This is a genomic window from Pullulanibacillus pueri (assembly GCF_014639255.1).
GTDB lineage: Bacteria > Bacillota > Bacilli > Bacillales > Sporolactobacillaceae > Pullulanibacillus > Pullulanibacillus pueri.
This window is the reverse complement of the sequence record NZ_BMFV01000028.1, coordinates 1-57,671: the sequence shown is the minus strand read 5'-3', so window position 1 is coordinate 57,671 and position 57,671 is coordinate 1. Positions and strand designations below refer to the sequence as shown.

53 protein-coding genes, 1 other RNA gene, 3 pseudogenes and 2 other annotated features (1 of these 59 running past the window's edge) are annotated in these 57,671 nt (G+C 40.9%); of the genes and pseudogenes, 51 read left to right on the top strand and 6 right to left on the bottom strand.

The genetic code is table 11. The annotated features are described in order from the left end of the window. The 13 genes from IEV91_RS15885 to thrR all read left to right on the top strand — a co-directional run. Window positions 1–206: the end of a rod shape-determining protein gene (locus IEV91_RS15885; protein ID WP_188498408.1), read on the top strand. 820 nt of this gene lie to the left of the window's left edge; 206 of the gene's 1,026 nt are visible here — the last part of the coding sequence; its start codon lies beyond the left edge, outside the window; the stop codon is at window positions 204–206. An 18-nt stretch (window positions 207–224) separates the two neighbouring features. Next, window positions 225–1,103: a rod shape-determining protein MreC gene (mreC, locus tag IEV91_RS15880; RefSeq protein WP_188498407.1), complete on the top strand. Its 879-nt coding sequence runs from the start codon at window positions 225–227 to the stop codon at window positions 1,101–1,103. Beyond that, window positions 1,100–1,606, top strand: a complete 507-nt coding sequence (gene mreD / locus IEV91_RS15875) for a rod shape-determining protein MreD (RefSeq protein ID WP_188498406.1) — start codon at window positions 1,100–1,102, stop codon at window positions 1,604–1,606. The genes mreC and mreD overlap by 4 nt, the downstream gene beginning before the upstream one ends. A gap of 182 nt (window positions 1,607–1,788) precedes the next feature. After that, the gene (gene minC / locus IEV91_RS15870; RefSeq protein WP_188498405.1) at window positions 1,789–2,463 is read left to right on the top strand and encodes a septum site-determining protein MinC; all 675 of its coding nucleotides are present in this window, start codon (window positions 1,789–1,791) and stop codon (window positions 2,461–2,463) included. A gap of 15 nt (window positions 2,464–2,478) precedes the next feature. Next, on the top strand, window positions 2,479–3,276 hold the full coding sequence (gene minD / locus IEV91_RS15865) for a septum site-determining protein MinD (RefSeq protein WP_188498404.1): 798 nt from the start codon (window positions 2,479–2,481) through the stop codon (window positions 3,274–3,276). Between the two features lie 213 nt (window positions 3,277–3,489). Further along, window positions 3,490–4,248 (top strand): M23 family metallopeptidase, encoded by a 759-nt coding sequence (locus tag IEV91_RS15860; RefSeq protein WP_188498403.1) that lies wholly within the window; start codon window positions 3,490–3,492, stop codon window positions 4,246–4,248. Next, on the top strand, window positions 4,248–5,096 hold the full coding sequence (locus IEV91_RS15855; RefSeq protein WP_188498402.1) for a M50 family metallopeptidase: 849 nt from the start codon (window positions 4,248–4,250) through the stop codon (window positions 5,094–5,096). The genes IEV91_RS15860 and IEV91_RS15855 overlap by 1 nt, the downstream gene beginning before the upstream one ends. Before the next feature lie 85 nt (window positions 5,097–5,181). Then, window positions 5,182–5,256: a sequence feature (ribosomal protein L21 leader region), on the top strand. Between the two features lie 13 nt (window positions 5,257–5,269). After that, window positions 5,270–5,578, top strand: a complete 309-nt coding sequence (rplU, locus tag IEV91_RS15850) for a 50S ribosomal protein L21 (protein WP_188498401.1) — start codon at window positions 5,270–5,272, stop codon at window positions 5,576–5,578. A gap of 14 nt (window positions 5,579–5,592) precedes the next feature. After that, window positions 5,593–5,946 carry a ribosomal-processing cysteine protease Prp gene (locus IEV91_RS15845; protein ID WP_188498400.1) on the top strand — a complete coding sequence of 118 codons (354 nt, stop codon included), beginning with the start codon at window positions 5,593–5,595 and terminating at the stop codon, window positions 5,944–5,946. Continuing rightward, the gene (rpmA, locus tag IEV91_RS15840) at window positions 5,939–6,229 is read left to right on the top strand and encodes a 50S ribosomal protein L27 (RefSeq protein WP_188498399.1); all 291 of its coding nucleotides are present in this window, start codon (window positions 5,939–5,941) and stop codon (window positions 6,227–6,229) included. Before IEV91_RS15845 ends, rpmA begins: the two co-directional genes overlap by 8 nt. A gap of 246 nt (window positions 6,230–6,475) precedes the next feature. Beyond that, complete coding sequence (locus IEV91_RS15835) at window positions 6,476–7,015, top strand: Spo0B C-terminal domain-containing protein (RefSeq protein WP_188498398.1); 540 nt, start codon at window positions 6,476–6,478, stop codon at window positions 7,013–7,015. A 13-nt stretch (window positions 7,016–7,028) separates the two neighbouring features. After that, window positions 7,029–8,315, top strand: coding sequence for a GTPase ObgE (gene obgE, locus IEV91_RS15830; RefSeq protein ID WP_188498397.1), 1,287 nt, complete (start codon window positions 7,029–7,031; stop codon window positions 8,313–8,315). A 386-nt stretch (window positions 8,316–8,701) separates the two neighbouring features. Further along, window positions 8,702–9,151, top strand: a complete 450-nt coding sequence (gene thrR, locus IEV91_RS15825; protein ID WP_188498396.1) for a transcriptional regulator ThrR — start codon at window positions 8,702–8,704, stop codon at window positions 9,149–9,151. Here the strand turns inward: thrR and IEV91_RS15820 are convergent. Then, entirely contained in the window at window positions 9,148–9,684 is a 537-nt protein-coding gene (locus IEV91_RS15820; RefSeq protein WP_188498395.1) for a transcription repressor NadR, read from the bottom strand. The genes thrR and IEV91_RS15820 overlap by 4 nt on opposite strands. Before the next feature lie 338 nt (window positions 9,685–10,022). On the opposite strand from IEV91_RS15820, the gene IEV91_RS21985 reads away from it, so the two are divergent. The 8 genes from IEV91_RS21985 to yajC all read left to right on the top strand — a co-directional run bounded on the left by IEV91_RS21985 (window position 10,023) and on the right by yajC (window position 17,471). Next, complete coding sequence (locus IEV91_RS21985) at window positions 10,023–11,507, top strand: LysM peptidoglycan-binding domain-containing protein (protein ID WP_188498394.1); 1,485 nt, start codon at window positions 10,023–10,025, stop codon at window positions 11,505–11,507. A 329-nt stretch (window positions 11,508–11,836) separates the two neighbouring features. Beyond that, window positions 11,837–12,454, top strand: a complete 618-nt coding sequence (locus tag IEV91_RS15810; RefSeq protein ID WP_188498393.1) for a YhcN/YlaJ family sporulation lipoprotein — start codon at window positions 11,837–11,839, stop codon at window positions 12,452–12,454. A gap of 153 nt (window positions 12,455–12,607) precedes the next feature. Then, a complete protein-coding gene (locus IEV91_RS15805) occupies window positions 12,608–13,153 on the top strand; it encodes a BofC C-terminal domain-containing protein (protein WP_188498392.1) in 546 nt (181 codons plus the stop codon). A 129-nt stretch (window positions 13,154–13,282) separates the two neighbouring features. Beyond that, window positions 13,283–13,879 (top strand): Holliday junction branch migration protein RuvA, encoded by a 597-nt coding sequence (gene ruvA / locus IEV91_RS15800; protein ID WP_188498391.1) that lies wholly within the window; start codon window positions 13,283–13,285, stop codon window positions 13,877–13,879. A gap of 28 nt (window positions 13,880–13,907) precedes the next feature. Further along, window positions 13,908–14,891 (top strand): Holliday junction branch migration DNA helicase RuvB, encoded by a 984-nt coding sequence (ruvB, locus tag IEV91_RS15795; protein WP_188498413.1) that lies wholly within the window; start codon window positions 13,908–13,910, stop codon window positions 14,889–14,891. A 41-nt stretch (window positions 14,892–14,932) separates the two neighbouring features. Continuing rightward, window positions 14,933–15,976 (top strand): tRNA preQ1(34) S-adenosylmethionine ribosyltransferase-isomerase QueA, encoded by a 1,044-nt coding sequence (gene queA / locus IEV91_RS15790; RefSeq protein ID WP_188498390.1) that lies wholly within the window; start codon window positions 14,933–14,935, stop codon window positions 15,974–15,976. Beyond that, window positions 15,977–17,119, top strand: a complete 1,143-nt coding sequence (tgt, locus tag IEV91_RS15785; protein WP_188498389.1) for a tRNA guanosine(34) transglycosylase Tgt — start codon at window positions 15,977–15,979, stop codon at window positions 17,117–17,119. Window positions 17,120–17,144: 25 nt separating this feature from the next. Next, on the top strand, window positions 17,145–17,471 hold the full coding sequence (yajC, locus tag IEV91_RS15780) for a preprotein translocase subunit YajC (protein WP_188498388.1): 327 nt from the start codon (window positions 17,145–17,147) through the stop codon (window positions 17,469–17,471). Window positions 17,472–17,501: 30 nt separating this feature from the next. Here the strand turns inward: yajC and IEV91_RS15775 are convergent, their stop codons facing one another. Beyond that, window positions 17,502–17,879 (bottom strand): TIGR04086 family membrane protein, encoded by a 378-nt coding sequence (locus IEV91_RS15775; RefSeq protein WP_188498387.1) that lies wholly within the window; start codon window positions 17,877–17,879, stop codon window positions 17,502–17,504. Between the two features lie 202 nt (window positions 17,880–18,081). Between IEV91_RS15775 and IEV91_RS15770 the strand changes: the two genes are divergently transcribed. Continuing rightward, window positions 18,082–18,720: a YetF domain-containing protein gene (locus tag IEV91_RS15770; protein WP_188498412.1), complete on the top strand. Its 639-nt coding sequence runs from the start codon at window positions 18,082–18,084 to the stop codon at window positions 18,718–18,720. A 336-nt stretch (window positions 18,721–19,056) separates the two neighbouring features. Here the strand turns inward: IEV91_RS15770 and spoVB are convergent, their stop codons facing one another. Further along, complete coding sequence (spoVB, locus tag IEV91_RS15765) at window positions 19,057–20,610, bottom strand: stage V sporulation protein B (RefSeq protein ID WP_188498386.1); 1,554 nt, start codon at window positions 20,608–20,610, stop codon at window positions 19,057–19,059. A 743-nt stretch (window positions 20,611–21,353) separates the two neighbouring features. Here spoVB and IEV91_RS15760 point away from each other — a divergent pair. The 11 genes and pseudogenes from IEV91_RS15760 to ssrS all read left to right on the top strand — a co-directional run bounded on the left by IEV91_RS15760 (window position 21,354) and on the right by ssrS (window position 34,415). Next, window positions 21,354–21,659 carry a post-transcriptional regulator gene (locus tag IEV91_RS15760; RefSeq protein ID WP_188498385.1) on the top strand — a complete coding sequence of 102 codons (306 nt, stop codon included), beginning with the start codon at window positions 21,354–21,356 and terminating at the stop codon, window positions 21,657–21,659. Between the two features lie 183 nt (window positions 21,660–21,842). After that, window positions 21,843–24,069: pseudogene (gene secD / locus IEV91_RS15755) on the top strand (protein translocase subunit SecD). A gap of 93 nt (window positions 24,070–24,162) precedes the next feature. Further along, on the top strand, window positions 24,163–24,528 hold the full coding sequence (locus IEV91_RS15750) for a LapA family protein (RefSeq protein WP_188498384.1): 366 nt from the start codon (window positions 24,163–24,165) through the stop codon (window positions 24,526–24,528). Window positions 24,529–24,549: 21 nt separating this feature from the next. Continuing rightward, window positions 24,550–26,916, top strand: a complete 2,367-nt coding sequence (gene recJ, locus IEV91_RS15745; protein ID WP_188498383.1) for a single-stranded-DNA-specific exonuclease RecJ — start codon at window positions 24,550–24,552, stop codon at window positions 26,914–26,916. Next, on the top strand, window positions 26,917–27,429 hold the full coding sequence (locus tag IEV91_RS15740; protein WP_188498382.1) for an adenine phosphoribosyltransferase: 513 nt from the start codon (window positions 26,917–26,919) through the stop codon (window positions 27,427–27,429). It begins immediately after the preceding gene. Window positions 27,430–27,736: 307 nt separating this feature from the next. Continuing rightward, complete coding sequence (locus tag IEV91_RS15735; RefSeq protein ID WP_505891285.1) at window positions 27,737–29,917, top strand: RelA/SpoT family protein; 2,181 nt, start codon at window positions 27,737–27,739, stop codon at window positions 29,915–29,917. Between the two features lie 71 nt (window positions 29,918–29,988). Next, the gene (gene dtd, locus IEV91_RS15730; RefSeq protein WP_188498380.1) at window positions 29,989–30,426 is read left to right on the top strand and encodes a D-aminoacyl-tRNA deacylase; all 438 of its coding nucleotides are present in this window, start codon (window positions 29,989–29,991) and stop codon (window positions 30,424–30,426) included. Window positions 30,427–30,487: 61 nt separating this feature from the next. Further along, window positions 30,488–30,652: a hypothetical protein gene (locus tag IEV91_RS15725; protein ID WP_188498379.1), complete on the top strand. Its 165-nt coding sequence runs from the start codon at window positions 30,488–30,490 to the stop codon at window positions 30,650–30,652. 66 nt (window positions 30,653–30,718) lie between these two features. Beyond that, window positions 30,719–30,952: a binding site (T-box leader), on the top strand. A 98-nt stretch (window positions 30,953–31,050) separates the two neighbouring features. Beyond that, complete coding sequence (gene hisS / locus IEV91_RS15720; protein ID WP_188498378.1) at window positions 31,051–32,337, top strand: histidine--tRNA ligase; 1,287 nt, start codon at window positions 31,051–31,053, stop codon at window positions 32,335–32,337. Then, on the top strand, window positions 32,330–34,105 hold the full coding sequence (gene aspS / locus IEV91_RS15715) for an aspartate--tRNA ligase (protein ID WP_188498377.1): 1,776 nt from the start codon (window positions 32,330–32,332) through the stop codon (window positions 34,103–34,105). The genes hisS and aspS overlap by 8 nt, the downstream gene beginning before the upstream one ends. Window positions 34,106–34,229: 124 nt before the next feature. Next, window positions 34,230–34,415: non-coding RNA, 6S RNA (gene ssrS, locus IEV91_RS15710), on the top strand. A 153-nt stretch (window positions 34,416–34,568) separates the two neighbouring features. On the opposite strand, the gene IEV91_RS15705 is transcribed toward ssrS, so the two are convergent. Further along, on the bottom strand, window positions 34,569–35,219 hold the full coding sequence (locus IEV91_RS15705; protein WP_188498376.1) for an RsfA family transcriptional regulator: 651 nt from the start codon (window positions 35,217–35,219) through the stop codon (window positions 34,569–34,571). A 235-nt stretch (window positions 35,220–35,454) separates the two neighbouring features. Here IEV91_RS15705 and IEV91_RS15700 point away from each other — a divergent pair. Continuing rightward, window positions 35,455–35,650 (top strand): annotated as a pseudogene (locus tag IEV91_RS15700) (helix-turn-helix domain-containing protein); the annotation flags it as partial. Window positions 35,651–35,688: 38 nt separating this feature from the next. Here the strand turns inward: IEV91_RS15700 and IEV91_RS22145 are convergent. Together IEV91_RS22145 and IEV91_RS15695 are read right to left on the bottom strand one after the other, a co-directional pair. After that, window positions 35,689–35,835: pseudogene (locus IEV91_RS22145) on the bottom strand (transposase); the annotation flags it as partial. Between the two features lie 517 nt (window positions 35,836–36,352). Then, complete coding sequence (locus IEV91_RS15695) at window positions 36,353–37,684, bottom strand: AAA family ATPase (RefSeq protein WP_188498375.1); 1,332 nt, start codon at window positions 37,682–37,684, stop codon at window positions 36,353–36,355. Window positions 37,685–37,972: 288 nt separating this feature from the next. Between IEV91_RS15695 and IEV91_RS15690 the strand changes: the two genes are divergently transcribed. The 17 genes from IEV91_RS15690 (at window position 37,973) to IEV91_RS15610 (ending at window position 57,468) form a co-directional block, all read left to right on the top strand. Further along, a complete protein-coding gene (locus tag IEV91_RS15690; RefSeq protein WP_229745618.1) occupies window positions 37,973–38,680 on the top strand; it encodes a YczE/YyaS/YitT family protein in 708 nt (235 codons plus the stop codon). Next, window positions 38,613–39,035: a cysteine metabolism transcriptional regulator CymR gene (cymR, locus tag IEV91_RS15685; protein WP_188498374.1), complete on the top strand. Its 423-nt coding sequence runs from the start codon at window positions 38,613–38,615 to the stop codon at window positions 39,033–39,035. The genes IEV91_RS15690 and cymR overlap by 68 nt, the downstream gene beginning before the upstream one ends. Before the next feature lie 33 nt (window positions 39,036–39,068). Next, a complete protein-coding gene (locus tag IEV91_RS15680; protein ID WP_188498373.1) occupies window positions 39,069–40,208 on the top strand; it encodes a cysteine desulfurase family protein in 1,140 nt (379 codons plus the stop codon). A 32-nt stretch (window positions 40,209–40,240) separates the two neighbouring features. Next, window positions 40,241–41,362, top strand: a complete 1,122-nt coding sequence (gene mnmA, locus IEV91_RS15675) for a tRNA 2-thiouridine(34) synthase MnmA (RefSeq protein ID WP_188498372.1) — start codon at window positions 40,241–40,243, stop codon at window positions 41,360–41,362. Window positions 41,363–41,628: 266 nt separating this feature from the next. After that, on the top strand, window positions 41,629–42,849 hold the full coding sequence (hmpA, locus tag IEV91_RS15670) for an NO-inducible flavohemoprotein (protein ID WP_188498371.1): 1,221 nt from the start codon (window positions 41,629–41,631) through the stop codon (window positions 42,847–42,849). Window positions 42,850–43,192: 343 nt separating this feature from the next. Next, window positions 43,193–43,885, top strand: coding sequence for a tetratricopeptide repeat protein (locus tag IEV91_RS15665; RefSeq protein ID WP_188498370.1), 693 nt, complete (start codon window positions 43,193–43,195; stop codon window positions 43,883–43,885). Continuing rightward, entirely contained in the window at window positions 43,882–46,209 is a 2,328-nt protein-coding gene (gene recD2 / locus IEV91_RS15660; RefSeq protein WP_188498369.1) for an SF1B family DNA helicase RecD2, read from the top strand. The genes IEV91_RS15665 and recD2 overlap by 4 nt, the downstream gene beginning before the upstream one ends. Window positions 46,210–46,252: 43 nt before the next feature. Further along, window positions 46,253–46,444: a YrzR-like zinc ribbon domain gene (locus IEV91_RS15655; RefSeq protein WP_188498368.1), complete on the top strand. Its 192-nt coding sequence runs from the start codon at window positions 46,253–46,255 to the stop codon at window positions 46,442–46,444. A 370-nt stretch (window positions 46,445–46,814) separates the two neighbouring features. Beyond that, window positions 46,815–47,897 (top strand): AI-2E family transporter, encoded by a 1,083-nt coding sequence (locus IEV91_RS15650; protein WP_188498367.1) that lies wholly within the window; start codon window positions 46,815–46,817, stop codon window positions 47,895–47,897. 332 nt (window positions 47,898–48,229) lie between these two features. Further along, a complete protein-coding gene (alaS, locus tag IEV91_RS15645; RefSeq protein ID WP_188498366.1) occupies window positions 48,230–50,875 on the top strand; it encodes an alanine--tRNA ligase in 2,646 nt (881 codons plus the stop codon). A 97-nt stretch (window positions 50,876–50,972) separates the two neighbouring features. Continuing rightward, on the top strand, window positions 50,973–51,236 hold the full coding sequence (locus tag IEV91_RS15640; RefSeq protein ID WP_188498365.1) for an IreB family regulatory phosphoprotein: 264 nt from the start codon (window positions 50,973–50,975) through the stop codon (window positions 51,234–51,236). Then, complete coding sequence (ruvX, locus tag IEV91_RS15635) at window positions 51,233–51,667, top strand: Holliday junction resolvase RuvX (RefSeq protein WP_188498364.1); 435 nt, start codon at window positions 51,233–51,235, stop codon at window positions 51,665–51,667. The genes IEV91_RS15640 and ruvX overlap by 4 nt, the downstream gene beginning before the upstream one ends. Next, complete coding sequence (locus tag IEV91_RS15630; protein WP_188498363.1) at window positions 51,664–51,960, top strand: DUF1292 domain-containing protein; 297 nt, start codon at window positions 51,664–51,666, stop codon at window positions 51,958–51,960. The genes ruvX and IEV91_RS15630 overlap by 4 nt, the downstream gene beginning before the upstream one ends. Before the next feature lie 669 nt (window positions 51,961–52,629). Further along, entirely contained in the window at window positions 52,630–53,766 is a 1,137-nt protein-coding gene (gene mltG / locus IEV91_RS15625; protein ID WP_188498362.1) for an endolytic transglycosylase MltG, read from the top strand. Between the two features lie 112 nt (window positions 53,767–53,878). After that, window positions 53,879–54,535 carry a uridine kinase gene (gene udk, locus IEV91_RS15620; RefSeq protein WP_188498361.1) on the top strand — a complete coding sequence of 219 codons (657 nt, stop codon included), beginning with the start codon at window positions 53,879–53,881 and terminating at the stop codon, window positions 54,533–54,535. Between the two features lie 56 nt (window positions 54,536–54,591). Continuing rightward, complete coding sequence (gene greA / locus IEV91_RS15615; RefSeq protein ID WP_188498360.1) at window positions 54,592–55,068, top strand: transcription elongation factor GreA; 477 nt, start codon at window positions 54,592–54,594, stop codon at window positions 55,066–55,068. A 636-nt stretch (window positions 55,069–55,704) separates the two neighbouring features. Further along, on the top strand, window positions 55,705–57,468 hold the full coding sequence (locus tag IEV91_RS15610) for a peptidoglycan D,D-transpeptidase FtsI family protein (RefSeq protein ID WP_188498359.1): 1,764 nt from the start codon (window positions 55,705–55,707) through the stop codon (window positions 57,466–57,468). The last annotated feature ends 203 nt before the right edge of the window (window positions 57,469–57,671 follow it).

Below are 57,671 nucleotides of genomic sequence, written 5' to 3'. Positions count from 1 at the left end.
ATATTATGGATAGAGGCATTGTCTTAACAGGTGGAGGGGCGTTGCTTCGGAATTTGGACCGGATCTTAGGAGAAGAGACTCAGATGCCGGTCATTATTGCTGAAAATCCAATGGATTGTGTTGCTATTGGAACAGGTCGTGCATTAGAAAATCTAACGGTCTTTAAATCAAGAGCAGGTATTACGTCAAGATCAAGATCAAAGTAATGTGAAGTAGGTGTCAACATGCCACCCTTTTTTTCAAACAAAAAATTAATAATATTATTAGCAAGTCTAATTTTCCTTGTGGCTCTCGTTGGTTTTTCTTTAAAAGAGCGTGAGAAGCTGTCCTGGCCAGAGCAATTTGTTCATGATACGGTAGGTTTTTTTCAAGTTGTGTTCAATAGACCCGCTCAATATGTAGCGGGTTTCTTTGAGAACGTTAATGATATTCGTAATGTCTATGAAGAAAACAAGACCTTAAAAAAACATCTACGGGATTATGCCCAATTACATGCGAATTATGATAACCTACAAGAACAGTACACATCGTTAAAAAAACAGCTACATATTGACAGTGTTGCGGATATAGATGCCTATAATCGTCATGTTGCAATGGTTAGCGCTCGCTCCTTTGATGGTTGGAATCAGCAAATTACTGTAAATAAGGGAAAACAACAAGGGATCCAAAATGGCTGGCCTGTTGTGACCGCTGAAGGCTTTATAGGAAAAGTAACAGCAGTGAGTCAGTTCTCGAGCACCGTCACACTAATTACTGATCCGAAGAGCAATAATCAAATTGCTGCTGAAGTTCAAAATAAGGATCAAGTGAATGGCATGATCGAGGGCTATGATGCGGACAAAAATGTCCTTTTATTTAAGAAGATTGATATAAAGGCTAAAATTAAGAAGGGTGATGAAGTCGTTACCTCAGGAATGGGGAATGTCTATCCAAAAGGGTTGCTTATTGGAAAGGTCAAAAGTGTAGGGACCGATAATTATGGCTTAACTAAAGTTGCGGAAATTGAACCTGCGGCAGCTGTAAATAGACTTGACTTTGTCAATATTCTTGAGCGCAAAACAGCTGATTCTGGAACCGATTCGAAAGGGGAAAATGGTCAGTGAATCAGGTGAAACTTTTCATCATCCTATTTATTTGTTTCCTATTACAAGGGACGGTTATGCAAGTTTTCTCGCTCAAGAGTTATGGGTATGACTTAGTGGCAGCCCCTTATTTTATCCTTATCACTGTTCTTATGATCGGTATTTTTTATTCCAAAGCTGTGGCCTTAAGATATGCGGTTATTTTTGGGTTTCTTACCGATGTTATTTATACGAATGTCTGGGGTGTCTATGCGTTTTGTATCACTCTAACCGCTTATCTGATATTGTTATTAGGGATGCATTTTAATCAACATCTGATTATTGTTGTCATTGTTTCCATGTTGGCTACAATCATGCTTGACCTTGAGGTATATGGTGTCTACACTCTTATTGGGATGGCGAACCAAAATTTTATTGCTTATACACAACAGCATTTATCACCAACACTTATTTTAAATACAGTCTTTGCTATTATTGTATTCTATCCATTTAAAAAGATGATGGGTGCATTAAAGGATCGTTAGCTTATTAAACAGGTAGTGGGGTAAGCTTGAGTGAGAGCAATAGTTTGAGTTAGTGATCGCTCAACCTTATTTTGTGATCCTCACAAAATCTACGCAAAAAAATCAATCATTTCCTTTGGAAAAAAGGATAATTCTGATGGAGTGTCGAAACATTTATATAGAGTGCCAGAGGTGATCAACAGATGGCAAATAAACAACCACTTGTAACAATTAAAGGAAAGAAAGACGGGCTGATCCTATCTCTTGATGACCGTTGTTCCTTTGAACAACTTATTGCAGAGTTAAAGACCAAACTGTCAGTTCAAGGGACATATTACCATGATGATCCGCTTATATCGGTTAAGGTCGAGGCGGGCAATCGCTACTTAACAGAGGAAGATCGAAAAGAGATACACAAAATTATTCGTGAAGAAAAGCAGCTTTTCGTCGCTGAAATTTCTTCTAATGTTTTTACAGCAGAACAAGTTGAGGAAAAAGTCAAGCAACAGCAATTAACGACGCTTACCCAGTATATTCGTTCTGGACAAGAAGTAAGGGTAGATGGGGATATATTATTAATTGGTGATGTAAATCCTGGCGGCAAAATAATAGCTACGGGGAATATTTATGTTATGGGCGCTTTGAGAGGTATTGCTCATGCGGGTTATTCTGGACAGGATGATAAGGTGATTACAGCATCTCTTATGAAACCATCACAATTGATGATTGCAGATGTTATCAGTAGAGACCCGGATCCCAATGGTGAAGGGACCCATGTGATGGAATTTGCCTACGTCGATCATAATACGGGAACCATTTCCGTTGATCGTTTGCAATCATTATTTCGGAGATCACTGGAATCCACCAAGAGGTCATAGAGAGGTGAAACTGACATGGGGGAAGCAATTGTTATTACATCAGGAAAAGGTGGAGTTGGTAAAACAACAACCACCGCAAATATTGGTACAGCATTAGCTCTCCAAAATAAAAAGGTCTGTTTGGTTGATACAGATATTGGACTTAGAAATTTAGATGTCATAATGGGACTGGAAAACAGAATCATTTATGATATCGTCGATGTCGCGGAGGGGCGCTGTAAATTAAGTCAAACCTTAATTAAGGATAAGCGGTTTGAGTGCTTAAAATTGGTGCCTGCAGCGCAAGCTAAAGACAAAACATCTATTCAACCTGAACAAATGAAGGCGATCATTGATGAATTGAAAAGAGACTTTGATTATGTCCTCATTGATTGCCCTGCTGGCATTGAACAAGGATTTAAAAACGCTATCGCTGGAGCTGATCACTCTATTGTGGTCACTACCCCAGAAAATTCAGCCGTTCGTGATGCTGATCGGATTATTGGACTCCTAGAGAAAGAACCTAACATTAGTTCTCCAAGATTAATTATTAATAGGATTCGTAATCATATGGTTAAAACAGGCGGAATGTTAGAAATTGATGAAATTTTAGACGTCCTCGCTGTAGACCTTTTGGGTGTTGTCGTTGATGATGAAGAAGTGATTTCGGCATCCAATAAAGGTGAGCCAATTGCTTTGAATCCTTCTTCCCGGGCCTCAATCGCTTATCGGAATATTGCCCGGCGTATACTAGGTGAATCAGTCCCGCTTATGTCTCTTGATGAGAACAAAGGGTTTTTTAAAAAAGTTAAAAAGATGCTAGGGATGCGTTAAAGAACCTTGGCATTTGTATAGAGTTATGAAGCAAAAGAGATCTATTAAAATGGTCTCTTTTTTTATTTTGTGAGGTGGGATAGATGGCAAGCTTCTCGGGGAGGGGCTATCCGATCTCCACTTTTTCTTTCTTCATTTGTCTCCGTTAGTGTCATAACTTGTCCTGCTTGTTCATACATTGTAATAAAAAGTGGACGCGGAGGAGTGGCGCTGATGAATGAAATCAATGAGATTAAAAGACGACATAAATTACGTACTCGGCAAATGAATACGAAACAACGGCAACCCACTGGTAATGCTCCCAGTGGTCGTCATGATCACTCGAACTTACCCCAATCACCTTCCTCAGGTCATCCGTTATTTAATATGAACCTCTTTATTATTAAATGCTTTGTGGCAGCAATTTTAGTCTTAGGTGGCGCCTTAATGTATAAAACGCATGTCTTTGCGGATTATCCAAGTGCAAAGCAGCTCGTTCAAAAGACCCTGACAAAAGAAATGAATTTTACTGTGGTTTCCGGTTGGTATGAAAAAATGTTTGGAGAGCCCTTAGCTTTTCTGCCGATGAATCAAAAAGATGGAAAAACAGAAGTAACTTCTAAACAAAAAGGGAATCAAGATTTTGCAGTCCCTGTAAGTGGGACGGTGACTGAACAATTTTCAACGGCCAAAAAAGGGGTCACCTATCGTACGCAATCGAATGCGGTTGTCGAAGCCGTGAGTAGTGGGATCGTTATTTCAGTAGGTAAAAAAGATGACATTGGAAAAACAGTTGTTGTTCAACATGAAGATGGCAAGGAATCATGGTATGGCAAACTCAAAAGTGTTGATGTAAAGCAATATGATACGGTGAAAAAAGGACAGAAGATTGGGACTGTGACAGCAGATGCTAGTGGAGATAATGGGACCTTTTATTTTGCTCTTAAAAATGGCGACAAATTTGTTGACCCCATCCAGGTGATTGCTCACTGATGAAGGGCTTTAAAGGGAAATTTCATATTCATCCTGTCTTTTGGATCGTGTTCGGTACTGGCATTCTTACAGGACAATTCTGGGATGTTATCACCGTCTTTTTTATTGTTATCGTCCATGAGATGGGCCATGCTTTGGCAGCACTTAAGTTTGGCTGGAGATTAACATCGGTTGAACTTTTACCCTTTGGTGGTGTCGCTAAAGTGGATGAGCATGGTACACGCTCATTTAAGGAAGAACTTATTGTGACTTTAGCGGGACCCTTCCAACATTTGTGGTTACCATTAGTGTCGCATCTATTGCTCATGACCCCTTATTGGAATGAGGCCAATCATGCCATGTTTATAGAACGCAATGAAATGATTCTTATTTTTAATTTGCTTCCAATCTGGCCGCTAGATGGCGGAAAGATCATTATGCTTATTTTTTCGAAGCGCTTCCCTTATCGATTAGCCTATCGTTATTCTTTACTTTGCTCGTTACTCTTTTTAGTCGTACTTTCTGTTTGGATTGTGTTCTTACAGGCCTTTTTATTGAATTTCTTCATTATCGCTGGGTTTTTGACCTTCACAATTATTAATGAATGGAGGCATCAACGCTATGTTTTTATGCGGTTTTTACTTGAACGGTGGCGAGATAGCAAAACGCGTTCATTTAAAGAAAAAACACTTTTGGTCACACCAGAGACAACATTGACAGAAATACTAGAAGGTTTTTATAAGGATAAATTGCACAGAATTGTGGTCAAAGGACCAACAAATCATAAGGAAATTGATGAAAAATTAGTTCTTGAAGCTTACTTTAATAGACACCTTTATCATCATAGCATTGGACATTTATTAGTGTAACTCATCCGTAATGCAAGACGTTTTTTATAGTATATTGACAGTAGGAAAAATAATATGGTATGATTCTAACGTTAGACTTTAGGAGCACCGGCTCCAACCGCGCAAGATGGGTTTTAAAATGCCGATATGGATACCTGTCCTGGCGAGTCTGAGAAAATAGAGGAGGTGCCAGTATGTACGCAATCATTGAAACAGGTGGTAAGCAATTGAAAGTTGAAGAGGGTCAAACACTCTTTATCGAAAAATTGCCAGTAGAACCAGGTGAGACTGTAACTTTTGATCAAGTTCTTTTCGTAGGAGGAGACGAAGTCAAAGTTGGACAGCCTACCGTTGAAGGAGCTACGGTTACTGCTAAAGTAGCTGAGCATGGAAAAGGCGAAAAAATCGTCGTTTTCAAGTTCAAGAAAAGAAAAAATTATCGTCGTAAGCAAGGTCATCGTCAGCCTTACACGAAGGTTACTGTTGAAAAAATCAACGCATAAGTAGGGTAAATGATATGATTCAGGTCCAAGTGAAGCGAACTCATGAACGCGAACTTCAAACAGTGACGATTACGGGCCATGCTGAGGCAGGGCCGTACGGCTATGATCTCATTTGTGCTGGTGTTTCTGCAGTCACTTTTGGTGCTGTTAATGCTGTGGAAGAATTGTGTGGAGTAGCATTAGACATAGAGCAGTCGGAAGATGGTGGTTATCTTTCCTGTTCCATTCCAGAGAGTATTCAAAATAATTCCCGAGAACAAGTGACATTGTTACTTGAAGGGATGCTTTCTTCTTTGAGAACGATTGAGGCTTCATACTCTGAACATATACAAGTAAATGATCGTCAAGGAGGTGGAAAACGTGCTTAAACTTGATATTCAATTTTTCGCTTCGAAAAAAGGGGTAGGTAGTACTAAAAACGGACGTGACTCCATTTCAAAACGTCTTGGTGCCAAGCGTGCTGATGGACAGTTCGTTACAGGTGGTTCCATTCTTTATCGTCAACGTGGGACTAAGATTTACCCTGGGAATAATGTTGGCCGCGGTGGAGATGACACTCTTTACGCAAAAGTAGATGGTGTTGTTAAGTTCGAACGTCTTGGACGTGACCGCAAGCAAGTCAGTGTTTATCCTGTAGCAAAAGAAGCATAATTATAAAGACCAGCCTTGAGGGCTGGTTTTTTGCACTTCTAACGTTAGAAGGCGTATGCCTGAAATTGAGATCAGGCCGTGCTTAGCGAAGCGTTGGCGTCTAAGTGATGAAACCGTTGACTAGAGTTTGTCCAAGGAAGAAATAGGATGGCAATGAAATTAAGGGACTTTCTTTTCTTTTTAATTTTAAAGATTTAAGTTATCATAGAATGAGTCCAGTCCAAATAGGGTATAGGGGTTATTGATATGGGTGATGCTCAACACACAGTCGATTTGTTAAGAGCTATAAGGCATGATTGGTTAAACGATCTGCAGTTAATTAAAGCAAACCTTGATTTAATGAGAGTCGATCGTGCATCAGAAATTATTGCAAGCGTTATTGTAAAGGCCAAGAATGAAGCCTTGCTTTCAAATGTAGCGGGACCTAAGCTAGCTGCTTTTTTATTGACATATAATTTAGACAAGCCAGCTGTCAGTTTAGATGTTGAAGTTACAGGACATCCATTCCATTTAGTTTCATACGATGACAAGCTCTATGCTTTTTTTAAAGAGACTTTGGATTATTTCAATCGTTCGGTCGAGCATCATGTTGAAAATACAATAACTTTAAGAATAGATCAAGAAGAGGATCGGATGAAAATGACACTTGATTTTGTCGGTATGATTAAAGACGTTGAGCAGGCGAAAGCCTTTTTTTTAAGGCAAAGATCGAATCATTCATTGGATTTCGATACAGAATATGTACATAGTGAAGAAGTTGTTTTGACTTTTTCTATTCACCGATGACTGAGGTGGTCAAATGTTTGTAGATCAGGTAAAAGTGTATGTTAAAGGTGGCGATGGTGGTAATGGCATCGTCGCTTTTAGAAGAGAAAAATATGTGCCAAATGGTGGACCAGCAGGTGGCGATGGTGGTCGTGGTGGCGATGTGATTTTTGAGGTTGATGAGGGATTACGCACGTTAATGGATTTTAGATTTCAAAGACATTTTAAAGCCAAGCGTGGCGAAAATGGCGGTCCTAAAAATCAGCATGGAAAAAATGCTGAGGATTTAGTCGTACGTGTCCCCCCGGGCACTATTGTTTATGATGCTGAAACCGATGAAATGATTGCCGATTTAACTGAGAATAAACAGCGCGCTGTTGTTGCTAAAGGAGGAAGAGGAGGGCGTGGAAACACACGATTTTCAACACCTGCCAACCCTGCTCCTTATCACGCTGAAAACGGTGAGCCAGCACAAGAAAGAGATATTAGAATTGAGTTAAAAGTACTGGCCGATGTCGGGCTGGTCGGCTTTCCTAGTGTCGGCAAATCAACATTGTTATCTGTAGTTTCCGCAGCCAAGCCCAAAGTGGCAGAATATCACTTTACGACGATTTCCCCTAATCTGGGTGTTGTATCGGTGGATGAAGCCAATAGTTTTGTCATCGCTGATTTGCCTGGGCTTATTGAAGGGGCTCATCTCGGTGCGGGACTCGGGCATCAATTTTTAAGGCATATTGAAAGAACGAGGGTCATTATCCATGTCGTTGATATGTCTGGTGCTGAGGGAAGGGACCCTTACGATGATTATGTTAAAATCAACGAGGAACTTCGCCAATATGAATTTCGTTTGATGGAACGCCCGCAAGTGGTTGCAGCCAATAAAATGGATATGCCTGGGGCAGAAGAGAATTTGAAGGCATTCAAAGAGCAGTTACAAAACGATGAAATAAAAATATTCCCAATTTCTGCGCTCTCTAAAACCGGCCTTCAGCCGCTTATAAGTTACGTAGGGCAGTTAGTGGATGAAACCCCAATGTTTCCGCTTGGTGAATCAGAAGAAAATGAAGATAAAGTCGTTTATCGAGCTGAAGAAATGGAAACACCATTCTACATTACTCGTGATGATGATGGCTCTTTCGTTGTCTCTGGAAAGCAAATTGAAAAACTTTTTCAAATGACAGATTTTAATCGTGATGAATCTGTTCGTCGATTTGCTAAACGCATGCGAGGCATGGGACTTGATGATGCGCTACGCGAAAGAGGCATTGAAGATGGAGATATTGTTCGAATCCTCGACTTTGAATTTGAATTTGTGAACTAACGAATAGGAGAGCCTTTGCGTTCTCCTCTTTTAAAAGGGTTAAGAAAGATAACGTACATAGGGTGACCAGAGACTTGCCCATCAACACTTTGGTTAAGTGAAAAATGACTTGCTTTCCGCGGGCAATCGGCAAGTCTCTCAAGCCTTTAAATTTAGTGGCTTTGCGGGGGTCTCGCCTGGCTTGCTAATCCCGCAGGCGTCTCGCCATGTTTCACTTTGCATTCTTGAACCTTTTAAAGGTGCAACTTAGGCTTTTGCCATTTAAGCTTGGCGAGACATCTTTAATGTGTGAAGGCGTATGCTTGAACATCAGGCCGTGCTTAGCAAAAACCAAGTTTTCTGATACATAAGACTTGGGGGTTGTCATTAGATACAGGGGGGATTTGATGAGTCAGCGTGAACAATACTACCTCGTGCGTAAAGATGTCTTATCTGAATCCATGCTTAAAGTGTTGGAGGCTAAGGAATTATTGGAGACAGGCAAGGCACGGAGCGTTACCGAGGCAGTGCGAATGGTCGATCTTAGTCGTAGTGCCTATTATAAATATAAAGATGGCATATTACCCTTTCAAAAAATCATTAAGGAAAGAGTCGTGACGCTCTTTTTCCACTTAGAGGATAGAGCAGGGATATTAAAATCACTTTTGAATATCCTTTCAGAAGCGAATTGTAATGTTCTTACTATACACCAGTCTATCCCTTTACAAGGGAGAGCCAATGTTTCATTGTCAATGGATACGACCTCGATCAACCTTTCCCTAAGTGATTTGATTGAGCAGCTTGAAAGGCTCATTGGCGTTGAAAAGGTTGATATTGTGGGCACAGGAGGGATTTAATCATTATCGATGAGAAATCCCTCTTTTTTTAATGCCTCACAAGCATCACTAAGTCTTTTTTGGTCTTCAGATTCAATCGTATGTAAATGAATCCCTTCAGTTAATGCAGATAATAAGGAAGCACCGGTTTCATTGACTTTTTTTATAAAATGTTGAACATCGCGGCGATTATTAAGCATAAGTGAAGTGGTGATTTGGCCATAAATTGGATGTTCGACAATAACATCTCTAACACATACACCATTATCCACTAATAAATTAAGCTCTTGTTCTGTGCCAGATTGATCGTGCTTACATGCAATGACTTGAACGTGTTTTTGTTTTTCGCTTTTTTGAAAGTATACATAACCTCTAGATGTAGCAATAATCGGTTCGTCTTTAGCTTTTAAGAGTGAGATGTCTTGAACAATCACTTGACGACTGACCTTTGTCTTTTTGGCAAGTTCACTTCCAGTTAAAGGTTCTTGAGATTCTTTCAGCCAGGTTAGAATCTTATGTCTTCTCTCATTTCCCATTAATTTTTCTTCCGTCATAGAAAATCCTCCTGTAACAAATAGGTCTGTTTTTATTATACCTAAAAAAGGGATGTTAAGCATGGAGACTATTAAGAAAAACGGGGCTTACATCAACTTCTTATCCATATGAGAGGATGTCTAATCCTGTTTACTCGCTTTTTAGGGGCGGGGCGATGGGTGTCCTTGAGGTTGAAGGTAACACATAAAAACGGACGATCTTCTTCAGTATCTAATGAGATGGTGCTCTCTATCTTTGCCCCGGAAAAAGACTTATACGAGTAAATTTAAAAAAAGAGTGGCAATTCGCCTATTGCAAAAATATACTGTAGTAACTTGTGCAATGGAGGAGGATCTATTTGAAAATTTATATCGTTCAACTCGGAGATACTTTATATAAAATCGCTCAGAAGCATAATGTGACCTTAGAAGAACTCAAAAAAATAAATACCCAACTTTCTGATCCGGATAAAATTAAGCCAGGAATGAAAATAAAAGTTCCATCAGGAGCGAAAGCGATCAAGAAAAAGGTAAAGGCAGATAAAATCATTAAAGAAGTTCCGGTCAAGGAAAAACCTGTTAAAGAAAAGCCCGTTAAAGAAAAGCCAATGGAAAAATCTCCGAATAAAGAAAATCAAGTGAACCCAGTCAATCCGATTAATCCAGTCAAAGAAAATCCTAAAACTGAAAATCCAAAGGTCGAGAATCCACAAACAGAGACGCCTAAAAAACCAAAACTAAAAAAGGAAAAGACTAAAAAGGCAACCCCTAAGTCCAATCCGAATATTAAAAAGGAGCCCATAAATAACGAAAAAAAGGATAACACTAATGAAAAAACCATTAAAGTTAATGAGAACTCAAAAGAACAGATGCCATTAAAGCATTCCAAAGTGATGCCTCCAACCAATCCAGAAGAAATAACAAAGTCAAATGAAGGATCTTATCATTTTCCAATTTTAGATGATCCTTATCCAAACATGATGACACCAAAGAGTAATGAACCACAAATGACGAATCAAGGAATGAATGACAAATGGAAATTCCCAGATCCTAGTACGTATGCAGCACCTTATCAGGAGGCAGAGCATCTAAAGGGGCATTCAGCTTATTTTCATGAACAGCCTGTTGCTGGTTTAGGACAAGGTAAAATGACGTATCCTGAGCAAGGAACTTTGAATAAATATCCTTTTCAAGGTGATCCGTCGACAGGCTTTGGACAGCAAACCATGCCAGAAGCTGGGCCATCACAGCAAACTCAAAAATCAGACTATCTGCAACAAACGCCGATGCCAGGTGGCTATCCATTCCAAGCACAACCGCCAATGGGATATCCAGGACAACCGCCACAATACGTTGCTTCCCCTTACCCAGTTGGTTATCCATACCCCCAACAAGGGATGATGCCACCGATGAGTCATCCTTATCAAGGGTATCAACCGATGGGCTATCAGGCGCAAGGAATGCAAGGAATACAAGGAATGCAAGGAATGCAACCTAGTGCTGCAGATGAACAACAGTCTGATGGAGACCAGGGAATGTCGCCAACGGCTGCAACTGGTGACCCGCAATATGCGCCACAACAGTCGCAACAACAACAGGGGAGTTATCCATCGTATGGTTATCCTACACAGGGCTATAGTCCTCAACCTTCTCAAGGATTTGGAGCCATACCACCGCAGCAAGTAACACCAGGTTACTACCCAAGTTCTGGTCAGTATTCACAAGGCATGCCAGAATTGCCCCATAGAGATCAGAACCCCTATTCGTTATGGGAATCCTACAATCAAGCTTCTATATCTTTACCGGATTTTCCAAGTGAACATGAAGACGATAAGGAGGAGTGACGGTTATTTTCGTCACTTTTCTTTTTTTATAAAGGAAACTAAGATCAATGTAGCAGGATATTTCTCCCGGGAGTTCTTTGATGGAGGTCAAACTTCTAAGCATTAAAATGTTGGCCACCAGGACGGTCTACCTATATCGTGCGGGCATGGGGAAAGTGAGCGTTCTGAAGTGGAAGCCCTGTTTTTTTTACGTCAAAAAAACTTATAAGAGCAACTGAGGCTTTCGCCATTAAGGCTTGACGAAAAGCTAAATTTTCTAAGCTGAAAAATTTGACATGTGACCCTCTAACTGTTAGTTTACTTTAGATCTCTTTCACACATGCTATTGGGTGAAGGGGGCATTTATCATGAAAAAAACACTTTCATTATTATCAACCGGTTTAATGGCTGTAGGTTTGGTAACAGGGTGTGGTGCAGATAACGATCGCAATGGCGCTATGGGCGATAACAACGCCTTGCGAAATGTTGGCTATTATACCGACCGTGCCAATCCAGACGATGTGACACGTAATGATGTTAATGATAATAATGCATCTTTACAAAATAACAGAAACGGTAATGACTATAACAATGTCAATAATAACGGTTCTGTTGCTGGAGACAGTGATCTTTCTCGTCGTATCGCGAGCCAAGTGGCCCGTTTAAACAATGTTAATGATGCCAGTGCTTTTACAAATGGTAATACAGTCGTCATTGGAGCAACCTTAGATAAGGATGTACAAAATCAACAAGAAGTGGAACAAGCCATTCGATCAACGGCTAAAAATATTGCTCGAGATAAGCAGGTTCGTGTCGTAACCGATAAAGATATGGTTGACCGCATCAGTAATATTAACGACCGTTTAGATAATGGCACACCATTAGACGAAGTACGTTCTGACATCACGGGTGTTCTTGATGACCTAGGTGATGCTGTAAAACGCCCTTTCCAAAATAACGCCCATTAATAACTGAACACAAAAAATAAAACAGGCACATTTGGGTGCCTGTTTTATTTTTGCACATCCTTATCCTTGATTTCCACATAACGGATAATCCTCTTTTATTCGGATATACTAAATTTATTGTTAATAAATTCTCCGAATAAGAGGTGAATTTTCATGAGTACTTTTTTTTCAAAAATGATGATCGCTAGTATAGTTCTATTGGGGCTATATGGAGGCCCTTCTCATCAAGGGGCTTATGCCTTAGATGAATCAATAAAAGTCCAAGCGGCTAAACCTACTGAAATTCATTTAATTACACAATATATCGATGGTGTTTCGATTCAGCAAATAGAGAAAAAACATATTATTTCTGTCAATGATTATTTAAATCAACATCCTAAATGGAAGGTGTTAGAAAATAATAACTCGACACTTATCTTAAAAAGAACAGTCAAAGACCTTTCTCCCGTTTCAAAGTCAGTGGGCGTTCTAGGATTAAAAGATGGCAATACTTTAACGCTATTTAAGGGTGATCCCAAAGCCAATCAAATTATTCAAACCTTTTTTCAAATCGATGTGGATGCTTTACAAGTGAATCTCATAAAACAATTAAAAAATGGTATACCTGTTTCTGATAAGCAACACTATACCAAAATGATTCACTCTTTTTCACGGTACGCATTACATTATACCCCCATTAAAAATAGAGGCGATCGTTAGAAGCTCAGTCATAACTGGGCTTTTAATGCTTGAGGCGATATATTTATTCATGTTAAAAGTCGAATTATGTTATGATAGGGTGAGGAGAATCTTTATGGTTTATTGATTGATTTATGGAGGAAGAGAGTTTTGATCGAATTTATTCAAGGCACGATTGCTTACGTTAATGGTGAAGCAGTGACTATAGAAAATCATGGCATTGGCTATTTGATTTATTGTCCTAACCCGTTTTCATTTCAACCAATAGGACAAGAAATGAAAATTTATACATACCAATATGTCCGTGAGGATGCCCTTCATCTATACGGATTTAAGACACGGGAAGAGCGCGCCTTATTTATCCATCTCCTCAGTGTTTCGGGCATTGGTCCTAAAGGGGCTTTAGCCATTTTGGCAACAGGGGAACCCCAGCGTGTGATTCAAGCGATTGAAGCTGAGGATGAAACATTCCTAGTTAAATTTCCTGGAATTGGTAAAAAAACAGCGAGACAAATGATTCTTGATCTTAAAGGCAAAGTCAAAGCGTCAACTGTGATCTCTTCCGACGGGGAGCCCATGGAAAAAGACGTTCAACAAGGTGGCCACCTAGAAGAAGCCATTCAAGCACTGCAAGCGTTAGGTTATTCCGAAAGAGAAATCAAGAAGATTGTTCCAAATCTCAAAGACAAAGCATTATCAGCTGAGCAATATGTAAAAGAGGCACTGAAGCTTATGTTGAACCAATAAGGGGGGAGCTATATTGGGCGAAGAGCGAATGATGTCCCAAGAGGCAGATCCTAATGAAGAACCTATTGAGTCTTCTGTAAGACCGCAATCACTTAAGGATTATATTGGACAGACAAAAGTAAAAGAAAATCTTAGCGTCTTTATTGAGGCCGCTAAACATCGAAATGAAGCCTTAGATCATGTCCTGTTATATGGCCCCCCGGGTCTGGGAAAGACGACCTTATCGATGATTATTGCCCACGAGATGGGTGTGAACATTCGGACGACTTCCGGTCCAGCCATTGAGCGTCCCGGGGATTTGGCCGCTGTCTTAACGGCTTTGGAGCCAGGGGATGTTTTGTTTATAGATGAAATCCATCGCTTACCCCGTCATGTAGAAGAAGTGCTCTACCCGGCAATGGAGGATTTTTGTCTTGATATTGTTGTTGGAAAAGGGGAAACAGCGCACTCGATGCGTCTTGATTTACCGCCGTTTACGTTAGTGGGGGCTACCACACGGGCAGGATATTTATCGCCACCGCTCCGTGATCGTTTTGGTGTCGTTTTACGCTTACAATATTATGAGGTAGATGAGCTCGCATCAATTGTTACACGGACAGCGGATGTTCTCTCAACACCTATTGATCATGAAGCTGCTTATGAAATTGCAGGACGTTCTCGAGGGACGCCAAGAATTGCCAACCGCTTGCTTAGACGAGTGCGTGATTTTGCTCAAGTGGTCGGGACAGGCGATATTGACATACGTTTGACACGCGAAGCGTTAGAGCGGCTACAAGTGGATGAAAAGGGATTAGACCATATCGATCATCAATTGCTCACAAGTATTATCGAGAAGTTTAAAGGTGGTCCTGTTGGACTGGATACCATTGCGGCGACTATTGGTGAAGAAAGACATACCATTGAAGATGTCTATGAGCCCTACTTATTACAAATTGGCTTTTTACAACGGACGCCAAGAGGGAGAATGGTTACACCGTTAGTCTACGAACATTTAAATATAAAAGATGAGTAAGAAATAATCATTATTGTGAAACTTCAAGAGGTGAAAGACGTATGGATGTATCATTATTTGATTTTGATTTACCAGAAGAGCTTATTGCACAAACACCTTTGGAAAATCGGGAGGCCTCTCGCTTGATGGTGCTCCATCCTAATGATGAGAAAATCGAACATCGGCATTTTTCCGATATTATCGATTATCTTGAGCCTGGGGATACTCTTGTTTTAAATGACACAAAGGTATTGCCAGCACGATTATTTGGGACAAAAAAAGAAACAGGGGCAAAAGTTGAAATTCTACTTTTAAAGCAGCTTCAAGGGGATAACTGGGAGTGCTTAGTCAAGCCAGCCAAGCGGATCACTCTTGGAACAGTGATCGATTTTGGTGAAGGAAAGCTGAAAGCTGAATGTATTGAAGTCGCAGATGAAGGGCGCCGTGTTCTTCGCTTTGAATATCAAGGGATTTTTAATGAAATTTTGGACGAGTTAGGAAAGATGCCCCTTCCGCCTTATATTCGTGAACAGCTTGAAGATCAAAACCGTTATCAAACCGTTTTTGCAAAGCATGAAGGGTCAGCGGCAGCGCCAACAGCCGGGTTACATTTCACTGAGCAGCTTCTCAAACGTATTGAAGACAAAGGAGTCAATATCCTCTTTATTACACTTCATGTAGGTTTGGGAACCTTCCGACCTGTTAAAACTGATACTATTGAAGATCACCATATGCATGCTGAATTTTACCGCATGTCAGAACAAGTGGCTGATACTTTAAATCAAACACGTACAGACGGGCACCGTATCATTGCGGTAGGAACGACAGTGATCCGTACACTCGAAACCATTGCGACAAAATGCGCTGGTCACTTTGAGGCCTCCTCGGGCTGGACAGATATTTTTATTTTTCCTGGATATGAATATAAAGGGGTCGATGGTTTTATCACTAATTTCCATCTCCCAAAATCCACGTTGATCATGCTTGTCAGTGCATTTTCGGGAAGAGAGTTTTTATTATCCGCCTACAATGAGGCGGTTAAGGAGCGGTATCGTTTCTTTAGCTTTGGAGATGCGATGCTTGTTTTAGAAAGGAAAAAGAATTAAATGACGACACCTGTAACTTATGAATTGATTAAAGAGTGTGGGCAAACGGGTGCCCGCCTAGGGAAGCTTCACACTCCCCACGGGACGTTTGATACGCCAATGTTTATGCCTGTCGGAACGCTGGCAACAGTTAAAACGATGAGCCCTGAGGAATTAAAGGCAATGGGGGCCGGCGTCATCTTAAGCAATACTTATCATCTCTGGTTACGGCCAGGGGAAGATATTGTAGAAGAAGCAGGTGGTCTTCACCGCTTTATGAACTGGGATCAAGGTATTCTTACCGATTCCGGTGGATTCCAAGTCTTTAGTTTAAGCGACCTCAGAGAAATTACAGAGGAAGGCGTCCATTTTCGTAACCATTTAAACGGAGAAAAACTTTTTCTTACACCGGAAAAGTCTATTCATGTTCAAAATGCCTTAGGCTCTGACATTATGATGGCTTTTGATGAGTGTCCACCGTTCCCCGCTGAACGTGAGTACCTCATAGATTCTTTAGAAAGAACAAGCCGTTGGGCTGAGCGGTGTTTAGCCGCCAATAAACATCCTGATCGTCAAGCGATCTTTGGCATTGTACAAGGTGGAGTCTATGAAGATTTACGTAAACGGAGTGCTGAAGCTCTCACTTCTCTGGACTTTCCAGGCTATGCAGTTGGTGGTTTATCTGTTGGAGAACCGAAACATTTAATGTATGAAGCCCTAGAATATACGACCCCATTATTGCCAACGCATAAACCAAGATATTTGATGGGTGTGGGGTCACCAGACGCTTTGATTGAAGGAGCTATCAGGGGCATTGATATGTTTGATTGCGTTCTGCCTACTCGTATTGCGAGGAATGGAACGTGCATGACAAGTGAAGGCCGCTTAGTGATTCGCAATGCGAAATTTGCTCGAGATTTTAGACCTATTGACGAGGATTGTGATTGTCATGTGTGTCAAACGTATAGTCGGGCTTATATCAGGCATCTAGTAAAATCCAATGAAACATTCGGATTTAGACTTACCACTTATCATAACCTCCATTTTCTGATAAAATTAATGGAGCGTGTCCGCGAAGCCATAAGAGAAGATCGGCTCAATGATTTTAAAGAAGAATTTTTTGAGCGCTATGGTTTTAATCAGCCTAACGCTAAGAATTTTTAAAAATACATAAAAAGGAGTGAAAGCAATGGGTGGAGCAGGTTCCATAATTATGTTGGTCATCTTTTTCGCGATTTTCTATTTCTTGTTAATTCGTCCGCAACAAAAGCGTCAGAAGAAGACACAAGAAATGCAAAGCAGTTTAGAGAAGGGCGACAAGATTACGACGATTGGTGGGTTACACGGGATTGTTGATGTGATTGAAGATGGTCAAGTCACAATTAAATGTAATGGTAACACTAAATTAACGTTCGATCGAAACGCCATTCGTGAGATTGTTCAGAAGAAAGTTAACCCTCACGAAAAAGACGCTGTTGTCGAAAAAGAAACAGAAGAAGCAAAACAAGAATCATAAAGAAAAGCGCGTACCCTATAGGGTGCGCGCTTATTTACGTCCAAATAAATTAACGCCAAGAATCCCCCCCATGCCTGTGACAATTACATTCACAAGGATTGTAAGATATTGATCAAGCCCGAGGTGACGATCATAACCAAGAAATAGGATTAAATAAATGAATAAAGAGTATGTTAATCCAGTAATGGCTCCAATCATCAATCCTTTCTCTTTAAGCTTCGCTCCAGATATTAATCCCCCAATAAACAGTGCACAAAATGAAATGATGAGTAAGGGAAGCTGACCAATTGAAAATTCATCTAAGGCTGTAAATCGGAAAAGAGTGGCGAAAATAAGAGCGACGATAAGAATTAAGATAAAGGCGGTGATCATTCCATAGCTCGTAGCTTGGACGACCCGTTTTGACATTCACATCACCTCCTGTCCCAAGCGTTCTTATTAAATGCATATTCAAGCTTGTTTCTTTTAGAAGTGAAAGATGAAGGGATGAGCCCTTTCTCCTATTTGTGAAAATGTCTTATCGTATCCTGATAATCCCGTTTATTTAGCTCATACTAAGAACAAAGTGGTGAAAGGGGGAAGTTGATTGGCGACGATCATCCTGCGAACGATGATTATTTATTGTGTTATTTTATTGACCTTTAGATTAATGGGAAAAAGAGAGATCGGTCAATTGAGTGTGGTTGATTTTGTTATTTCGATTATGATAGCCGAGTTAGCGGTTACTTCCATTGAGGATACATCGACGTCCCTCTTCATAACACTTCTTCCGATCTTCTCTCTCCTTTTCATCCAGCTCACTCTTGCCTATCTTTCGTTAAAGGCTCCACATTTAAGGCGATTAATGGATGGTGAACCAACGGTAATCATTAAGGATGGAAAAATTGATAAAAAGCAGATGAGAAAACAGCGGTATAATTTTGATGATTTACTTATGCAGCTTCGCGAGAAAAACGTAAAAAGGATAGATGATGTTGAATTCGCGATACTAGAGCCCAATGGTAAATTGTCAGTCTTGAAACAACTGCATCATGATGACAATATTACGAAGGATAAACAAGAGAGGCCGCTTCCTTTACCCTTAATTGAAGATGGGAAAGTTCAGGAGCACAATTTAGCCCGTTTACATAAGACACCGCTCTGGCTTAGGCAAAAACTTCGGGTATTGGGATATAAAAATATAAAACTTATTGCGAGTTGTATTTTGGATAAAAATGAAGTCTTTCATATCAAGTTAAAAGAAGAGTGATGGCCTAACTTAAGAAAAACTGACCGAAGAACACCGAAGCGACTAAAAAGTAAATTCAAGAATAGAATTTCAGAAATACGTGAGATTCCTGCGGGAACAGCGTGCTTGGCGAGAGCCCACAGAGCACATCATATTACGCCCCGAGGAGGCTCGCGGGTCGCCCGCGCGCGGAAAGCAAGTATATTTCTGTATTTAAATATCAATTACATGTTTTTCAGTGGCCCTAAGAACACCTAGTCTTCGTTTAGACACTGAAAAAAGATGGCAACAATCAAGTGGACTGTAGTGTCCAGGTACCGTGTAATCCTAAGCGCGTAAATAAATGGGTAGCTTTATTTACGCCACCCATTTATTAATGATAGGAAAGTGAGCCAGTTCTTCTTTCGTTATTAGTCTTGTAGACACTATCATGATAATGTAAAAGATTAGAATCATTAAGATTAAACAGAGCGTTCGAGGTAAAAGGTCCCAATCTAAAAGCAAGTAGCGATTGGCGAGTGAAGCACCCCAGCCTGTAATGAGCAAAGAAATAATACCTTTAATATAATAGCTATATTTTAAGCGGAACCCGATGGCTTTTACGACTGTAGCAAAATGGAGTAAAGTGACTAAGACAATACTTGCTGAAAAACCAAGAGCAGCCCCCATAATGCCAAGCTCTGGTCGTGAGGCTAAAGCAAAGATGGTGACGATTTTAACAAAGGCGCCAATAAAGCTATTGATCATAGCCGCTTTGGCCAAATCAAGGGCTTGTAGACAAGCGCCAAGGGGGGACTGGAAATAAAGCAAGAGAAAAAAGGGAGCCACAACATAGATGTATACGGCCGATTGCGGTGAGTGGTACATCAATTCCATTATTGGTTTTGCAAAGACTAAACAAACAATGGTTGAAAAACCCCCAGCGATTAAAGCAATTTTAAGTGCCTGATTCAATCTATAAAAGATAGTGGACATTTTATTTTGGGCCGCAGCTTCACTTATTGTTGGGACAAGGGAAACATGTAAGGCATGAGTGATAAATCCTGCAAGGCCGAGGATAGAAAAAGCATAGCCAACAAGCTCGCCATATTGTTGAGTAGCGATAGGAGTGGCGACGCCAGCGAGCATTAAACTTCGTGCGACAACAATAGGTTCTAAGAAATAGGAAAATGAACCAATGAGACGACTTCCTGTTGTCGGTAAGGCAATGTTCATTAATTGTGAAAAAGTGGTTCGACCGCCGCTGAGATAGTGCCAATAGTTGCGGCGGATAGGGATTTGTTTCTTTTGCTTAAATTTCCAAAACATATAGAGCAAGGAAATGAATTCACCGATGACACCAGCGATCATAGCACCACCAGCAGCGTATTCAATACCATAAGGCAAAAGGCTATTGGCTAAAGTGGCAACGAGTGAGATTCTCACGATTTGCTCGATGACTTGTGAGAACGCATAAGGTTTCATATTTTGCATGCCTTGAAAATAGCCACGTAAGACCGAAGCGATACCTACAATAGGGATAATCGGCGTAATGGCGAGAAGTGGATACAGTGTGCGCTTATCAGTAAATAAAATATGTGAAGCAAGAGGTGCGACGATCATTAAGGCAATAGTGAACAGAATGCTTAAGGAGCCGACGACAAAAAAGGACACTGTTAATATTCTTTTTATTTTCTTTGTATCGTTGTAAGCACTCGCTTCGGCTACCAGTTTAGATATAGCTACGGGAAGGCCTAATTGCGTGAGAGTGACTGTAAGTAAAAGAGTAGGATAGGCCATCATGTATAGGCCGACACCTTCCTGCCCCACAATACGCGCGAGTACAATTTTATTCACAAAGCCAAGGAGCTTGGTCACCATACCGGCTAACATGAGTGTAAAGGCTCCTTTTAGGAATGATTGTCTTTGCATAGTATCCATCCTTCGCTAGGCTATCTTGCTTTCAAATTCTAAGATGATATATATATATGGTTTCAATAGTCCAAGCATGACAAGTTATCCTAAAGCTTTTTTCGATAGGCTTCAATTTTAGGAGTTGAAGGAAATGGTGACGTAACTGTTAGGGGGCCGGAGCTGATAATGTGTAAATTCCGCTCCAGGTCGCTCGCTTTCCTCATGCCCACAGGACTAAGGAAAGCTACTAAGAGAATATTCCTCGCAGAAAAATCGTGTTTTTTACGATTTTTTGATGTCGGTAGGATCGGTGTTGTCACAGGACGTGACGATTTTGACCGATCATCCTTAGTGGCCTCAGCTAACTTTGGAGTCGGTTTGTGGGTGCTCCAAAGTGGATTTTCGGACGCGTGCTTTTCCCGAGGGACTCTAGTTTATGCACCCGTGAGTCAGCGGCGCTGAGGAACACACTTTTCCTGAGGTGTTCTGAATCTTGCGCCTTACACTCCAAGCCACTGGATTCATAGTTATATGTAAGCGACCCTGTTACGTCGCAATCTATATCAATAACACACGATGCGAATGGAGCCTTTGGATAAAACAAACTGACTTATAGCAAGAGAGGTGGTTCGTATCGGAGGAAAATGCTAGATTTTGGATATGGACTATACCAAAGGGCTCAAGAACCTTTCTGGAATAAAATTCGCTTTATCATTTGATAGGATATTGTGGTAAGATATTAAAAGTGGGGTGATTGAATCATGACAGATCGTGAAAATCAGGGATCGTTTGACTATTGGCGAATAAAGGTAAACCCTTTTTTACAGAGTAAACTTGAAGAATTTCAACTTCTAGGAATTAATCATTTAAGTTTAGATGATCTGTGGGCATTTATTAAGGAAAAAGTGCAAAAGAAAACGAAGAAAAATGAGGCTGATGAAGAATGGCGTTTACACCAAGTCGTCGGCTATATTATGAGTATTTCTGTGAATGATTATATGAATAAAATAAGATTAGAAATGTTTCAAGATGAAGATTTATTGAAGGTGACCGAAGAACTTCTATAGCGATGAACACTTATTGCTCGCTGGCTTTGCTAGTAAGGAGAATTATAGCGTCCAGGACATCTTCATTAAGAATAGATTGACACCAAAAATTAACGGTGGCTATAATAATGATACTGCTTTCAAGAGAACAGAGGTTTGAACACATGTTAGAGAATGAATACATAAAGGGGGTAAGGAACGATCATGGTTAAAAAGGGGAGGATCGTATCCTTTTTTGTCATTTTAGTAATCGTAGCAGCAATTATTGGCTTTACGATAAAACCATTATTACATAATGTCAAACTTGGTCTGGACTTACAGGGTGGCTTCGAGGTGCTTTATGAAGTTCACGCGATTAATGAAAATGGACAAGTTTCAAAGGCAACGCCGAGTAAAGGGACATTACAAGATGCCGTCTCGACCATTCGTCACCGCATTGACGCATTAGGTGTCAATGAACCTCAAGTGACAATTGAAGGGAAGGACCATATTAGAGTTCAACTTGCTGGGGTCAAAGATCAGGCAAAGGCAAGAAAATTGTTATCAACAACAGCGAATTTAAGCTTTAGAGATGTTGACAATAAATTAATGATGGATGGGTCAGAGCTTAAACCGGGAAGTGCTAAAGTCGGTTTTGACCAAGCCAACCAGCCGATGGTCACCATGAAATTAAAGGATGCGAATAAATTCGCCAAGGTGACGAAAGAAATTTTGGATAAGGGGGCTCCGAATAATAAGTTAGTGATTTGGCTTGATTGGAAGAAAGGCATGACCTATGCGAAAGAAGCCACTAAAGAAAAGCCAGATCCGGCCTTTATTTCTGCTCCAAGTGTTAATGAAGTCATTGATAGTAAAGATGTGCAGATCACAGGAAACTTTTCGGTAGATGAAGCGAAAGAACTGAGTGAACTTTTGAATGCCGGGGCTCTACCTGTTGATATGAAAGAAATCTATTCAACTTCTGTAGGTGCTCAATTTGGGCAAGATGCTTTGTATGATACAGTGCTCGCAGGGGCCATCGGTATTGCAGCGATTTTCTTATTTATGCTGTTATTCTACCGTTTTGGTGGCTTTATCGCAGCTGTTTCTCTAGCCATTTATTTATGGCTTGTCATTGCTGTTTTTGTTGGACTTCAAGTTGTCTTAACCTTGCCGGGGATTGCCGCGCTCATCCTGGGAGTCGGGATGGCAGTAGACGCCAATATTATCACGTTGGAACGGATTAAGGATGAGATACGCACAGGGAAATCCATTCTTTCTGCCTATAAATCAGGGAATAAGCGCTCATTTTCAACGATCCTTGATGCCAATTTAACAACACTTTTGGCCGCCATCGTCATGTTTGTGTATGGGACAAGCTCGGTTAAAGGCTTTGCTGTTCTATTAATCGTCAGTATCGTCATTACCTTTATTGCCTCGGTTTTCCTTTCAAGACTCTTTTTGTCCTTGTGGGTCAAAAGTCGGGTGCTTGATAAGAAACCAAGACTCTTTGGTGTAAAGGAGAGTGACATTGATGAGCTTTAAAAAATTAAATTATATGAAATATCGCAAGCTGTTTTTTACCGTGTCTACTATTTTAGTCATTCTTGGTATTGTCAGTCTCTTCATTTTCAAAATGAATCTAGGGATCGACTTTTCAAGTGGAACTCGAGTTGATATTCAAGGAAAGCATGCCCTATCAATTGATAAGTTGACCGACACTGTAGAGTCTTTAGGGTATGAGGCAGAACGACCAACATTGGCGGGCAACAACAATAATTTTGCGAGCGTGACCTTGAATAAGGTCTTGAATCAGGATCAAATCAATCAACTTCAGCAAAAGATTCAAAAAGATATGGGTTATAAGCCTACTGTGAGTACAGTCTCACCAGCAGTTGGGCGTGAATTGGCGAAAAATGCCTTTTGGGCAGTCATCATCTCGTCCATTTTTATCATCATTTATGTTTGGATTCGTTTTGAGTTTTTACAAGGGCTAACAGCGGTTATTGCTTTGTTACATGATGCTTTCTTTATCATTACGATTTTTAGTTTATTGCATATTGAAGTCAATGCTGTTTTCATAGCAGCCCTGCTCACAATTATCGGGTATTCCATCAATGATACCATTGTCACCTTTGACCGTGTCCGTGAAAATGTGAAGTTAAAGAAGGGCAAACTTACTTCTTTTGAGGACTATAAAGAGATTGTCAATAAAAGTATTCAACAGACGATTGTCCGTTCCATCAATACGGTATTGACGGTGTTGATTCCGGTTATTGCCCTATTGATTTTTGGTAGCCCATCGATCCGAACGTTTACGATTGCCATGTTTATTGGGTTAATTGCAGGTGTCTATTCTTCAATCTTCATCGCTGCACCTCTATGGGCTGTTATGAAGTTTAAGCATGATCAGCGTCAAAAGAAGAAAAAGGTCAGACCACAACAATCTTAAGAAACTAAAGGGGTAGCGGGTATGCGACAACAGCGTATGCCCGCTCTCTTCTTTCACTATACTTAATGAGAAGAATTGAAAAGAGGTGTTCCTATGAAAGGGCAGTGGGGATTCATCCTTGCTCTTGTTTTTGCGCTTTTAATTGCCATTTTCTCTGTGATCAATGTTGATCCGGTAACCGTCAATTATTTATTTGGACATGCGCAATGGCCACTTATTTTAGTTATTTTAGGCTCTGTTTTAGTTGGTGGCATTATCGTCGGTTCCGTTGGGATTGTAAGGGTATTTCGTTTGCAAAGAATGGTGCACAGATTGACTCAACAATTACAAGACATTCAAGAATCTCAATCTGCAGACAATGAAAAAATTGCAGGAGAAATTGAAGGACCACAAAGTCACGTAGCGGATCTTAATATTCATGAAGAGACTCACAAAAAGAAGGATAGAACAGATCGTTAAAGCGGAAAGAGGTGATTTTTTATGCTGCAATCAAAAACAAGGTGGGAGATTGAGCAACAGGATGAAGCAACAGTGAATGTATTTGTCGAGGCTTTGGATGTGTCTCCTGTACTCGCAAAACTCCTTGTCAATCGAGGGTTGACCACATTAGAAGCTGCACGAGACTTCTTAACGATTGAGGACAAGGACTTCCACTCTCCTTACGCACTAGATGGAATGGAAGAAGCCGTCCATCGTATCCGTGCAGCGATTCATACACAAGAAAAGATCCTCGTATTTGGTGATTATGATGCCGATGGAGTCACCGCAACCTCATTGATGGTGACAGGTCTCAAAAAGATGGGGGCTAATGTGAGCTTTTATGTCCCCCATCGCTTTTCAGAGGGTTATGGGCCGAATGTCCCTGCTTTTGAAAAAGCACGTCAAGAGGGTGTGGGACTTATTATTACAGTGGATACAGGGATCGCCGCCCATGACGCCATAGAAGCCGCGCGTTTAATGGGTCTTGACGTCATTATTACAGATCACCATGAACCACCACCGGAATTACCAAAGGCTGAGATTATTATTAACCCTAAAAAGCCAGGCTGCCCGTATCCCTTTAAAGGGCTTGCAGGCGTCGGTGTCGCCTTTAAAGTCATTCATGCCTTATGGGAAGAAGTACCTGAGACGCTGTTGGATCTGGTGGCCATTGGGACAATTGCTGACTTAGTGCCACTGATTGATGAGAACCGCCTTTTAGCGATTAAAGGTCTTAAAAGAATAAATGAACGCCCGAGATTGGGGATAGAGGCTTTATTAAGCGTCGCGGGTATCGAAGCGGGACAAGTCTCTGAAGATAATATTGGTTTTGGTCTTGGGCCAAGAATCAATGCCGCTGGCCGTATGGATCATGCCAAACCAGCTATTGATCTCATGCTATCAGAGAATGCTGAAGAGGCCGCTAGACTTGCTCAATCTTTGGATGAGGCTAATATTGAACGCAAGCGCATTGTCGAAGAAATGACAAATGAGGCCCTTCAAAAGGTAGAGTTAATTCCCGACACACAGCAAACCGTGATCGTTGTCGCTGGTGAGGATTGGCATGAAGGCGTCGTCGGTATTGTGGCTTCTAGAATTGTGGAAGCTTATTATAGACCAACAATCGTTTTGTCGATTGACCCTGAGACAGGAATGGCAAAGGGATCGGCGCGAAGTATTGATGGGTTTGATATTTTCAAAGCCTTATCAACATGTAAAGATCTATTGCCTCATTTTGGAGGACATGAAATGGCCGCTGGGATGTCTCTTGCCACAGATCAAATTGAAGCTCTAAGGACTCGTTTAAATATTTATGGACAATCACACTTAACGTCGGAACTCTTGACCCCATTAACAAGAATAGATCAAGTGTATCCTGTTGAAGAGATTTCTGTGGAAGGCATTGAAGCACTTCAGGCATTAGCGCCCTTTGGTGTCGGTAATCCGAAGCCGCGATTTGTTATGGAGCACTTAGCTATTCATTCCATGAAGCAGATCGGCAGTAATAAAGATCATTTAAAATTCACCTTTGAAAAAGACGATGTTAAACTAGAGGGCGTAGGGTTCCGTATTGGTGATTATTATCAACACATTGCTCCTGATGCTGAGCTTTCAGTTGTCGGAGAATTATCCATAAATGAATGGAATGGATTTAGAAAGCCACAAATTCTTATAGAAGATTTGCGAGTTCCGCAGTGGCAGCTCTTTGATTGGCGGGGACAAAAGGATATAATAAATAAGTTAAAGCAACTTCCAGCAAAGAAACGCCAGGTGGTTTGTTTTAATGAGGAAACGCCAAATAAGATAGGTTTTCCCCCTGAACTTCAAGAGGATATTTTATTTGTTTCGCAACAGGAAATACACGTGAGTGGTGATGAAGAACGTCCTTATCTCGTTTTTTTAGATTTACCAGAGTCAATAGAAAGTATACAAAAACTGTTTAACAGTAGGGATACATTTCCCGGACGGATCTATGCTATTTTTGTTCAAACAGAAGAGCACTTTTTTACCGCCTTTCCAACAAGAGAACAATTTAAATGGCTTTATGCTTTTCTTATAAAACAGAAAAAGTTTTCTTATAAACAAGCTATCCAAGCGATTGTAAAACACAAAACTTGGGGACAAGAGCTCATTGAATTTATGTTTAAAGTGTTTTTTGAATTAGACTTTGCTAAAATAGAAGAGGACTTTGTGTATCTCAATGAATCGCCCAATAAAAGGCCTTTAACAGAATCGCTAGCCTATTCAAGAAGGCTTGAACTTTCAAAACTAGAGGAGCTCTTATGCTATTCATCAAGAAGAGATTTAGTCCAATGGTTCAAACAGTTTAATTTAGATTTGACACGTGCTGAGGAGGCCACAGTTTAAATGGAGTTTAAAGAACACATTAAAATTATCGAAAACTACCCAAAAGAGGGGATTCGTTTTAAAGACATTACCCCCCTTATGCAAAATGGGGAAGCTTATAGAAAAGCTATGGACGAGATGGTGAAGTATGTCAAGGGAAAAGACGCTGATATTATCGTCGGTCCAGAAGCAAGAGGCTTTATCGTCGGTTGTCCCGTTTCTTATGCACTTGAACTCGGTTTTGTGCCTGTGCGTAAAGAAGGGAAGTTGCCCCGTGAAGTCATCAAGGTAGAATATGGTTTAGAATATGGTAAGGATGCTTTGACTATTCACAAGGATTCCATTGTCCCTGGTCAAAAAGTCGTCATTATGGATGATTTGCTAGCCACAGGTGGAACCATTGATGCAACGATACAACTGGTTGAAAAGCTTGGTGGCAAAGTGGTCGGTCTCGCTTTTATGATCGAGTTAACCTATCTGAATGGTAGGGATAAACTAAAGGATTATGATATTTTTACATTAATGCAGTATTAAATTAAAGATGAAAGAGTGGCTCACGCATGAGCGCTCTTTTTTATTTGTAACGTCAGTGTGATAACTTTGTTGGAAGACCTTATAAGTGCAACTTAGGCTTTGGCCATCAAGTGAGTGTAAAAGCTTGAACATCAGACTGTGCTTAGCGAAGCGGTGGAGTTTAAGCCGGGTTTTATGACATTTTTGCCCAGTTTTTTCAATTTGCCGAAGCTATAGGGACGTTTTCGACAAATTTTCATGCTTTGCACTTTACATGTGGTCTGTAATTCACGATAATAGAACTTATATAGTTATTTTTATTAAGGTGATGGGTTTGTATATGACAATCAAAGATCTTTTAGATAAAGCCATCCTCTATCTTGACGAAGAAGAGGTTAATAGGATAGATGATGCCTATCATTTTGCTGATGAGGCTCATAAAGGTCAATTGCGAAAATCAGGTGACCCGTATATTATCCACCCTGTCGAAGTTGCGGGTATCCTTGTTGATCTTGAGATGGACGCGACGACAATTATTGGTGGTCTTCTTCATGATGTCGTTGAAGATACAGAGGTTACCCTTGATGATATTACGGAACGGTATGGCTCAGAGGTGGCTGCCCTCGTCGATGGAGTGACAAAGCTTCGCCATTTTGAATTTAAATCGAAAGAAGATCAACAGGCGGAAAATCATCGAAAAATGTTTGTGGCCATGGCCCAAGATATTCGTTGTGTGCTGATTAAATTGGCCGATCGCCTTCATAACATGAGAACGTTAAAATTTATGTCTACAGAGAAGCAAATTCAAAAGGCCAATGAAACTCTAGAGATCTTTGCACCGCTTGCCAATCGCCTAGGAATATCAGCCATCAAATGGGAGCTTGAAGATATTTCTTTACGTTTTTTAAACCCGCAACAGTATTATCGGATTGTCAATCTGATGAAGCGTAAACGTAATGAAAGAGAAGACTATATCTCTGAAGTCATTAGTAAGATTACAGAAACGCTGCAAGAGCTTAATATTGAAGCTGATATTTACGGGAGACCGAAGCATATTTACAGTATTTATCGTAAAATGGCTTTTCAGAATAAGCAATTTAATGAAATTTATGATCTTCTTGCGGTGAGGATTATCGTCGGCAGTATTAAAGATTGTTATGCAACGCTCGGCATTATTCACACCCATTGGAAGCCGATGCCGGGGCGTTTTAAAGATTATATCGCGATGCCAAAAGCCAATATGTATCAATCCTTACACACTACAGTTATTGGACCAAAAGGCGATCCGTTAGAGGTCCAGATTCGTACAGAAGAAATGCATAAGGTTGCCGAATACGGTATTGCAGCACACTGGGCCTATAAAGAAGGCATGGCAAAGAACGTCAATAACAAGTTCGAAGACAAACTCACGTGGTTCCGACAAATTCTAGAATGGCAAAATGATGCCGAGGACGCTAAAGAGTTTATCGAGTCTTTAAAGGCTGATTTGTTCTCGGACATGGTGTTTGTCTTTACACCTAAGGGTGACGTCATTGAACTTCCACGAGGATCTGTGCCTATTGATTTTGCTTACCGCATTCATACAGAGGTAGGTAATAAGACTGTCGGGGCTAAGGTGAATGGGAAAATGGTGACGCTAGATTACCATTTGCAAACGGGAGATATTGTTGAAATGATGACGTCCAAGCATTCCTATGGACCGAGTCAAGACTGGCTTAAAATGGCGAAAAGCTCCCATGCGAAAAATAAAATTCGCCAATGGTTTAAGAAGCAGCGCCGAGATGAAAATGTTTCTAAAGGCCGTGAACTGGTTGAAAAAGAATTAAGAAATCAAGGATTTGAGCCAAAAGAAACCTTAACTGATGAAAATATCGCAAGTGTAGCGGAAAAATTTAATTTTTCATCAGAAGACGAAATCTATGCGGCTGTCGGGTATAATGGCATCACGGCCAAGCAGGTGGTGACGCGTTTAACCGAACGTTTCCGAAAGCAAAATAACGTGGAAGATCTCATTAATTCGATTCCAAATGTAAAGACGTATACTTCCACCCGGAAAACAGAAACGGGCGTGCGGGTTAAAGGTGTAGATAATCTGATGATTCGATTATCCAAGTGCTGCAATCCTGTTCCTGGTGATGATATTGTCGGTTATATTACAAAAGGCCGTGGGGTGTCCATTCATAGGAGAACCTGCCCCAACATTCATTTAGAAGAAGATCAGAACCGGTTGCTAGAAGTGGAGTGGGAAGCTCCAAAAGAAAACTTGAAAAACTACAATGTAGATATCGAGATCACGGGCTATGATCGTCACGGGTTTCTTAATGAAGTTTTACAGGCTGTATCAGAAACCAAGACGCAAATCAATGCGGTCACAGGCAAAGCCGACAAGAATAAAGTGGCCTTAATTGATATGAAAATAGCGATTCATAATGTTAGCCATCTTAAGACAGTGGTTGAACGTATTAAACGGATACCCGATGTCTATGCAGTCAGACGAATTATGGACTGATTAGGGTTTATTGCAGTTAGAGATGGATATAAAGAAATACTCAAGTCAAGAGTGAAGGGACGCGTTTACTAGTGCGAGTGGTTGTTCAACGGGTGAACGAAGCAAGTGTGAGGGTAGATGAACGAACCGTTGGGAAAATAGCTCATGGGCTGTTACTTCTTGTTGGTGTAAAAAAAGGCGATTCCGAGGTCGAGGCGGATTATTGTGCGAATAAAATTGCCGGGCTTAGAATTTTTGAAGACCAAGAGCAAAAAATGAATCTGTCTGTTGTGGATGCTGCAGGAGAGATTCTTTCTGTATCACAATTTACCTTGTATGGCGATACGCGTCATGGTCGTCGACCGAGTTTTGTAGAGGCAGCCCCTCCTGAAGAGGCAGAACCTTTATATGAATATTTCAATAAAGCTTTAAGAAGCAAGGGATTGAACGTAGCTACGGGCGTCTTTGGTGCTGACATGGATGTTGCCTTAACAAATGATGGTCCTGTTACACTGATCGTGGAAAAGTGAACGTATAGTCTTTCACAGGTTCGGCTATCCTAAAAGAAAAATAGGAAGGGCTGGACCTGAAATGCATATTTCTCATAAACATAGTGAACGCTTACTTCCAATCTTTGAAGAACAAGAAGCACGTGAGCTCTTAAGTCCATCTTTCGAAACCCCAGGGACAAATCCGTTGCTTTTTTCAGGTGGACAAGAAGCGGTTAGAGAACTCAAAAAAGGGTTTAAACGGTAATTTTATAAAATAGGCTTGACAAAGAATCTTACAGTTCGTATGATTAGGTCTAACGATTTATTTAAATGAAAACCTATGATGAAGAGAAGTAATTAAGTAGTGTGGCAAGAGAGGAAACGTCGAAGGCTGGAAACGTTTCTCCATGAGCGCTTAATGAATGACACTTCTGAGGTTTCTTTTCGAAATCTAAAAGCCGAGGCTGAAGAAATTAGGAAAGAACGTTACAGGCGTTAACTGTTAAGTGGAAGCAGAGGGTTGTGCTTCAACAAGGGTGGTACCACGGGTAAACTCGTCCCTTATTCACATGAAATGATCAATGTGAATAAGGGGCTTTTTTGCATTGCATTTAATTGATCAAACTGTACAAAAAGAAAATTTTATCAGAGGAGGTAGGAACAATGGCTATTAAAATCCCTAGAGGGACACAGGATATTTTGCCAGATGCATCTCCTACTTGGCAATGGATCACAGAAAAGGCACGAAAAATTTGCCAGCTTTATCGGTATGAAGAAATCAAAACTCCGATGTTTGAGTCCACCGACTTATTTCATCGAGGGGTTGGCGAAACAACAGATATAGTGCAAAAAGAAATGTATACTTTTAAAGATAGGGGCGATCGTAGCCTGACTTTAAGACCTGAAGGGACAGCCCCTGTTGTCAGATCCTATGTCGAGAACAAAATGCATGGTTGGGCCAATCAGCCGGTAAAGCTTTATTACATAGGAGAAATGTTCCGTTATGAGCGTCCACAAGCAGGTCGGACAAGGCAATTAACGCAATTTGGTGTTGAAGCCATTGGTTCAGATGATCCGTCCTTGGATGCTGAAGTTATTTCACTCGCCATGGCTTTTTATAAAAGTTTTGGGTTAAATAAGTTAAAATTAGTGATCAATAGTTTAGGGGATCTTGAAAGTCGAAAGGCACATCGCGAGGCTCTCATCAGGCATTTCGAACCATCCATTCATGAATTTTGTTCAGATTGCCAAAATCGCTTACAAAAAAATCCGTTAAGAATATTGGATTGTAAAGTCGATAGTGAGCATCCGTTAATGGCAACAGCTCCTTCTATCTTAGATTTTTTGAATGAAACTTCTAAGCAGCATTTTGAACACGTCAAAGAAGCGTTAGATGCTATGGGGATTCCTTATGAAGTGGATGCAACACTCGTTCGCGGACTAGATTATTATAATCATACGACGTTTGAGATTATGGGGGCTGATTTTGGTGCTATTACCACCTTATGTGGTGGCGGTCGATATGGTGGGCTAGTCAGTGAATTAGGCGGCCCAGAGGTCTCAGGTATTGGCTTCGCATTGAGTTATGAACGGCTTCTATTGGCTTTAAATGCAGAGCAAGTCCAGCCGGAAATTGAAAATCCACTCGATTGCTTTATTGTAGCGATTGGTGAGGCAGCGGAAAAAAAGGCGACTGAACTTTTATATTTGCTGCGCCAACAAGGCATTACGGCTGATAAGGACTATATGAAACGAAAAACAAAAGGGCAATTCAAGCAAGCTGATCGCTTTGGGGCAACAACGGTTGCTGTACTGGGTGATGAGGAACTAGAAAAGGCCATTATTAATGTGAAGAATATGGAGACAGGTGAGCAACAAGAGGTGGCCATTAATGAATTTCCTCAATATGTGCAAAAATTAGTGGAAAACAGGAGGGATAGCCATGAGTGAGCGTGTCTATTGTGGTCAATTAACGGAGCAAGCGATAGGAACAAAGGTGACTCTAAACGGTTGGGTGCAAAGACGCCGTGACCTTGGGGGATTGATTTTCATCGATCTCCGTGACCGTTCAGGACTTGTTCAAATTGTATTTGATCCTGAGGGTTCTACGGAGGCTTTTGCGACCGCTGAAAAAATTCGAAGTGAATATGTGGTCGAGGTTAAGGGGGAAGTCGTCGCTCGTGATGCCAATGTTGTGAATGAAAAAATTGCAACTGGACATATCGAAATCAGAGTGGAATCTATTTACATTCTAAATGGATCCAAAACCCCTCCTTTTGCGATTACAAATGAAGCCGAAGTATCTGAAGAAGTGCGATTGAAATATCGTTACCTTGATTTGCGGCGCCCAGTCATGCAGGAGACCTTTAAACTTCGCCATAACATTAATAAAGCCTTTCGTCGCTTTCTTGAAGACAGAGAGTTTTATGAGATTGAGACACCCATTTTAAATAAAAGCACACCAGAAGGTGCCCGTGACTATCTTGTGCCAAGTCGAGTGCATCCAGGTGAATTTTACGCGCTCCCTCAATCGCCACAGATTTTTAAACAATTGCTAATGGTTGGGGGCATGGAGAAATACTATCAAATTGTCAGGTGTTTTAGAGATGAAGATCTACGGGCCGACCGCCAACCTGAATTTACACAATTGGATATCGAGGTTTCCTTTTTCGAACGCGAAGCCTTCCTAGCCATGATGGAGGAAATGATGGTCGAAGTGGTGGACCAGGTTCGTGGAGAGAAAGTAGCTCCATCCTTTCCGCGTTTAACTTATGCTGAAGCTATGGCCCGGTATGGTAGTGACAAACCTGATACTCGATTTGGCATGGAATTACTCGACATTTCTGCTACCGTTAAAGACAGTGGCTTTAAGGTCTTTGCCAGCACGGTTGAAACAGGCGGACAGGTGAAGGCTCTCAATGTGAAGGGGCAAGCGGCACATTATTCAAGAAAAAATATCGATGAATTGACTGAATTCACTCAGCGGTATGGCGCTAAAGGACTTGCTTGGTTAAAAATTGAAGCTGGGGAATTGAAAGGTCCGATTGCGAAGTTTTTTGATGAGACAGCAGCATCGGCCATTAAAGCAGCAACTGAAGCAACAGATGGTGACTTATTGTTATTCGTTGCTGATAAGCCAAAAGTGGTTGCCGACAGTCTTGGGGCCTTACGCTCAAAGCTTGGAAAAGATCTTGGGTTAATTGACGAATCTCAATTAAATTTTCTTTGGGTGACGGACTTTCCGCTTCTTGCTTGGGATGAGGATGAAGAGCGTTATGTCGCTGAGCACCATCCTTTTACAATGCCAAAGGCGGAAGATATTGAGAAACTGAAAACTGATCCAGGTTCTGTCCGAGCTGAGGCTTATGATTTAGTTCTTAATGGGTATGAAATAGGTGGCGGTTCTCAACGTATTCATAAACGGGAGTTTCAAGAGCAGATGTTCCAGTTGTTAGGCTTTAGTCAGGAAGCAGCTGAAGAACAATTTGGGTTCTTAATGGAAGCTCTTGAATATGGGGCTCCTCCACATGGTGGCGCCGCTTTCGGTGTTGATCGTATTGTGATGATCTTGGCGGGCGTTTCAAATTTACGAGAAACAATTGCCTTTCCAAAGACAGCGAATGCAAGCTGCTTGATGACTCAAGCGCCTTCTCCCGTGGATACCAAACAATTAGAGGAATTAAGTTTGGCCGTGACCTATCAAGAGGAAGTATTGTAAAGGGAGCTTCTCATCAACCGCAGTGATAGGACAAAGGCAGAAAAATGCCAAAGACCCAAGCAGTCAAAGCTTGGGTACGGTTGAATAGCAATGCAAAATATGCTAAACTATAGTTACAAACAAGGGAGTCCTGAAGTGTTCGTAGAAAGCCACATGTTTTGACCGAACATGATTTGAAAGGGAGCCTGTAAGTTTTCACCCGGCGTGCAAGCCTCGAATTTAAGTGGACGCATAAAAGGTGAAGCAGGGCACCCACCTGCTAAGTGCGGGTTCAAAACTCGGGTTTTTATACGGCACGATTGGGACTCCTGATATATTATATGACAATGAAGATCTCTTAGAGAGGTCTTTTTATTATGTGTTTTTAGGCGAGTCACAAACAGGTTCTATTTTCTCAATGTGATTACGAAAACTAGAATCATAAAAGACAAAAACAAACGGGCGCACTTGCGGCCCGTTTGTTTTATTTTGCCAATTTTTCTAAATTCCCGTTCTTGTCCATTTTAAACGAAGGAGAGTGGGCTTCAGCTTCGTCAGAAAGCATCACCATACGTCTGGCACGATCCATGATACTGATTAATGATTGATAATCTTCTTCAATGGTTTCATGCTTCTTTTTCAACTTTTCAATTTCCTTTTGTTGAGCATTAATTGTGTTCTCAAGTTCTTCGTTCTTTTTCCACAATGTTTCGTTTTCTACCTTTAATCTTTCACTATCATGATCGTTAGTTTTTAAGTTTTGTAGGTAGACAATAACATCTTGAAGTGTCATCCCTTGAGCACTTTGATTCATCACTTGTGGTTGGGGCGTTGAAGCTTCTGGACTATAAGTTTCTTGAGTGTATGGCGTCTGCCATGAGCGAACGGGCCGTTTCTGCTGTGCTCGCTTAAGTTGCTTGCGCTGCTTCTTAGCAAGATCAACCGCTTTTTCATATTTTTTGCGCACGATCGCATTCCATCGGAAGCCACATGCTGCTCCTGTGCGGTTTAATTTATCGCCAACCTCTTCAAAAGCGTCTAACTGTGTGCTTCCTTCACGGACATGACGTAAGACCGTTTCGGCTAATAATAAGTCATCTTCATGACTCCATGCATCTTGTCTAACTTTTGTCATAATGACCTCTCCTTAAAATAAATTGCTTAATAGAAAGGATAGACAAAAGCGTCTTTTATTATACAAAAGAAGTAAAATTATCTATATAACTATGTATTTATCGTTTCCCGACAGAAGACTTCTAAGGGCGTAGCCCATTGAGTAAGTGCGAGATGAATGTCGGCTGGCACTAGCCAAAACTTCTTACCCATTAGCATAATAGGAATATAAGTTCTTGTATAGAGGAAGTGAAACAATGTTAGTCAACAATGGCTATCAATTCCGTATCTATCCCAATAAAGCGCAGGAAATTCTGATTGCTAAAACCATCGGATGCAGTCGTTTTGTTTTTTTAGGAAAATGGAAGGATACATCCAAAGAAACGGGGCAAAAGATTAAACTACAATGCCTGTTCTGCTGAATTAACACAGTTGAAAGCTGAAAAATCATCATCTTGCCAAAGCTTATGAGTGAAGTCTCTTAGTCACAGTATAGGGTCAATAGCGTTTCGGCCATTGATCAAGCAATACCTATCCTTAAGCTCATCATACACAAATGAAAAATCGTCAAAATCATTGATCTTACGCAACATGTTATCCTCTGGTACTATGAGATTATAGAGGGACTTAACTTTAATGACTGTTGTTTGGCAATCACCATAACCACCCGCTTAACTTAGTTACTATAAATTAAAAAAAGCCGAAACTCTCAATAAAATAGGTAAATTATGTGGGTTTTGGCTTTTTTTTATTTGTTTTTTTAATGAAATACACCTTCGAAAGTAAGTTGATTGGAGAGGAAGGCGCGAGACTCCTTCGGGAACAGCACGAGTCCGAAGATCCACTTGGGAAAACAAATATCCAATTCCCAAGTTAGCAGAGGCCACTAAGGACGATCGATTAAAATCGTCACGTCCTTAAGGAACTTCGACTAAAATCGTCACATCCGTGTGACAACGTCGAAGCTAGCACATCCTGTGCGTCGAACACCAATCCTACCCACGTCAAAAAATCGTAAGAACACGATTTTTCTGCGAGGACTAATCTCTTAGTCGCTTTCCTTAGTCCTGTGGGCATGAGGACAGCAAGCGACCTGTAGCGTAAATCAACCTCTCGACAACACCTTGTTTTAAAGGAAACTTTTTCAGTGACCTCTTATTTTGGAGGGTGCTTTTTACTCCTCCAATAATCAAGCCGCTTTTTGACCGTTTTTTCGTGTCCTCTTGGGGTCGGAACATAGAATGTTTTTCCTAATAAATGGTCGGGTAAATAGTTTTGGTCAACGAATCCATCAGGATAATCATGAGGATATTTGTAATCAATGCCATGTCCGAGTTTGCTTGCTCCTTTATAGTGGGCATCACGGAGGTGGATGGGAACCTGACCCGTCCTTTCTTTTTTAACTGTCTCAAGAGCACTATCGATACCCATGATGACACTATTAGATTTCGGTGCTGTTGCTATATAAAGTGCTGCTTCAGCCAAAGGTATCCGAGCTTCGGGCATACCAATGAATTCAACAGCATAGGCAGCGGCTTGGGCGATAAGCAAGGCATTAGGATCGGATAAGCCAACGTCTTCAGCAGCATGAACATAGAGTCTTCGGGCAATAAAGCGAGGATCTTCGCCAGCTATCATCATTTTGGCTAGCCAGTAGAGGGTGGCGTCTGGATCCGAGCCACGTAAACTCTTAATAAAGGCAGAGACAGTATCATAATGATTATCACCTGACTTATCGTACTGAAGCACTCGTTCTTGAATGGATTCTTCTGCAGTTTCTAGATTAATATAGATGGTCCCTTCTTTATTGGGAGGTGTTGTCAAAACAGCTAATTCTAAAGCTGAGAGAGCTGTCCGGGCATCACCGTTAGAAACATTGACGAGGTGCTGGAGAGCGTCTTGGTCAATTTCTATGGCGTAGCGCCCATAACCGCGTTCCTGATCATTAAGAGCTTGCTCTAAAACCCTTTGGATATCATAATCCGTTAAAGCTTCAAAGCGAAAAAGTGTGGATCTGGAAAGAAGGGCGGGATTAATTTCAAACATGGGGCTTTCTGTTGTTGCCCCTATTAGAATGATTGTTCCGTCCTCGACAAAAGGCAGTAAAGCATCCTGCTGGCTCTTATTAAAACGGTGGATTTCATCAATAAAAGTCACTGTCTTTTGATCGTCAAATTTCAGTCGTTCTTTGGCCTCACTTGTCATTTTTCGAATATCATTTACCCCAGAGGTGACCGCATTCAGTTGCTGGAAATAGGCGGAAGTTGTATTGGCAATGATTTTGGCTAACGTGGTTTTGCCAGTACCAGGGGGGCCGAAAAAAATCATAGCCGTTAATTTATCAGCTTGAATAGCGCGTCTTAATAGACGCCCCTCACCAACAATTTGATCCTGACCGATGAATTCGTCTAATGTTCGGGGACGCATTCTATTGGCCAGTGGGACGCCTGTCTTACGAGATTCCTTGGAATAATCGAATAAGTCCATGGGGGATCTTCCTTTCTAAGAGTAGTGCAAGTATATATAGGAACATGGAATTCCTCTTTTAATATATTGTTAGGGTTGAATCTTTGGTTCTTTGTCTTGCCATTATACCATCAATAAATGGGACCTAAAAAGATCTTCCCACGTTAAGTATAAATAAGATGTTGGTCAGACCATACCCAAGGCTCTGTATTCGTGATATACTTAGTGTGTCTATCTTATATGAACGTGACCTGAAGTGATGTTGAAGTTAAGCGGCAACAAAAGTTGAGAAGAGCGGAGTGTCAAACTTTGACGACTAAATTATGGATAAAGTCCTCAGGAAAGCAATTAGGATACTGGGGTGTTTTTTTATTTGGACTTATTATCATGTCTTTAGGAATTGCTTTAGTCATTCAGGCCAATTTAGGCGCGACGCCGTGGGATGTATTGCACATTGGTCTCTTTAAGCACTTCGGATTGACAGTGGGGACATGGTCCATTCTGGTTGGGAGTCTTGTGGTAGGTTCGACGTGCCTATTAACAAAATCCTGGCCAAAAGCAGGTGCCCTTGCTAATATGATCCTTGTCGGGCTTTTTATTGACTTTTTTTTAGCTGTTTTACCCACTCCTGAAGGATTGTGGGTAAAATGGGTCATACTGATGTTAGGGATTTTTATTCAAGGGCTCGGGATTAGTATTTATATTGCAGCTAATCGTGGTGCTGGCCCCCGCGATAGCCTTATGCTTTATCTAGTGGAGTTAACAGGTTGGAAATTGTCACATATAAGACGAGCGATGGAAGGCGTTGTCCTGCTCATGGGCTGGCTTTTAGGAGGTCCTGTCTCAATTGGGACGATTTTGTTTGGTCTCACCATCGGCTCAATCGTAGGGATTTTACTTCCAATATCTAAAAAAATGATAACTATAATGTTAGAAGGGCGGGCTGTTCATGAAAATATCGACAAAAGGAAGATACGGACTCACCATCATGATGGCATTAGCAAAACATTACGGTAAAGGCCCCTTGGCTTTAAAAGTGATTGCGGAAAATCATCAATTATCAGAGCACTACCTTGAACAATTGATAGCACCGCTTCGCAATGCCGGTTTGGTCAATAGCATAAGAGGAGCCTATGGCGGATATGTTCTGGCGAATGAGCCACAAGAGATCACAACAGCGGATATTATTCGAGTATTAGAGGGACCGATTCGTCCTGTGGAAATCATGGATGATGATGATCCTGCTAAGCGAGAATTATGGTTAAAGATTCGTGATGCTGTAAAAGATGTGTTAGAAAATACGACACTTGCTGATCTGATTGACTTTGATCAAGAAGATCATGTGCAAGATCCTGATATGTTTTACATTTAATTATGGAATGTTAGATATAGGAAGTGTATGAAGATGGAACATATTTATCTCGATCATGCGGCAACAACACCGCTTCATCCGAAAGTGTTAGAGTCCATGCTCCCTATTTATCAAAAGGTCTTTGGAAATCCGTCCAGTATTCACTATTTTGGAAGAGAAGCGCGGAAGCTTGTTGATGATGCGCGTGAAAACATCGCTAAAGCCATTGGTGCCAAGCCCAATGAAATTGTATTTACAAGTGGCGGTACGGAAGCGGATAATACAGCGATTATTGGAACAGCCATGGCCATGAAAGCGAAGGGAAACCACATCATTACTTCAAAAATTGAGCATCATGCTGTCCTTCATACGTGTCAGTATCTGGAGACTCAAGGTTTTGAAGTCACTTATTTAGATGTGGATGAAAAGGGGCGTATTCAATTAGATGAATTTCAGCAGGCCATAAGGGAGGATACCATTCTTGTCACGGTCATGTACGGAAATAATGAAGTCGGTACGATACAACCCATCAGGGAAATGGCGCAGATTCTGGAAGAGCATTCCGCTCTTTTTCATACAGATGCAGTACAAGCTTTTGGTGTGAAAAAGGTAGAGGTTCAAGCGTTAGGTGTCGACTTAATGTCAATGGTTGCTCATAAAATCAACGGTCCAAAAGGGGTTGGTTTCCTTTATGTGAAAGAAGGGACGCCGTTTTCACCCTACCAACATGGTGGCGAGCAAGAAAGAAAGCGTCGGGCAGGAACCCATAATGTACCAGGCATTGTTGGATTAGAGAAGGCGTTAGTATTAGCTGCTGAAAATCGTGATGAGAATGATAGCCACTATCGCCGCCTGCAGACGATTATCCTTCAGTATTTAGAAGAACAACACATTGATTTTTCGGTCAATGGGGATGTCAAAGATTGCCTTTCCCATATTCTTAATCTCTATTTCCCGGGAATTAAAGTTGAGCCTTTTTTGACAGCTTTAGATCTTGGCGGAGTAGCTGTTTCCAGTGGTTCCGCTTGTACAGCAGGCTCTGTTGAACCTTCCCATGTTTTATCCGCCATGTATGGAAAAGAGGCCGAGCAAGCAAAAAGTTCGATTCGCATCAGCTTTGGGTTATATAATACGGAAGAGCAAGTGACCCAAGCCGCTAAAATTATAGCACAGACGGTTAAACGTATGCTTTGATAAATATTTTGATTAAAAGGAGGTGACGTTCTGTGAAACCTATAGAAGAAACACGCGTAGTGGTAGGGATGTCAGGGGGCGTTGATTCCTCAGTCACGGCTTTGCTCCTCAAGCAGCAGGGCTACGATGTTGTGGGGATTTTCATGAAAAACTGGGATGATACTGATGAAAATGGTGTCTGTACAGCAACGGAGGATTATGAAGATGTTGCAAGAGTCGCCAATCAAATCGGCATTCCATATTACGCCGTGAACTTTGAAAAGGAATATTGGGACAAAGTGTTCTCTTATTTCTTAGAAGAATATAAAGCCGGTCGGACACCGAATCCAGATGTCATGTGTAACAAAGAAATCAAATTTAAGGCTTTCCTTGACCATGCTTTATCGTTAGGTGCGGACTACGTTGCCACAGGACATTATGCTCGCGTAGAACGCTCAGAGGGCAAGACGAAGCTCTTAAGAGGTCTTGATAATGGTAAAGATCAAACCTATTTCTTAAACCAATTATCAGAAGAACAACTCTCACGCGTACTTTTTCCATTGGGTGAGCTGAAAAAGCCTGAAGTGCGCAAAATCGCCCAAGAGCACGGTTTGGCAACAGCGAACAAAAAAGATAGTACGGGGATATGTTTTATTGGTGAACGTGACTTTAAGACATTCCTTAGTCACTATTTACCTGCACAATCCGGTGAAATTCGTACCATTGATGGAGAATATAAAGGCACACATGAGGGTTTAATGTATTATACCAATGGTCAACGTCAAGGATTGGGCATTGGTGGCCCAGGAGGTCCTTGGTTTGTGTGTGGCAAAGATCTTGATAAAAATATCCTTTATGTTGCCCCGGATAACCACCCTTCCTTGTTTTCCGAAGGCTTGACGGCAGAAAAAGTCAATTGGATTAATGGCCAACCTAAGACCACAACCTTTACTTGCACGGCGAAATTCCGTTATCGTCAACCTGATCAACCGGTATCGGTAACCGTGGAGCCAGAGGGGCGATTGACAGTGATGTTTGCGGAGCCACAAAAAGCCATTACGCCGGGACAAGCGGTTGTCTTTTATGATGGTGAGCTCTGTTTAGGAGGCGCCACGATCGATGCTATTTTACAGAAGGTTTATCATGGAAAACTTGATTTTGTGAAAGCCAACTAAGAAGAAGCTCTTGCCTAGTGCAAGGGCTTTTTTGCTGCTGGTGCATTTTGGTATTAAAAACCTTTCTGCATCTTAAAAGGATTTGTCTGCCACTCATTGTCCGGTTTTGCTTAAAAAATGTAAGTTAATGTGATGTAGGAACGTTGTTTTTTACGTGTTCATTCCTGATAGGAAGCGAAATGAAAAATGGAATAGGACTATCAATTATGACAAATGCTTATTCGGAGGGGTAAAAAAATAACGCGAGATTGGAAGGTGAAACAACAATGCTCGATGCAACAACCTTAGAGATAGTGAAATCAACGGCTCCCGTACTAAAAAAGCAAAGTAAAAAAATTGGTGAACATTTCTATAAACTCCTCTTTGCGAAGGCACCTGAACTTTATAATATTTTTAATCAAACTAACCAAAAAAGAGGCATTCAACAAGAGGCGCTTGCCTATTCCGTTTATGCAGCAGGAGAAAATATTGACAATTTAGATGCCATCAAGCCCTTAGTCAGAAGAATTACAGAGAAGCATAGGGCTTTAGGGGTCCAGGCGAACCAATATCCTGTTGTTGGGGAGACTCTGCTTCAGGCTGTTAAAGATGTTTTAGGAAAGGCAGCGACAGATGAAGTGCTTCAGGCATGGGGCCAAGCCTATAATTATATAGCGGATATCTTCATTTCAATTGAGCGAGAGTTATACAATCAAACAGAACAGCAACCAGGCGGCTGGTTAGGGGCTAGAGATTTTCGTGTCGATCAAAAGGTAAAGGAGACAGAAGATGTCACGTCATTTTATTTAAAACCTGCTGATGGAAAAGCGATTCCTACTTATAAAGCCGGGCAATACCTCACGTTAAAAGCCAATATAGAGGGAGAACAGTATACACATATAAGGCATTATAGTTTATCTGAAAGTCCTGGAAAGGAGTATTATCGCATAAGTGTTAAACGTGAGCAGGCGCAGGGGAAAGCTCCAGAAGGGATTGTTTCAAACTATCTTCATCATTCGGTGAAGGAAGGGGACACCCTACAATTCGCTGCTCCTGCAGGTGACTTCACATTGACAGACGACGGTCTTCCTATAGTGTTGATTAGTGGAGGAATTGGGATTACACCTATTTTAAGTATGTTTAAAACCTTGGCTCAAACACAACCGGATCGTGTCGTCACTTTTATTCATGCGACACTAAATAGTTCGACCTACGCTATGAAGGAAGAGGTTCACCATTTAGTGGAGAAGAATGATCGATTAAAGGCATTTCTTTGTTATGAAAAACCGTCCAAAGAAGATCAAGAAGCTAAAAGCTATGCTAAAGAAGGTTACATTGATCTTGAATGGTTGAAAAAAATACTTCCTAACAATCAAGCCCATTTTTATTTTTGTGGTCCTGTCCCTTTTATGAAAGCAGTAAACAATGCATTAAAAGAATGGGGCGTGCCTAAAGAGCGTAGCCATTATGAAGTGTTTAATCCGATTAGTCTTTTGGAAGAAGCTTAAGCGGGGAATCTTAAGTCATCAAAAATGGAAGGAACCCAATATCGTACTTTTAAAAGAGGAGAGCCTAAAATGGGTGGCTCCTCTTTTCTCAATTTGAAAGAAGGGGCGTTTTATCCATAAATGAGGCGATGATGCTGAGGAACATCTCTTTGTTGAAGTGTTTCGGATGTTAGACTTTCCTTTCCATTCCAATAGGTGCTGATGGATGCCCTTGTTACAAATGAAAGAGGCGGCAAATATTTCTACTCCTATTAAAACAGTTATTTTCAAGTCCCCCTGTTTCCAGGGCTTGTCTATTTTTGATATACTTATGAGAGATTTTCTGTGTAACGGGGGGAGCATTATGATAGATTGGAACAAACAGGGGCATACCTATTTAAAGGAAAAAGCAATAGAGAAAGCAGCGGAAGCTTTTAATCGTGCTATCGAGGACCACCCGAAAGATCCAATAGGGTATAGTAATTTTGGTAACCTATTATTAACCATCCATGAACCAGCACGTGCACTTGCTTTTTTTAATAAAGCATTAGAACTTCAATCTGATTATGCTCCGGCATCATATGGGTTAGGAAACGCCCTTTACGAACTTGAACGGTATGAAGAGGCGATTCCATGTTTTCAATTGGCAGAACAAAATGGAGTTACTGACGACGGCGATATCCATTATATGCTCGGAATGTCTTATGTGAATCTCAGTCAATTGATGATGGGCCTTGTTCATCTCCAACGGGCCGTTGAGTTGAACGAACAAGATAGTGAGGCGCGGTTCCAATATGCACTTTGTCTAGCCAAATTAGGTTCTCTTCAACTGGCTCTTCAGCAGTTTGATCAAGTGATTGAACAGCAACCTGAACATGCGGATGCTCATTATAATAAAGGGGTGGCTTTAGCTTCCAGAGGTCAAACGGCTGAAGCCATAATGGCATTTCAAACAGCTATAAAGCATCAAAAAGACCACGTTCTTGCTGCCAATGGTTTGAGAGCACTTGAAAGCGCCGTTGAAGGAAACAATGAGATTAAGGACGAGCAGCTATGATGGAATCTATGGATCTTTTTGCTGAAGAAAAAAAATATGTGAAAGGAATACCTCATCATATCGTTTTTCGTAATGAGGAAAATGGCTATACGGTCTTAAGGATTCGTGTTGAGGAAACCAATGAAGCCATTGAGGATAAGGACATTGCACTTTTTGGTTTTTTTCCAGTTATTCATCTTCATGAGAGCTATCAATTTTTTGGCAAAATAAAAATGCACCCCAAATACGGACAACAATATGAGGTTGAACAATTTCGCAAACTTCTTCCCCAATCTAAGGATGGCGTTGTGCAGTACCTCTCAGGTGAACTCTTTCCAGGGATAGGTAAGTCAACGGCGGAGAGAATTGTGGCCCACTTAGGAGAGACAGCGATTACTCAAATTCTAAATCAGCCCCAATGTTTAAGTGATGTGCCGAAACTGCCAGAGGATAAAGCTCTCCAAATTGCCGAAACCTTAATGGCACATGAAGGCTTGGAAAAGGTGATGATTGCGCTCTCGGATTATGGTTTTGGCACGCAGCTGTCCACGAAAATCTATCAAGCCTATGGGAATGACGCTGTCAGAATAATAGAGGAGAATCCCTATCGATTGGTTCAAGATATTGAGGGGATTGGTTTTCATCGGGCTGATGAGATTGGCAAGCGATTGGGTTTAGTAGGCAATCATCCTGAACGAATTCAAGCAGGTTGCCTGTATTGGCTAAATGAGAAAGCTCAGAACGAGGGTCATGTTTTTATGACTTTTGCTGAGACCGTAGATGGTGTTCAGGAGCTACTTTCAACGAAACAAGCAGAGGTGGATGTTGGTTCGATTGAAAATGAACTAGATGTGCTTGAAGAAAAGGGACAGTTAATTATTGAAGAACTCAACGTTTATCTTCCTTCACTCTATTTTGCTGAAAAAGGGCTTGTCACAAGCATAAAAAAATTATCAGAGCAAACCGACTTCGAAAATGAATTCTCAGAAAGTGAATTTTTAGAAGCCTTAGGGGCCTTGGAGGAGCGATTAAATATTCAATACGCTCCTTCACAAAAAGAAGCCATTCAAACTGCGATTCATTCTCCTATTATGCTTTTAACGGGGGGGCCAGGAACTGGTAAGACCACGGTTATAAAGGGAATTGTAGAGATTGTCGCTGAACTTCGAGGGTTCTCTCTTAACCCTAAAGACTACAAGGATAAAGAGGAGTCCTTTCCGTTTTTATTAGCAGCACCAACAGGGCGGGCGGCTAAACGTATGAGTGAATCGACGGGACTCCCAGCGGTGACGATCCATCGGCTGTTAGGCTGGCGGGGAGGCAGCGGCTATGATCACGATGAGGAACATCCGATTGAAGGAAAACTTCTGATTATCGATGAAATGTCGATGGTTGATCTATGGCTTGCGAATCAGCTCTTTAAGTCTTTACCATTGCCTATGCAGGTGATTGTCGTCGGTGATGAGGATCAATTACCTTCGGTGGGACCGGGTCAAGTGCTCAATGATTTTTTGCATTCTGAGGTGATTCCAACGGTGCGTCTGACGGATATTTATAGGCAATCCGAGGATTCCTCAATTATCGAGCTTGCTCATGAGATTAAACAAGGAAGACTTCCGGAAACGATCGGCCAACAGACGGGAGATCGGAGCTTTTTTAACTGTCACCAGAATCAAGTGGTTGATGTTGTCTGCCAAGTTTGTAATAATGCAATAAAAAAGGGCTTTACGGCTATGGATATTCAAGTGCTGGTCCCTATTTATAGGGGGAGTGCGGGAATTGATGCAATGAATACTGCTCTGCAAAACCTATTTAATCCTGAAAGTGATAGTAAACGCACCTTAACCTTCGGAGACAAGCTCTTTCGCACAGGCGATAAAGTTTTACAACTCGTAAATAATCCCGACGAAGGGGTTTTTAATGGGGACATTGGTGAAGTGGTGGCGATTTTTAGGGCCAAGGAAACGACAGAGAAAGAGGATCAATTGGTTGTTTCGTTTGATGGTAAAGAGATTGTCTATTTAAAAAGAGACTTAAATCAGCTCACACTTGCTTATTGTTGCTCGATTCATAAATCGCAGGGAAGTGAGTTTCCCATTGTTGTTCTGCCGATTGTCAAAGGCTATCACCGTATGCTCAAGCGCAATCTTGTTTATACAGCGATCACCAGAAGTAAATCCTTTCTCATTCTCTGTGGTGACATCAAGGCATTGGAATATTCCATAGAACAAACCCATGTCGACCGGCGAAACTCGATGTTAAAAGAAAAATTAATCGAGCGGTTAGGCACAGAAGCGTTGGCTCTATCAGAACTTTCGATAGAGGATTTTGAAGAGGAAGTATGAATGAATGACTCTTTGGGCAAAATGGTGACCAGAGGTGAACCTGATGCATTGTCCAAATTGTAAAAATAAAAATCTAGGAAAAATAGGCGTGAATCAATATTATTGCTGGGATTGTTTTATAGAATTAACACTTACAAATAATAAGCTTTCTCTTAATCAAGTTGAAGAGGACGGCAGTTTAACCACACTTGATGATTTATTTGAAGAACAAGATTTAAACGTTCAAGAGGGTTAAAAAGGAAGGGACGAAAAACGGGGACGATGATTGACATCGGCTCCGTTTTTTATATAAAAGATCAGAAAGAAAATTTCTGGTCATCAGGATGGTGTGGATTTCCGCTTCAATCACTTGATTGCTGTGACGCTTTTTTTGTTAGAAGAAGCTGTCTTTAGTGCAAGCGCAGTGCTGTTTTGTTAATTTCAGCCTTGATTCGTGCGCCGTTTGTGAGTTTCACTTTTTGTTTTGTGTACATGATCGTTACGTCGCAAGCTATTTCACCAGCGAGAAATAATGTAAAATGGCTAATGAGAGTTGCGGATTTGATTGCGATTTTATATTATAACTTTCTCCAGTCTGTGGCAAACTAAAGGCTGGAGGGGTTCTCATGAGAAAATGGACGGCTCTTGATTGGGTAAAGAGATTAGCTGTTTTAATTTTGTTTTTCTTAAACTGTTGGTTTTTACTCAAATTATTTCCTTATATCGGGATGGCTTTAGGCTATGCCCTCAAAATTTTAGCCCCTTTTTTAATCGCGTGTCTCATTGCCTATCTTCTTCATCCGCTAATTGAAAAATTACATAAACAAGGGATGCCAAGAGCATTGGCTATTCTTATCGTGTATCTCTTGTTCTTTGGCGGAATCACTTTTGCATGTGTCAAAGGAGCGCCTATTGTTTATGAGCAGCTAAGAAGTTTTGCAAAGCAGGGGCCAAACTTGCAAGAGATGTATCAAGATAATGTGAACCATATTTACTATGCGACATCAGATTTTCCTGAAACGCTCCATGATCATTTTGATCGGATTCTCGCGTCCTTAGAGAGTGGACTCAACCACCTTGTAAGGAGACTTATTTTAGGCATTCAAAATATCTTTAAATCCATTTTTACCTTATTGTTAATTCCGTTCATTGTCTTTTATTTATTAAAGGATTTTGATCGGGTTAAGGAATGGATCTATCGGCACACCCCTGAACGTTTACGCTCTCCTGGGCAATCACTGATCCGTGATATTGATGAATCATTAGGGAGTTACATCCGGGGCCAGCTTTTGGTTTGCTTAGTTGTGGGGATTGTCTCCTTCATAGGATTGTGGCTGCTCCATATTCCCTATTCTTTGCTATTAGGCATATTTATGGGTATCACGGATATTATTCCTTATTTTGGCCCAGTCATTGGCGCCGTACCTGCCTTATTAATTGCTGTGACATTATCCATAAAAAAGGTGATTTTAGTTTTGGTGATTGTTCTTGTGGTGCAATTTCTAGAAGGGAATGTTTTTAGTCCTATTATTGTGGGAAAAAGCGTGCATATTCATCCGATTTTTATTATGCTATCCCTTGTCATTGGCGGTGATATCGCCGGTGTTGTGGGTATGTTGCTAGCCGTTCCCGCCTTTGTGATCTTAAAGGTGCTCGTCAACCATTATGTCGATTATCGAAAAAAAATTGACAAGGAGAGCGAAACTTGATTATAATTTACTCACCAAGTATTAAGGTATAACGAATTGAACGAAGCGAATACGATGAAAGAGTTAACCATCAATCAAGGGATACAGAAACGGATTCCTAGGCTGAGAGAATCCTTGAACAAGATGATGGGCGCCACTCTGAAGTGCAGTTAACCCCTGCCGGCTTAAGGTCCGTTATCGCCATGATTAAAAGCTGATAGATCGCCATACAGTGTGATCTATAATTAGGGTGGTACCGCGTGAGTTTAATGCTCTCGTCCCTTTTGGGGATGAGGGCTTTTTATATTGGTTAAACCTGTTCAATCGTTAATCTATGGAAAGGAAGTTGCTCTATGAAAAAATTAAGCTCAAGAGAAGTTAGACAAATGTTTATAGACTTTTTTAAGGAAAAGGGACATCGGGTGGAGCCAAGTGCCTCTCTTATCCCTCACGAAGATCCAACGTTACTTTGGATTAACAGTGGTGTAGCAACCTTAAAAAAATATTTTGATGGTCGAGTCGTCCCAGAAAATCCTCGTATTGTGAATGCTCAAAAGGCGATCCGCACCAACGACATTGAAAACGTCGGTTATACCGCAAGACATCATACGTTCTTTGAAATGCTTGGAAATTTTTCAGTAGGTGATTACTTTAAGGAGGAAGCGATTCAATGGGCTTGGGAATTTTTAACGAGCCCTAAGTGGATTGGTTTTGATCCCAAATACTTATCTGTAACTATTCACCCAGAAGATGACGAGGCCTTTGACCTATGGCATAAGACGATTGGGCTTCCTAAGGAACGGATTATTCGTCTGGAAGAGAACTTTTGGGATATTGGGGAGGGTCCAAGTGGTCCGAACACAGAAATTTTTTATGATCGTGGGGAAGCTTATGGCAATGATCCCGAAGATCCAGAACTTTATCCAGGTGGAGAAAACGAACGTTATTTAGAGATTTGGAATCTCGTCTTTTCACAGTTCAATCATAATCCAGATGGGACTTATACACCTCTACCTAAGAAGAATATTGATACAGGGATGGGTCTAGAACGTATGGTCTCTGTCATTCAGGAGGCAAAGACGAACTATGATACTGACTTATTTCTTCCTTTGATTCAAAAAATTGAAGTTATTAGTGGAAAAACTTACGGTGAAACCAAAGAAAGGGATACTGCTTTCAAGGTGATTACAGACCATGTCCGTGCCGTATCCTTTGCGGTTTCTGATGGTGCCCTTCCGTCCAATGAAGGGCGTGGCTATGTCTTACGTCGTCTCATTCGGAGAGCGGTACGCTTTGCCATGGAACTTGGCATTGAACGGCCTTTTATGTATGAACTCGTGCCCATTGTGACAGAAATCATGGGTGAATTTTACGATAATTTAAAGACCCAAACCGCTTTAGTACAAAAAATCATTCGTACTGAAGAAGAACGTTTTCATGAAACCCTTCATGAAGGATTGGCTATATTAAAGGATGTTATGGCGAAGGCGAAAGCGGCAAACGAAAAAGTGATTGCTGGAACAGATGTCTTTAAACTCTATGATACGTTTGGGTTTCCAGTAGAACTTACTGAAGAATACGCCGAAAATGAAGGCTTTACCATTGATCATGAGGGTTTTGAAAAAGAATTGAATGCTCAACGTGACCGGGCAAGACAGGCACGTCAAACAACAGAATCGATGCAAGTGCAAAATGAAACCTTGCGTGAGATTACTGTTGAAAGTGAATTTATTGGGTATTCTGAGCAAGAGAGTGACTCTAAGGTGGCCATCATTGTCAATCAAAATGAAGTGGTTGATTTCGCAAAGACAGGTGACGTGGTCCAAATTATCCTTGATAAGACGCCTTTCTACGCTGAAAGTGGGGGACAGGTTGCCGATAAAGGGAAACTCGTCAATCAAGCGACAGAACTTCTCGTCCAAGAGGTTAAGAAGGCTCCTAATGGTCAAAATCTCCACACCGTTAGGGTTGAAAAAGGAAACCTTAAGAAGGGTGACGTGTTCAAAGCAGAAATTCAATCCGAACGTCGATCGGATACAGAAAAAAACCATACGGCAACACATCTTCTTCACCAAGCCTTAAAGGATGTCTTAGGGACTCATGTGAATCAGGCCGGTTCTTTAGTGACTCCTGAAAGATTGCGCTTTGACTTCTCTCACTTTGATAAGGTCACGGAAGAGGAATTGAATCGCGTAGAAGAAATTGTGAATGAAAAGATCTGGCAAAGTCTTTCTGTAGAAACAATGCAGAAAGGGATAAAAGAAGCAAAAGCTATGGGGGCAATGGCGCTTTTTGGTGAGAAATATGGAGATATAGTTCGTGTTGTTCGCATTGGTGACTATAGTTTAGAACTTTGTGGTGGTTGTCATGTCAGAAACACTTCGGCCATTGGCTTATTTAAAATTGTTTCTGAGTCAGGTATTGGCGCAGGAACTCGTCGGATTGAAGCGGTCACTGGTAAATATGCCTTTACTATGCTGAATCGTCATTTGAAGGACTTACAGCATGCCGCACAACTTTTAAAGACCACTATTGACGGCATTCCTGAAAGAATTGAAGGATTTTATTCACAAATTCATCAATTGGAAAAGGAAAAAGAATCATTAATATCGAAATTAGGTAATACAGAGATAAATGAAATCAAACAAATGATCCAAGAAGTCGAAGGTATCCCTTTTGTTGCACGAAAAATAGAAGGACAAGATATGAATGGTTTACGTGCGATGATAGATAAATTGAAAGAACAATTGCCTTCAGCGGTATTAGTACTAGCTTCAGTAAAAGATGGGAAAGTCAATATTGCTTGTGGTGTCACTAAGGACCTTATTGAAAAAGGATTCCATGCTGGAAAGCTTGTAAAGGAAATCGCCACTCGTTGTGGTGGCGGTGGCGGTGGTCGTCCTGATATGGCCCAAGCTGGCGGGAAAAATCCTGAGGCGCTTGACAATGCGCTTGCATTTGTAGAACAATGGGTGTCAGAACAGTCCTTGTCCAAATAATGAGGTGGCAAAGAGCGGGCTAGACTTTTCTATTAGCGAACAGCTTTTTGCAACCCATAAAATATATTGAGCTGTATAAGATGAGGGGGAACCCGTTATGGATAAAACAATGCAATTTAATTTTTATGATGATCAAGACAAAAGTGATGTGAAGAATGTTTTATTAAAAGTTCATCAAGCACTTCAGGACAAAGGGTATAATCCGATCAACCAAATTGTTGGTTATTTGTTATCAGGTGACCCAGCTTATATTCCCCGCCATCAGGATGCGCGTAATTTGATACGTAAAATTGAGCGGGATGAGATTATTGAAGAACTTGTTACCACCTATTTAAAGCAACATCAAGAGGACGGTTTATGAGAGTGATGGGTCTTGACTATGGTACAAAGACCGTGGGCATTGCAGTAAGTGATGCTCTAGGTCTTACCGCTCAAGGGGTAGAGACGATCCATTATCAACAGCATAGGCGAGATGTGCTCTATGAGCGTATAGGTCAACTGGTTCTCGACTATGAGGTGTCACGTTTTGTTGTTGGTTTGCCTAAAAACATGAACGGAACCGTAGGAGAACGCGGCGAAGCTTGTATTTCTTTTGGAAATCAGCTTAATAAACGTTTTGATTTACCTGTTGAGATGTATGATGAGCGTTTAACAACCATGGCAGCGGAGAGAATATTGATTGAAGCCGACGTCAGTCGTAAAAAACGAAAGAAAGTCATAGACAAGACAGCAGCAGTTCTCATTTTACAAGGGTATTTAGATCGTAATAGAAATGGAGTGTCATTCGAATGAGTCATAACCATAACCACGACGAAGAGCAAGAACGCATTATTATCCCTGATGAAAATGGTGAAGAACATTTATTTGATATTTTGTTCACCTTTGACGTTGAGGAAACAGGAAAGTCTTATATGGTGGTTCAACCTGCTGAATCCCCAGAGGACGACGAAGAGGAAGCCGAAGTTTTTGGTTTTAGATATGAAGATGTTGACGGAGAGTTCAGCCTATTTCCTATTGAAACGGATGAGGAATGGGACATTGTTGAGGAAATGCTCAATACATTTGTAGACGAAGAAGAACTTTAAGTCTTTTCAATCTTTTAGGCCGCGGAGAAACCTTTAATAGGGTTTCTCCGTTTTTTGTAATGTCAGCATTTATATCTTAGTAGAAGACCGTAAAGGGCAACTTAGGCTTTTGCCATTACGTTTGTCAGAAGACTAGTAGTAAGGATTTTCGGTCATTAAATAAGTGGTGATTTCCGCTCCAGAACTTTTTGGGGTGGTTGAGGTGCTAGCTTTGGCGTTATCACATGGATGTGATGTTTTTAGCCGGCGCCCTTGGTAGCCTCAGCTCACTTTGAAATGGATTACCTGTGTGTTCCAAAATATTTAGGCTACAAACCCCTGTTCCTTCGTCTACTCGTATCGCTTCATCGTTGGATCCTCGGAACAACTCGAAGTGTATTCGTGAAGACACGCTGGCCCCGTTCTCGAAAGACTTAGTTTTGGCATCCTTGAGTCAGCGGCGCTGAGGAACATACTCTGGATAAGTGTAGCGAATCCGAGACTTCCTCTCCCAATCCACTTGTCCCTTTTAAACGCTATGAAAGCCCTATTATTCATAGCTCTGAACACTTTTTCCAAAAGAATCCTTTTATGATGAATACGGTCATTATTTGTATATTTTGCTCAAGTTTTCTCGACTTTTCTTTATGTTATAGTATAATGGATTAGGAAATTGAAGGGGGCGTTCTTATGGGGGATTCGAAAGATCGTTTCCAAGTGTTGCGTGAGAGAGCAGAAGAAGCGCGTTTAGTCCGTCGTATTGTATTCATTGTAGTATGTAGCCTCGTGATCCTCTTCGTAGGAGGAGCCACATTTACATATTATTACATATCTCATTCACTGGCACCTGTGAGTTCTACAGAAAAGAAAAAAGTTGTCGTGAACATACCGAGCGGATCATCAACGGAAGACATCAGCAAGATCTTGGAATCCAAAGGTGTTATAAGAAATAGCACAATTTTTCATTATTATGTTAAGTATAAAAATAAAAACAACTTCCAAGCAGGTGTATATCAATTATCTCCGGGGATGACAATAGATGATATTATTGGAAAAATAGAATCCGGGGATGTTTATACAAATGCAGCATTGAAATTAGCTATTCCTGAGGGGTACAAAGTCAGTGATATTACAAAACGTATTGCCGAAAAGACAAAACTGACCGAAAAAGAGATTAATAAAAAGCTTAATGATCGGAATTACATTAAAGAGCACTATATGAAGAAATATCCGTTTTTGACGGATGCGATCTTAAACAAGCAAATAAAATCACCACTCGAAGGGTATCTGTTTCCAGCCACTTATAATTTTGATAAGAAAAATCCAGATTTAGATACGATTATCGATAAAATGTTAAGTAAAACACAGACTATTTTAGAGAAGTACAATAGTCAAATCCAAAATAATTCTTTAGGTTCTGTCCATAAAATATTATCAATGGCTTCTATTGTTGAGCGAGAAGCTGAAAAAGATGATGATCGAAAGAAAGTGGCAGCTGTTTTTTACAATAGACTGGATAGCGGGATGAAATTGCAAAGTGATATCACGGTATTGTATGCCTTAGGAAAAACTAAAGCGAAGGTTTACCAAAAAGACACAGAAATTGATTCGCCTTACAATACCTATGTTCAAAAGGGATTGCCTGTAGGACCAATAAATAATCCGAGTGAGTCTTCAATAGCGGCTGTTCTTGAGCCTGCACATACAAAAGCATTATTCTTTTATGCCCGCCCCAATGGAGAAATACTGTTTACAGACACATTGGCTGAGCATAATAAGGTTGTTAACAAATATAGTCACGAATGGGATGACGTAAAAGGGGAGTAATTTAACTCCTCTTTTAAGTTTATATAAAATACTGTATGATAAAGTATTGGGTCAGCTTATACGAGACCAATGCTATTTCATGATAAGACCTGAAAAGAAAGGATCACTTTGTATGACAAAAAAGCCAATTATTATAGGAGTTGCAGGGGGATCGGGTTCCGGTAAAACGACTGTAGCCAAGGAAATTGCCAAGAGCTTTCCGACTCAGTCTATTGCTGTTGTTGAACAAGACGCCTATTATAAAGCACAAGATTATAAATCCATGGAAGAGCGGATTAAAACAAATTATGATCACCCCTTGGCGTTTGATCATGAGCTTTTAATAGATCATTTACACAAGTTACTCCGTTTTGAACCCATTGAAAAACCGGTGTATGACTATACAGTGCATACAAGATCTGATAAAATTATTCCTATCACCCCTAAAGATGTGATTATATTGGAGGGCATCCTCATTTTGGATGATGAGCGCCTTAGGGAGCTCATGGACATTAAGCTGTATGTGGATACGGATTCAGATCTCCGTATTATTCGCCGCCTCGTCCGTGACACGCGAGATAGAGGGAGAACTATGGATTCTGTTATCGAGCAATATTTGACGGTCGTTAGACCTATGCATAATCAATTTGTTGAACCGACGAAGCGCTATGCCGACATTATAATTCCAGAAGGCGGTCAGAATGCAGTGGCGATTGATTTAATGGTCACTAAAATTCGTTCGATTTTAGAAGGAATTAAAGAGGAAAGTCTCGAAAGTAGATTAAGATAAATTTTCATCGTTTTTAAAATTTAATCCATTGAAGTGGTAAAAGGGAGTGTATGATTTTGGTCGAAGAAAAGAAACATTATATGACCGTTGAAGGTAAAGCAAAATTAGAAGAAGAATTAAATTATTTGAAAACAGAAAGACGTAAAGAAGTTGTTGAAAGAATTAAAGTCGCCCGTAGCTTTGGAGACCTTTCAGAGAACTCGGAGTATGATGCAGCAAAGGACGAACAGGCTTTTGTTGAAGCACGTATTCAACAGCTAGAACAAATGATTCGTAATTCCGAAATCATTGAAGAGGATGGATCAAATCCTGATCTCGTTTCTATAGGGAAATCTGTCACTTTCCAAGAATTACCGGATGGTGATGTGGAAACCTACAAAATTGTCGGTAGCGCCGAATCGGATCCGTTTGACGGTAAAATTTCTAACGATTCACCAATGGGTAAGAGCTTAATTGGGCGCAGTAAAGGCGATCAAGTCACTGTTCCTACGCCTGGAGGCGACTTACAGGTTAAAATTATTGAAGTCAAATAGTATTACATACACTAAAAAGGCGGCCTAAAGGGTCGCCTTTTTTTAAAATATAAGAATGTATAAAATTCTGGTCATCAGGAAGGTGTGGATTTCCGCTACAGAACGCTCGCTTTCCTCGGGCACGGCCTCAGCTAGCTTGGGATGATAAACGAGTTTCCCAAGTGGATCTTCGGACACGTGCTGTTCCCGAAGGAGTCTCGCGTCTTCCGCTCCAATCCACTTGATACTGACGAGGCATTTTGGTAAAAAGCTTTTTAATGCCCAACTGAATGAGGACCGGGCATGCTTTTCGCCCGGTTTTTCTCAAAAAAAAGAAAGTATAAGCCGTCGAAGCAATAAAGAGATCGGTAGAAAAATTTGTCTTCTCTGATAAGGACTTGGCGGAAGCCAAGTTTTTCTTATATAACGTTAGCGTTTTATAACTTAGTGGAAGACCTTAATGGAGAAAGGGAAATTTCGAGGTTGCTCATCCTTGCTTTATGTCGTTTGCTACTGAGGGGCTATTGGGTATTACAAGCTTTTTCAAAGCTTAAATAAGGATGGACCTTCATTATCCCCCTGAGGACGTTCTTTTCTCTATTGCCGTGTTTATGGTTAGGAAGATCGGTCAACACTGGCATTAGGGAGGGAGTTTCCTTGAATAAACGAAGAATGACCATCGTGGGGATGATTATTTTAACGGGTTTTACACTATTGATTGGGCGTTTAGCACAAATTCAACTTTTTGATACGGCGTCTTATTCACGACAACATATTAATTTAATCAATCAAAGTATTGCTCAACGCACCAGTCAATTTATAGTGAATAATGGACGAGGTATTTTACTGGATAGGACGAAAAAAGTGAAGCTCAATGGAGATGAAAAGCCCGCTCTTGTGTTGTTTCCATTTCTCAATGATAAAGAGTGGCCCGTGCAGAAACTCGCGGATATCATTCATGTTTCAGTAAGTTCAATAAAAGCGTCTCTAGCACAGGCTAAGGACCCTTTTATATTTCAACCGAATGCATTGACGTTAACAAAAGAGCAAATGACAGCTATTAATCAATTACATATCACGGGTGTTGAAGCTTTAAACGTTCGTCAGTCTACGGATAGTCTTGAGGATTCATACATTATCGGATCTGTTCGGCAAAATCCCAGCTCCTTAAAACAACGTTATCCCGAATTATTAAAGGATGGAGAAATTGCTCAGGATACTCCCATTGGTGTATTGGGTTTGGAGAAGGCTTATGATCCCTTCTTACTGTCACGTAATCAAACAAAGCTGCTTTATCATATTAGTGCTATGGGGGATCCTCTATTTGACAAGAGTGTGCGTGTTACCTCTAAAACGAATACAGAGTACTATCCCTTAAAAGTAGTCACAACCTTGGATACTGACATTCAGCAGCTTGCTGAAAAAGCGGTAGATGATCATCATCTGAAGCGTGGTGGCGTGGTGATTCTAGATGCAGTTACGAGTGACTTACTCACCATGGTAAGCCGTCCAGAGATGGATCCTAGTCATCCTTTCAAAAATGGTAATTTGATGCTTGAACCGCAATATCCTGGTTCTGTTTTCAAGATTGTAACAGCGGCCGCTGCTATACAGAATAACATTGTCAAAGAAGATGAAGTTTTTAATTGTGACCAAAATCCGTACGGGACAGGAAAAGGAACACGTCAACTTGGGGAATTAAATTTTGAAAATAGTTTTTATCAAAGTTGTAATTATACTTTTGGTACGTTGGCCAATCGAATGATGGAAACAAATGATCAAACATTGACTCAATATGCAGAACAATTAGGTTTAACACAAAAAGTGGGTTGGACAGATGATGTCTTTCGTTTTCACTCTTTTAAGCAGGTGCCTGATGAGGGTCAAAATAGCATTTGGAGAAATAATGAAGAACCTTATCAAGACCAAGAAGCTATTGCTCAAACAGCTATAGGACAACGAGATGTCAGGCTTACCCCCTTGTCAGTGGCTAATATGATGGCTACAATCAGTCGCGGGGGAGAAAAAAGAAGTGTCCGAACAGCAACTGAAATAGATTATAATCAGCCAAGTGGTGTGAAGTTAACTACTTTTCCTAAGGAAAAGCTCAAAGGGAAAAGCCTTGATTCCTATACCATTATGAGGCTAAAATCCTTATTGCGCGGCGTTGTAGAAAATGAGAAGGGCACGGGGCACCGGCTGGCAGATACTCAATACCCGGTGGCGGGTAAATCAGGAACAGCAGAAACAGATAAAGATCATACAAACGAGTGGTTTGCGGGTTATTTTCCAGCTGACAATCCCAAATATGCCATGGTCGTGGTCGATCTTGACCAACATCCAGGTGAACACAAGACTTATGATATTTATCATGATATTGTTGACGGTCTGTACACCCTTGATCAAAAGAGCCCATCCTAAACAAGCTAAGAGGTTTCCCCTCTTAGCTTGTTTTAATAACGTCAAAATAGAAAACTTAGCGGAGGACCTTAAGTGCAACTAAGGCTTTCGCTATTAAGTTTTGGCGATAAGCCAAGTTTTCTAATAACGTCAAAATTTATAATTTAGCGGAAGACCTTATAAGTGCAACTATGGCTTTCGCTATTAAGTTTTGGCGATAAGCC

What these genes read in the sequence shown, in the direction of transcription:
- IEV91_RS15680 (WP_188498373.1), top strand. Translation starts at nt 39,069, where the DNA reads ATGGAACATATTTATCTCGATCATGCGGCAACAACACCGCTTCATCCG.
- IEV91_RS15820 (WP_188498395.1), bottom strand. Translation starts at nt 9,684, where the DNA reads ATGACGGAAGAAAAATTAATGGGAAATGAGAGAAGACATAAGATTCTA.
- minD (WP_188498404.1), top strand. Translation starts at nt 2,479, where the DNA reads ATGGGGGAAGCAATTGTTATTACATCAGGAAAAGGTGGAGTTGGTAAA.
- IEV91_RS15805 (WP_188498392.1), top strand. Translation starts at nt 12,608, where the DNA reads ATGAGTACTTTTTTTTCAAAAATGATGATCGCTAGTATAGTTCTATTG.
- mltG (WP_188498362.1), top strand. Translation starts at nt 52,630, where the DNA reads ATGGGGGATTCGAAAGATCGTTTCCAAGTGTTGCGTGAGAGAGCAGAA.
- IEV91_RS15665 (WP_188498370.1), top strand. Translation starts at nt 43,193, where the DNA reads ATGATAGATTGGAACAAACAGGGGCATACCTATTTAAAGGAAAAAGCA.
- IEV91_RS15640 (WP_188498365.1), top strand. Translation starts at nt 50,973, where the DNA reads ATGGATAAAACAATGCAATTTAATTTTTATGATGATCAAGACAAAAGT.
- obgE (WP_188498397.1), top strand. Translation starts at nt 7,029, where the DNA reads ATGTTTGTAGATCAGGTAAAAGTGTATGTTAAAGGTGGCGATGGTGGT.
- IEV91_RS15845 (WP_188498400.1), top strand. Translation starts at nt 5,593, where the DNA reads ATGATTCAGGTCCAAGTGAAGCGAACTCATGAACGCGAACTTCAAACA.
- IEV91_RS15760 (WP_188498385.1), top strand. Translation starts at nt 21,354, where the DNA reads ATGACAGATCGTGAAAATCAGGGATCGTTTGACTATTGGCGAATAAAG.
- alaS (WP_188498366.1), top strand. Translation starts at nt 48,230, where the DNA reads ATGAAAAAATTAAGCTCAAGAGAAGTTAGACAAATGTTTATAGACTTT.
- rplU (WP_188498401.1), top strand. Translation starts at nt 5,270, where the DNA reads ATGTACGCAATCATTGAAACAGGTGGTAAGCAATTGAAAGTTGAAGAG.
- IEV91_RS15740 (WP_188498382.1), top strand. Translation starts at nt 26,917, where the DNA reads ATGGAGTTTAAAGAACACATTAAAATTATCGAAAACTACCCAAAAGAG.
- thrR (WP_188498396.1), top strand. Translation starts at nt 8,702, where the DNA reads ATGAGTCAGCGTGAACAATACTACCTCGTGCGTAAAGATGTCTTATCT.
- cymR (WP_188498374.1), top strand. Translation starts at nt 38,613, where the DNA reads ATGAAAATATCGACAAAAGGAAGATACGGACTCACCATCATGATGGCA.
- IEV91_RS15650 (WP_188498367.1), top strand. Translation starts at nt 46,815, where the DNA reads ATGAGAAAATGGACGGCTCTTGATTGGGTAAAGAGATTAGCTGTTTTA.
- hisS (WP_188498378.1), top strand. Translation starts at nt 31,051, where the DNA reads ATGGCTATTAAAATCCCTAGAGGGACACAGGATATTTTGCCAGATGCA.
- queA (WP_188498390.1), top strand. Translation starts at nt 14,933, where the DNA reads ATGGATGTATCATTATTTGATTTTGATTTACCAGAAGAGCTTATTGCA.
- yajC (WP_188498388.1), top strand. Translation starts at nt 17,145, where the DNA reads ATGGGTGGAGCAGGTTCCATAATTATGTTGGTCATCTTTTTCGCGATT.
- IEV91_RS15735 (WP_505891285.1), top strand. Translation starts at nt 27,737, where the DNA reads ATGGGTTTGTATATGACAATCAAAGATCTTTTAGATAAAGCCATCCTC.
- IEV91_RS15855 (WP_188498402.1), top strand. Translation starts at nt 4,248, where the DNA reads ATGAAGGGCTTTAAAGGGAAATTTCATATTCATCCTGTCTTTTGGATC.
- recJ (WP_188498383.1), top strand. Translation starts at nt 24,550, where the DNA reads ATGCTGCAATCAAAAACAAGGTGGGAGATTGAGCAACAGGATGAAGCA.
- spoVB (WP_188498386.1), bottom strand. Translation starts at nt 20,610, where the DNA reads ATGCAAAGACAATCATTCCTAAAAGGAGCCTTTACACTCATGTTAGCC.
- IEV91_RS15695 (WP_188498375.1), bottom strand. Translation starts at nt 37,684, where the DNA reads ATGGACTTATTCGATTATTCCAAGGAATCTCGTAAGACAGGCGTCCCA.
- IEV91_RS15775 (WP_188498387.1), bottom strand. Translation starts at nt 17,879, where the DNA reads ATGTCAAAACGGGTCGTCCAAGCTACGAGCTATGGAATGATCACCGCC.
- hmpA (WP_188498371.1), top strand. Translation starts at nt 41,629, where the DNA reads ATGCTCGATGCAACAACCTTAGAGATAGTGAAATCAACGGCTCCCGTA.
- recD2 (WP_188498369.1), top strand. Translation starts at nt 43,882, where the DNA reads ATGATGGAATCTATGGATCTTTTTGCTGAAGAAAAAAAATATGTGAAA.
- IEV91_RS15770 (WP_188498412.1), top strand. Translation starts at nt 18,082, where the DNA reads ATGATTATTTATTGTGTTATTTTATTGACCTTTAGATTAATGGGAAAA.
- aspS (WP_188498377.1), top strand. Translation starts at nt 32,330, where the DNA reads ATGAGTGAGCGTGTCTATTGTGGTCAATTAACGGAGCAAGCGATAGGA.
- IEV91_RS15860 (WP_188498403.1), top strand. Translation starts at nt 3,490, where the DNA reads ATGAATGAAATCAATGAGATTAAAAGACGACATAAATTACGTACTCGG.
- ruvX (WP_188498364.1), top strand. Translation starts at nt 51,233, where the DNA reads ATGAGAGTGATGGGTCTTGACTATGGTACAAAGACCGTGGGCATTGCA.
- IEV91_RS15835 (WP_188498398.1), top strand. Translation starts at nt 6,476, where the DNA reads ATGGGTGATGCTCAACACACAGTCGATTTGTTAAGAGCTATAAGGCAT.
- minC (WP_188498405.1), top strand. Translation starts at nt 1,789, where the DNA reads ATGGCAAATAAACAACCACTTGTAACAATTAAAGGAAAGAAAGACGGG.
- IEV91_RS15725 (WP_188498379.1), top strand. Translation starts at nt 30,488, where the DNA reads ATGCATATTTCTCATAAACATAGTGAACGCTTACTTCCAATCTTTGAA.
- IEV91_RS15705 (WP_188498376.1), bottom strand. Translation starts at nt 35,219, where the DNA reads ATGACAAAAGTTAGACAAGATGCATGGAGTCATGAAGATGACTTATTA.
- IEV91_RS15655 (WP_188498368.1), top strand. Translation starts at nt 46,253, where the DNA reads ATGCATTGTCCAAATTGTAAAAATAAAAATCTAGGAAAAATAGGCGTG.
- ruvB (WP_188498413.1), top strand. Translation starts at nt 13,908, where the DNA reads ATGATGTCCCAAGAGGCAGATCCTAATGAAGAACCTATTGAGTCTTCT.
- IEV91_RS15750 (WP_188498384.1), top strand. Translation starts at nt 24,163, where the DNA reads ATGAAAGGGCAGTGGGGATTCATCCTTGCTCTTGTTTTTGCGCTTTTA.
- udk (WP_188498361.1), top strand. Translation starts at nt 53,879, where the DNA reads ATGACAAAAAAGCCAATTATTATAGGAGTTGCAGGGGGATCGGGTTCC.
- IEV91_RS15630 (WP_188498363.1), top strand. Translation starts at nt 51,664, where the DNA reads ATGAGTCATAACCATAACCACGACGAAGAGCAAGAACGCATTATTATC.
- mreC (WP_188498407.1), top strand. Translation starts at nt 225, where the DNA reads ATGCCACCCTTTTTTTCAAACAAAAAATTAATAATATTATTAGCAAGT.
- tgt (WP_188498389.1), top strand. Translation starts at nt 15,977, where the DNA reads ATGACGACACCTGTAACTTATGAATTGATTAAAGAGTGTGGGCAAACG.